At 64.9% G+C, this 57,671-nt stretch carries 51 protein-coding genes (2 of these 51 cut by a window edge); 24 read left to right on the forward strand and 27 right to left on the reverse strand.

What is annotated here, in order from left to right; genetic code table 11:
• The 4 genes from NLM15_RS31365 to NLM15_RS31380 form a co-directional block, all read right to left on the reverse strand.
• A protein-coding gene (locus NLM15_RS31365; protein ID WP_254121632.1) for a methanol/ethanol family PQQ-dependent dehydrogenase crosses the window boundary here: on the reverse strand, positions 1-255 show its start. 1,470 nt of this gene lie to the left of the window's left edge; the window shows 255 of its 1,725 coding nt (coding positions 1-255); it begins with the start codon at positions 253-255; its stop codon lies off the left edge, out of view.
• Positions 256-374: 119 nt separating this feature from the next.
• The gene (locus NLM15_RS31370) at positions 375-1,028 is read right to left on the reverse strand and encodes a ubiquinol-cytochrome c reductase iron-sulfur subunit (protein WP_254121633.1); all 654 of its coding nucleotides are present in this window, start codon (positions 1,026-1,028) and stop codon (positions 375-377) included.
• 262 nt (positions 1,029-1,290) lie between these two features.
• Positions 1,291-1,755, reverse strand: a complete 465-nt coding sequence (locus NLM15_RS31375) for a group III truncated hemoglobin (RefSeq protein WP_254121634.1) — start codon at positions 1,753-1,755, stop codon at positions 1,291-1,293.
• A gap of 138 nt (positions 1,756-1,893) precedes the next feature.
• Complete coding sequence (locus tag NLM15_RS31380; protein ID WP_375166889.1) at positions 1,894-2,805, reverse strand: 3-hydroxybutyryl-CoA dehydrogenase; 912 nt, start codon at positions 2,803-2,805, stop codon at positions 1,894-1,896.
• A 315-nt stretch (positions 2,806-3,120) separates the two neighbouring features.
• On the opposite strand from NLM15_RS31380, the gene pstS reads away from it, so the two are divergent.
• Positions 3,121-4,176: a phosphate ABC transporter substrate-binding protein PstS gene (pstS, locus tag NLM15_RS31385; RefSeq protein WP_254121636.1), complete on the forward strand. Its 1,056-nt coding sequence runs from the start codon at positions 3,121-3,123 to the stop codon at positions 4,174-4,176.
• Positions 4,177-4,415: 239 nt separating this feature from the next.
• The gene (locus tag NLM15_RS31390; protein ID WP_254121637.1) at positions 4,416-5,114 is read left to right on the forward strand and encodes an ABC transporter permease; all 699 of its coding nucleotides are present in this window, start codon (positions 4,416-4,418) and stop codon (positions 5,112-5,114) included.
• Here the strand turns inward: NLM15_RS31390 and NLM15_RS31395 are convergent.
• Positions 5,088-5,897 (reverse strand): substrate-binding domain-containing protein, encoded by an 810-nt coding sequence (locus NLM15_RS31395; RefSeq protein ID WP_254121638.1) that lies wholly within the window; start codon positions 5,895-5,897, stop codon positions 5,088-5,090. The genes NLM15_RS31390 and NLM15_RS31395 overlap by 27 nt on opposite strands.
• A 176-nt stretch (positions 5,898-6,073) precedes the next feature.
• Here NLM15_RS31395 and NLM15_RS31400 point away from each other — a divergent pair, with 176 nt between their 5' ends.
• The 3 genes from NLM15_RS31400 to NLM15_RS31410 all read left to right on the forward strand — a co-directional run bounded on the left by NLM15_RS31400 (position 6,074) and on the right by NLM15_RS31410 (position 8,503).
• Complete coding sequence (locus NLM15_RS31400) at positions 6,074-6,346, forward strand: hypothetical protein (protein WP_254121639.1); 273 nt, start codon at positions 6,074-6,076, stop codon at positions 6,344-6,346.
• A 337-nt stretch (positions 6,347-6,683) separates the two neighbouring features.
• Positions 6,684-8,156, forward strand: a complete 1,473-nt coding sequence (locus NLM15_RS31405; RefSeq protein ID WP_254121640.1) for a hypothetical protein — start codon at positions 6,684-6,686, stop codon at positions 8,154-8,156.
• Positions 8,157-8,218: 62 nt separating this feature from the next.
• Positions 8,219-8,503 (forward strand): TonB-dependent receptor plug domain-containing protein, encoded by a 285-nt coding sequence (locus tag NLM15_RS31410; RefSeq protein ID WP_254121641.1) that lies wholly within the window; start codon positions 8,219-8,221, stop codon positions 8,501-8,503.
• A 12-nt stretch (positions 8,504-8,515) separates the two neighbouring features.
• Here the strand turns inward: NLM15_RS31410 and NLM15_RS31415 are convergent, their stop codons facing one another.
• Positions 8,516-9,832, reverse strand: a complete 1,317-nt coding sequence (locus NLM15_RS31415; RefSeq protein WP_254121642.1) for an esterase family protein — start codon at positions 9,830-9,832, stop codon at positions 8,516-8,518.
• A 281-nt stretch (positions 9,833-10,113) separates the two neighbouring features.
• Here NLM15_RS31415 and blaBJP point away from each other — a divergent pair, with 281 nt between their 5' ends.
• Both blaBJP and NLM15_RS31425 read left to right on the forward strand, forming a co-directional pair.
• Positions 10,114-10,998, forward strand: coding sequence for a BJP family subclass B3 metallo-beta-lactamase (gene blaBJP, locus NLM15_RS31420; protein ID WP_254121643.1), 885 nt, complete (start codon positions 10,114-10,116; stop codon positions 10,996-10,998).
• A 334-nt stretch (positions 10,999-11,332) separates the two neighbouring features.
• Positions 11,333-13,342, forward strand: coding sequence for a bifunctional diguanylate cyclase/phosphodiesterase (locus tag NLM15_RS31425; RefSeq protein ID WP_254121644.1), 2,010 nt, complete (start codon positions 11,333-11,335; stop codon positions 13,340-13,342).
• Between the two features lies 1 nt (position 13,343).
• Here NLM15_RS31425 and NLM15_RS31430 read toward each other — a convergent pair whose 3' ends face one another.
• From NLM15_RS31430 to NLM15_RS31465, 8 genes are read right to left on the reverse strand one after another with little or no spacing between them, the layout of a single operon-like run.
• On the reverse strand, positions 13,344-14,063 hold the full coding sequence (locus NLM15_RS31430) for an ABC transporter ATP-binding protein (RefSeq protein ID WP_254121645.1): 720 nt from the start codon (positions 14,061-14,063) through the stop codon (positions 13,344-13,346).
• The gene (locus tag NLM15_RS31435; RefSeq protein ID WP_254121646.1) at positions 14,056-14,811 is read right to left on the reverse strand and encodes an ABC transporter ATP-binding protein; all 756 of its coding nucleotides are present in this window, start codon (positions 14,809-14,811) and stop codon (positions 14,056-14,058) included. The genes NLM15_RS31430 and NLM15_RS31435 overlap by 8 nt, the downstream gene beginning before the upstream one ends.
• Positions 14,808-15,803, reverse strand: a complete 996-nt coding sequence (locus NLM15_RS31440; RefSeq protein WP_256565876.1) for a branched-chain amino acid ABC transporter permease — start codon at positions 15,801-15,803, stop codon at positions 14,808-14,810. Before NLM15_RS31440 ends, NLM15_RS31435 begins: the two co-directional genes overlap by 4 nt.
• Positions 15,803-16,678 (reverse strand): branched-chain amino acid ABC transporter permease, encoded by an 876-nt coding sequence (locus tag NLM15_RS31445; RefSeq protein WP_254121648.1) that lies wholly within the window; start codon positions 16,676-16,678, stop codon positions 15,803-15,805. The genes NLM15_RS31440 and NLM15_RS31445 overlap by 1 nt, the downstream gene beginning before the upstream one ends.
• Before the next feature lie 10 nt (positions 16,679-16,688).
• The gene (locus NLM15_RS31450; RefSeq protein ID WP_254121649.1) at positions 16,689-17,930 is read right to left on the reverse strand and encodes an ABC transporter substrate-binding protein; all 1,242 of its coding nucleotides are present in this window, start codon (positions 17,928-17,930) and stop codon (positions 16,689-16,691) included.
• Positions 17,931-17,966: 36 nt separating this feature from the next.
• Positions 17,967-20,342, reverse strand: coding sequence for a xanthine dehydrogenase family protein molybdopterin-binding subunit (locus NLM15_RS31455; protein ID WP_254121650.1), 2,376 nt, complete (start codon positions 20,340-20,342; stop codon positions 17,967-17,969).
• Complete coding sequence (locus tag NLM15_RS31460; protein ID WP_254121651.1) at positions 20,339-20,863, reverse strand: (2Fe-2S)-binding protein; 525 nt, start codon at positions 20,861-20,863, stop codon at positions 20,339-20,341. Before NLM15_RS31460 ends, NLM15_RS31455 begins: the two co-directional genes overlap by 4 nt.
• Positions 20,860-21,720 carry a xanthine dehydrogenase family protein subunit M gene (locus tag NLM15_RS31465; RefSeq protein ID WP_254121652.1) on the reverse strand — a complete coding sequence of 287 codons (861 nt, stop codon included), beginning with the start codon at positions 21,718-21,720 and terminating at the stop codon, positions 20,860-20,862. The genes NLM15_RS31460 and NLM15_RS31465 overlap by 4 nt, the downstream gene beginning before the upstream one ends.
• 255 nt (positions 21,721-21,975) lie before the next feature.
• On the opposite strand from NLM15_RS31465, the gene NLM15_RS31470 reads away from it, so the two are divergent.
• Complete coding sequence (locus NLM15_RS31470; protein ID WP_254121653.1) at positions 21,976-22,596, forward strand: TetR/AcrR family transcriptional regulator; 621 nt, start codon at positions 21,976-21,978, stop codon at positions 22,594-22,596.
• Here the strand turns inward: NLM15_RS31470 and hutU are convergent, their stop codons facing one another.
• Genes hutU through hutI form a run of 3 tightly spaced genes read right to left on the reverse strand, consistent with a single transcriptional unit; the run spans position 22,597 to position 27,065 of the window.
• Positions 22,597-24,267 (reverse strand): urocanate hydratase, encoded by a 1,671-nt coding sequence (gene hutU / locus NLM15_RS31475; RefSeq protein WP_254121654.1) that lies wholly within the window; start codon positions 24,265-24,267, stop codon positions 22,597-22,599.
• Between the two features lie 27 nt (positions 24,268-24,294).
• On the reverse strand, positions 24,295-25,851 hold the full coding sequence (hutH, locus tag NLM15_RS31480) for a histidine ammonia-lyase (protein ID WP_254121655.1): 1,557 nt from the start codon (positions 25,849-25,851) through the stop codon (positions 24,295-24,297).
• A complete protein-coding gene (hutI, locus tag NLM15_RS31485; RefSeq protein WP_254121656.1) occupies positions 25,851-27,065 on the reverse strand; it encodes an imidazolonepropionase in 1,215 nt (404 codons plus the stop codon). Before hutI ends, hutH begins: the two co-directional genes overlap by 1 nt.
• Positions 27,066-27,150: 85 nt before the next feature.
• Between hutI and NLM15_RS31490 the strand changes: the two genes are divergently transcribed.
• The 6 genes from NLM15_RS31490 (at position 27,151) to NLM15_RS31515 (ending at position 33,138) form a co-directional block, all read left to right on the forward strand.
• Positions 27,151-28,509 carry a formimidoylglutamate deiminase gene (locus NLM15_RS31490; RefSeq protein WP_254121657.1) on the forward strand — a complete coding sequence of 453 codons (1,359 nt, stop codon included), beginning with the start codon at positions 27,151-27,153 and terminating at the stop codon, positions 28,507-28,509.
• Positions 28,506-29,234, forward strand: coding sequence for a histidine utilization repressor (gene hutC, locus NLM15_RS31495; protein ID WP_254121658.1), 729 nt, complete (start codon positions 28,506-28,508; stop codon positions 29,232-29,234). The genes NLM15_RS31490 and hutC overlap by 4 nt, the downstream gene beginning before the upstream one ends.
• Before the next feature lie 106 nt (positions 29,235-29,340).
• Entirely contained in the window at positions 29,341-30,285 is a 945-nt protein-coding gene (locus NLM15_RS31500) for an ABC transporter substrate-binding protein (protein ID WP_254121659.1), read from the forward strand.
• 72 nt (positions 30,286-30,357) lie between these two features.
• Positions 30,358-31,131, forward strand: a complete 774-nt coding sequence (locus tag NLM15_RS31505; RefSeq protein WP_254124512.1) for an ABC transporter permease — start codon at positions 30,358-30,360, stop codon at positions 31,129-31,131.
• The gene (locus NLM15_RS31510) at positions 31,128-31,913 is read left to right on the forward strand and encodes an ABC transporter ATP-binding protein (protein ID WP_254121660.1); all 786 of its coding nucleotides are present in this window, start codon (positions 31,128-31,130) and stop codon (positions 31,911-31,913) included. Before NLM15_RS31505 ends, NLM15_RS31510 begins: the two co-directional genes overlap by 4 nt.
• Positions 31,906-33,138: a Zn-dependent hydrolase gene (locus NLM15_RS31515; protein ID WP_254121661.1), complete on the forward strand. Its 1,233-nt coding sequence runs from the start codon at positions 31,906-31,908 to the stop codon at positions 33,136-33,138. The genes NLM15_RS31510 and NLM15_RS31515 overlap by 8 nt, the downstream gene beginning before the upstream one ends.
• Here the strand turns inward: NLM15_RS31515 and bamA are convergent.
• Positions 33,135-35,642, reverse strand: coding sequence for an outer membrane protein assembly factor BamA (gene bamA, locus NLM15_RS31520; RefSeq protein WP_254121662.1), 2,508 nt, complete (start codon positions 35,640-35,642; stop codon positions 33,135-33,137). The two genes, NLM15_RS31515 and bamA, sit on opposite strands and share 4 nt — an antisense overlap.
• Positions 35,643-35,935: 293 nt before the next feature.
• Here bamA and NLM15_RS31525 point away from each other — a divergent pair, with 293 nt between their 5' ends.
• The 4 genes from NLM15_RS31525 (at position 35,936) to NLM15_RS31535 (ending at position 38,899) form a co-directional block, all read left to right on the forward strand.
• Positions 35,936-36,301 (forward strand): hypothetical protein, encoded by a 366-nt coding sequence (locus tag NLM15_RS31525; RefSeq protein ID WP_254121663.1) that lies wholly within the window; start codon positions 35,936-35,938, stop codon positions 36,299-36,301.
• A gap of 76 nt (positions 36,302-36,377) precedes the next feature.
• Complete coding sequence (locus NLM15_RS43580) at positions 36,378-36,509, forward strand: hypothetical protein (RefSeq protein ID WP_256565515.1); 132 nt, start codon at positions 36,378-36,380, stop codon at positions 36,507-36,509.
• A 362-nt stretch (positions 36,510-36,871) separates the two neighbouring features.
• Entirely contained in the window at positions 36,872-37,342 is a 471-nt protein-coding gene (locus NLM15_RS31530; protein WP_254121664.1) for a nuclear transport factor 2 family protein, read from the forward strand.
• Positions 37,343-37,738: 396 nt separating this feature from the next.
• Entirely contained in the window at positions 37,739-38,899 is a 1,161-nt protein-coding gene (locus NLM15_RS31535) for an MFS transporter (protein WP_254121665.1), read from the forward strand.
• Positions 38,900-38,905: 6 nt separating this feature from the next.
• On the opposite strand, the gene NLM15_RS31540 is transcribed toward NLM15_RS31535, so the two are convergent.
• The gene (locus NLM15_RS31540) at positions 38,906-39,895 is read right to left on the reverse strand and encodes a tripartite tricarboxylate transporter substrate binding protein (protein WP_254121666.1); all 990 of its coding nucleotides are present in this window, start codon (positions 39,893-39,895) and stop codon (positions 38,906-38,908) included.
• 299 nt (positions 39,896-40,194) lie between these two features.
• On the opposite strand from NLM15_RS31540, the gene NLM15_RS31545 reads away from it, so the two are divergent.
• Entirely contained in the window at positions 40,195-43,035 is a 2,841-nt protein-coding gene (locus NLM15_RS31545) for a winged helix-turn-helix domain-containing protein (RefSeq protein ID WP_254121667.1), read from the forward strand.
• A 17-nt stretch (positions 43,036-43,052) separates the two neighbouring features.
• On the opposite strand, the gene msrA is transcribed toward NLM15_RS31545, so the two are convergent.
• From msrA to NLM15_RS31580, 7 genes are all read right to left on the reverse strand, one after another.
• Positions 43,053-43,568: a peptide-methionine (S)-S-oxide reductase MsrA gene (gene msrA / locus NLM15_RS31550; RefSeq protein WP_254121668.1), complete on the reverse strand. Its 516-nt coding sequence runs from the start codon at positions 43,566-43,568 to the stop codon at positions 43,053-43,055.
• A 30-nt stretch (positions 43,569-43,598) separates the two neighbouring features.
• A complete protein-coding gene (locus NLM15_RS31555) occupies positions 43,599-44,039 on the reverse strand; it encodes a cupin domain-containing protein (protein ID WP_254121669.1) in 441 nt (146 codons plus the stop codon).
• A gap of 21 nt (positions 44,040-44,060) precedes the next feature.
• Positions 44,061-44,483 (reverse strand): OsmC family protein, encoded by a 423-nt coding sequence (locus tag NLM15_RS31560; RefSeq protein ID WP_254121670.1) that lies wholly within the window; start codon positions 44,481-44,483, stop codon positions 44,061-44,063.
• Between the two features lie 110 nt (positions 44,484-44,593).
• A complete protein-coding gene (locus NLM15_RS31565; RefSeq protein WP_254121671.1) occupies positions 44,594-45,442 on the reverse strand; it encodes an enoyl-CoA hydratase/isomerase family protein in 849 nt (282 codons plus the stop codon).
• 26 nt (positions 45,443-45,468) lie between these two features.
• Positions 45,469-46,782 carry an epoxide hydrolase family protein gene (locus tag NLM15_RS31570; RefSeq protein WP_254121672.1) on the reverse strand — a complete coding sequence of 438 codons (1,314 nt, stop codon included), beginning with the start codon at positions 46,780-46,782 and terminating at the stop codon, positions 45,469-45,471.
• Positions 46,783-47,045: 263 nt separating this feature from the next.
• Complete coding sequence (locus NLM15_RS31575; RefSeq protein WP_254121673.1) at positions 47,046-47,735, reverse strand: VOC family protein; 690 nt, start codon at positions 47,733-47,735, stop codon at positions 47,046-47,048.
• 32 nt (positions 47,736-47,767) lie between these two features.
• Positions 47,768-48,436, reverse strand: coding sequence for a sensor histidine kinase (locus NLM15_RS31580; RefSeq protein WP_254121674.1), 669 nt, complete (start codon positions 48,434-48,436; stop codon positions 47,768-47,770).
• Positions 48,437-48,760: 324 nt separating this feature from the next.
• Here NLM15_RS31580 and NLM15_RS31585 point away from each other — a divergent pair, with 324 nt between their 5' ends.
• From NLM15_RS31585 to NLM15_RS31600, 4 genes are all read left to right on the forward strand, one after another.
• Complete coding sequence (locus NLM15_RS31585) at positions 48,761-51,598, forward strand: winged helix-turn-helix domain-containing protein (RefSeq protein WP_254121675.1); 2,838 nt, start codon at positions 48,761-48,763, stop codon at positions 51,596-51,598.
• Between the two features lie 118 nt (positions 51,599-51,716).
• A complete protein-coding gene (locus NLM15_RS31590; protein WP_254121676.1) occupies positions 51,717-52,424 on the forward strand; it encodes a hypothetical protein in 708 nt (235 codons plus the stop codon).
• A 194-nt stretch (positions 52,425-52,618) separates the two neighbouring features.
• The gene (locus NLM15_RS31595; protein WP_254121677.1) at positions 52,619-53,320 is read left to right on the forward strand and encodes a type 1 glutamine amidotransferase domain-containing protein; all 702 of its coding nucleotides are present in this window, start codon (positions 52,619-52,621) and stop codon (positions 53,318-53,320) included.
• A gap of 184 nt (positions 53,321-53,504) precedes the next feature.
• A complete protein-coding gene (locus tag NLM15_RS31600; protein WP_254121678.1) occupies positions 53,505-54,224 on the forward strand; it encodes a hypothetical protein in 720 nt (239 codons plus the stop codon).
• Between the two features lie 6 nt (positions 54,225-54,230).
• Here NLM15_RS31600 and NLM15_RS31605 read toward each other — a convergent pair whose 3' ends face one another.
• Positions 54,231-57,104: a winged helix-turn-helix domain-containing protein gene (locus tag NLM15_RS31605; RefSeq protein ID WP_254121679.1), complete on the reverse strand. Its 2,874-nt coding sequence runs from the start codon at positions 57,102-57,104 to the stop codon at positions 54,231-54,233.
• Positions 57,105-57,452: 348 nt separating this feature from the next.
• On the opposite strand from NLM15_RS31605, the gene NLM15_RS31610 reads away from it, so the two are divergent.
• Positions 57,453-57,671: the 5' end (the start) of a helix-turn-helix domain-containing protein gene (locus NLM15_RS31610; protein WP_254121680.1), read on the forward strand. It continues 765 nt past the right edge of the window; the window shows 219 of its 984 coding nt (coding positions 1-219); the start codon lies at positions 57,453-57,455; its stop codon lies off the right edge, out of view.

The following is a 57,671-nucleotide window of genomic DNA, read 5'->3' on the forward strand; positions in this document are numbered from 1 at the left end:
GCCTTCGACCACGCCGGTGGCAAAGGTCCAGACCGGCGTGAGGTTCTTCACGTTCGAGGTGTTGATCTGGTCGAGCGGGCTATAGCCCTGCCCGTCATAGGTGCGCCGATAGAGCATCCAGTTGCTCGGTTCCGGATTTTCCAACCGTTGCGCGGTGACCGGAGAATAATTCTCGATCGGGCCGGCGCTGGCGGCGGTCGAGGCAAGACACGTAAAGGCGACGAAGCCGGACAGTAACCATTGCTTCCTGGTCATGGACGTATTCCCCTTTTTCATCCGTTTGAATTCTTGATTTGAATTCTTGTCGCTTGTCCCGTCGTCCGCCCCTCGGCGGATGCGGCCTCTCGTGACGCAGGCATAACCCGCACCGTCCATCATCCTGGCTGCACGCCACCTACCTTTCCAATGAAGTTGCCGCCGACGCTGAGCGAACCGTCAGCGAGTGCGAGCGGCAGCGCGGCGAGCCGCCGCGGCGCCGGCCCGAATACGACCTGCGCGCCCGCGCGGGGATCGTATTCGGAATTGTGGCACATGCACTTGAACACGTCCTTCTCGCCGACATCGCTCTTGACCCAGGCGGTGACGGGACAGCCGGCATGCGTGCAGATCGCCGAATAGGCGAGGATGCCGTCGACGGCGCGCTCGCGCGTTTTCTCGTCGAGCTCGGCGGGATCGAGCCGGATGATCAGGATCTCGTTGAGCCGGGAGGCGCTGCGCACCACTGATGTCTTGGGGTCTTTCGGCCAGGCATGAACCGGCGGTCCACCGGCCGCGAGATCCGCCGCGGTGATCAGCTTCCCTTCCTGGTCGCCCTCGGAGAAGACGAGGAGATCACCCTTCTGCGGACGTTCGTCGGAGCCCGGCGGATCCTCACCCGCACGCGCCTGTGCCGAGCAACCAAGGCAAGCCGTAGTGGCGAGCGCACCAAGCAGCAGCGTTCGCCGCGTCTGCTCCATGCCCGCGTCGACTTCTGGTTCCGCAGTGCTCTCGGATGGTGAGGTAGTGCTGTTGAACGATGCGCGCGACATGCACGTTAGCAGGCGCTGGAACTCTGCCGAAAACAAGGCGGAGAATTGGCGCCGCAGTGCATCAATATGTCTTTGCTCGCGTTGATTGAACGCGAATGCGTGTATTCCCGCGCATATTGGAATTGCAACGTCACATCGCGCGATCCGCATGATGATTTTGCAGATCAGACCGATGATGTTGGAATTGGTGCAGCGCGCTATTGGCCCGCAGCGCAACTTGAAAGCGATACAACTGCACGTTTTGCAGGCAGCCCGATCGTCGTCAAGACCGGAGCACGTGACGCGGCGCAGCGATGCGGCCGGCGACGGTCGCCGATGCCATCTCGAAACTGTCGGCGATGCGGCGTGCCTTGTCGATGAAGAGCGCCGCCGCCGGTGGCGGGCAGACCTCGCGCGCGGTCTGTTCGAACAGATCGAGCCAGCGGTCGAAATGATCGCCCACCAGACTGAGTGGCATATGGGCCCGCATCGGCGAACCGTGATAGCGGCCGCTCATCAGCACGACTGACGACCAGAAATCCCTGAGCTTGGCGAGATGCTCGTCCCAATTCTGCACGATCGCAAAGACCGGCCCCAGCAGCGCATCCTCGCGCACGCGTCCGTAGAAGCGGGTGACGAGTTCCCCGATCATCTCCTCTGTGATCCCGGTGCGCTCGATGGCGTCCTGGGTCAGCAGGTTCCGCCGCGCGGCCGCCGCCTCGCGCTCGGCCTTCAGTCGATCCGACATGTCCCTTGTTATCCGTTCCGTTGTTCCCGCGGGCCGCCCGTTCGACATTGTCGGGCCAATTGCGCGCGGCGTCTTTGTCGCAGCGCAAATTGCGGGGATCGGGCGGCGGACGCCAAGCGCCCACCGCCGGCGCCATGATCAGGCGCTATAGGTGTAGAAGCCCTGCCCGGTCTTGCGGCCGAGATGACCGGCATCGACCATCTCTTTGAGCAGCGGCGCTGGCCGATACTTAGGATCGTTGAAGCCTTTGTAGAAGACCTCCATCACGGAAAGCATGGTGTCGAGGCCGACCAGATCGGCCAGCGCCAGCGGCCCGATCGGATGGTTGCAGCCGAGCTTCATGCCGGCATCAATCTCCTCGGCGGTTGCGATGCCTTCCTGGAGCGCGAAGATCGCCTCGTTGATCATCGGGCACAGGATGCGGTTGACGGCAAAGCCCGGGCTGTTCTTGGCGGTGATCGCCACCTTGCCGACGCGCTGGGCGAAATCGAGTGCCTTGGCATGAGTGTCGTCGGAGGTCTGCAGACCGCGGATGAGCTCCAGCAGCGCCATCACCGGCACCGGGTTGAAGAAGTGCATGCCGATGAAGCGATCGGGACGGTCCGTCGCGGCGGCAAGCTTCGTGATCGAGATCGACGACGTGTTGGTCGCGAGCAGCGTGCGCGGCGACAGCGTGGCACAGAGGTCCTTCAGGATCTTGACCTTGAGCTCCTCGTTCTCGGTCGCGGCCTCGATGACGAGGTCGCAATCGGCGAGCTTCGCGCGATCGATCGTGCCGGTGATGCGCTTGAGCGTGGCGTCGCGATCGGCGGCCGACATCTTCTCCTTCTTGACCAGGCGCTCGAGGCTGCCGCCAACGGTCGACAGCCCGCGGTTCACCGCCGCATCGGAAATGTCGACCATCACCACCGAAAGCCCGGCAGCCGCGCAGATCTGCGCGATGCCGTTCCCCATGGTCCCTGCCCCGATGATGCCAACGGTGTTGATCATTGCCTCAAATCCTTCATCCTTGCGGGCGTGCCTGGCGGCCCGGCCCCATTGTTCCTGCATCAGGGTCTAGCACCACCGCCGGGCTGGTGCGACCTGATCCTGCCCCTTCCTTAAAGCATCCGAGGCCGGAATAAAGCCGCCATTCGGGCGCGAAACGGCATGATCTGGCGGCCTGGCAGCCGGTTTTCGCCGAATTTGCGCCTGCCCGGCGCCTCGCCGGCGGAAGAGCGGCGCAACGCATGATCTCCCTCGATCGGACGATGCAGTGCCCGCCAGCGGGGTGTAATCGAGGCGCAATGGCCAGCCGAATGCTACGCGAGGCCATTGTGACATGGACCACATGGGCTTCGTGCCCCAGCCGTTAGCGTCGCACATATGAAAAAATGGATTGCACTACCAATCATTTTCACCGCCCTGCTCGCCGCCACGCAAGGCCTGGCAGCCGAGATCAAGGGAGCCGGCTCAACCTTCGTTTCGCCCGTGATGGCGAAATGGATCGACGCATACAAGGTCAAGACCGGAAACGTTGTCAGCTATCAAGCGGTCGGGTCGAGCATCGGCGTCGGCCTGATCAAGAAGGAGGCCGTCGACTTCGGCGCAAGCGACATGCCGCTTGATCCCAAAGAGCTCGACAGGCTCGGCATGATGCAATTCCCGATCGTGATCGGCGGCGTCGTACCGGTGGTCAACATCGACGGCATCAAGCCCGGCCAGATTCGCTTCACCGGGCCGATGCTCGCCGACATCTATCTCGGCAAGCTGAAATCCTGGAACGATCCGGCCATTCGCGCGGTCAACCCCGACGTGAAATTGCCGAACGCGCCGATCACGGTGGTTCATCGCATCGACGGGTCGGGGACGACGTTCAACTGGTCGAACTACCTCTCGAAGGTCAGCCCGCAGTGGAAGACCAGCGTGGGCGAAGGCACCTCGGTCGAGTGGCCGCTTGGCCTCGGCGGCAAGGGCAATGACGGCGTCGCCTCCCTCGTCAGCCTCGTTCCCGGCTCGATCGGCTATCTCGAATACACTTACGCGCTGCAACGGCTCGACCGGATTTCCTTCGGCATCGTGCAGAACAGCACCGGCAATTTCGTCGTCCCTGACGCCGCATCGTTCCAGGCGGCGGCCTCGAGCGCGGACTGGAAGGCGGAGAAGGACTTCCATTTGGTGCTCACCAATGCACCCGGCGAGGACGCCTACCCGATCACGGCCACGACGTTCGTGCTGATGCCGAAGGCGCCGAAATCCCCGGAACGGTCGGCCGCGGCCATCGACTTCGTCCGCTGGTCGCTGGAAAACGGAAAGCCGCAGGCCGAGACGCTCAACTACGTGCCGTTGCCACCCGCCCTGGTCGACCAGATCGAGGGCTACTGGCAGCAGAGTGTCGGGGCAACCTCCACGGTCTCGGCATCGGCCAACGTCAAGCGCTGAGACCGAAGGCGGACCCGGCTGAATCCGGTTTCCAAACCGCTCCACGTGAGTATTCTGTGACTGGCCTGCCGTCGGAAAGCTCGTCCCAACGGCAGGCATAGCCACACAGTGCCTGCGGAACGCGACCGCGCCGCTGCTTTGCACGACGATACTCGCAAGGAATTTTACGTGAAACGCCTCCGCAGTCCCGAAATCGACGCACCCAAGGCATTCTGGCTGGCGACGCCGTTCAGGCACGGATGAACGAGTTCGCACGGTCCCTCGACGCCGCGTTCACGCTGATCGGCGAGGCCGATGCCGAGCTGCTCGGCATCGTCGCCCTGTCGGTGCGCGTCAGCCTGACCGCCAGCATCGTCGCGCTGCTGATCGGTGCGCCCTTTGGGGCCCTGCTTGCGATCACCCGTTTCCGCGGGCGGCAGGTCGTCATCGTGCTGACCAATGCGCTGCTTGGTCTTCCGCCGGTGGTTGTCGGGTTGGTGCTCTATCTTCTGCTGTCGCGGTCCGGTCCGCTCGGCGCGGCCAGTCTGTTGTTCACGCCGGCGGCGATGGTGATCGCGCAGACGCTGCTCGCGACGCCGATCGTGGTCGCGCTGGTGCACCGGCCGGCGAGCCTGCTGTGGGCGGAGTACGGTGACCTCGCACGCATCGACGGGCTGTCGACGTTGCGCAGCATCGGCTTGCTGTTCGCGCTCGGCCGAACCTCGCTGCTGACGGCGTTTCTCGCGGCGTTCGGGCGCGCGATCGCCGAGGTCGGCGCCATCATCATCGTCGGCGGCAACATCCGCGGCTTCACGCGCACGATGACGACGGCCATCGCACTGGAAACCAGCAAGGGCGACCTGCCGCTGGCGCTCGGACTCGGACTGATCCTGCTCGCACTCAGCGTCGCGGTGTCGACCATTGCCTTCCTGCTAGTGGGACGCGTTGGGGAAAAATAGCTGCTCGCCGCCGACCTTGTAGCCGGCGATCGCATCCTGCCCCTTCGGTGAGACCAGCCAGTCGATGAAGGCCTGTCCGTCCTTCGCCTTCACGTTCGCATGCGTCGCCGGATTCACCAGCATGACGCCGTACTGGTTGAACAGGCGCTTGTCGCCCTCGGTCAGGACGGCAAGCTCGCCCCGATTCTTGAATGACAACCAGGTGCCGCGGTCGGACAGGAGATAGGCGTTCGACGACGAAGCCATGTTCAGCGCCGGACCCATGCCCTGGCCGATCTCGCGATACCAGCTGTCCTTGCCGGCACCGATATCGACGCCCGCATCCTTCCACAATCTCAGCTCCGCCGCATGTGTGCCGGACTTGTCACCGCGCGAGATGAACGGCGCCTTCGCCGCCGCGATCTTGCGCAGCGCGTCCGCGACGTCCTTGCCGCCGGCGATCTTCGCCGGATCGCCTTTGGGACCGACGATGACGAAGTCGTTGTACATCACGTCGAAGCGCTTGACGCCCTGCCCCTCGGACATGAACTTGTCCTCGGCCGGCCGGTCATGAACGAAGACCACATCGGCATCGCCCCGTCGCCCGATGTCGAGGGCCTGGCCGGTGCCGACGGCAACGACCTTCACGTCGATCCCCTCCGCCTTCGAGAATAGCGGCAGCAGGTAACCGAACAGGCCCGACTGTTCCGTCGACGTCGTCGAGGCCACGGTGATGGTGCGATCCTGCGCGTAGGCGCACGTCGACCAGACCAGAATCGCTGCGATGGCGGCAAGCTTCTTCATTGCGTGGCCCTCATTTCAAATGCCGTGTGTTCCAAAATACCTCGGGCGAACGGCGCGGGGAACCCCCACGATCGACGCAGCACACCTTGTTGCGACGCGGTTACGGCCGTGACACCGCATAGGAACGCCGTCTCCGCAGGCAGGTTGTCACGAAGCTGAACTGGAAGGAGAACGTGATGAAGAAGATCATCCTGGCATCCGCCTGCGTCATGGCGCTGGCGACCGGTAGCGCTTTCGCACAGACACAACCCGCCCCGGGCGCTTCCGGCCAGGGCGAGGTCGGTCAATCGTCGCGAGGTCCGGCGACCAAGGGCATGACCACGGGCAAGTCGTCGAACATGCAGAACGAGGCCGGCAGCAGCAAGGGCACGCAGCCTCCGAGCGCAGGCGGCAGCAACAGCAACAACATGGGCAGCCAGGCCGGCGGCGGCGCGGGCTCCGGGAAGTAGGCCGGCATCGTCCGGAAGTTTCGAGAGGGGACGGTCGTCCCCTCTTCAGCAAGGACCCTGCGGTAGCCCCGCGGGTCCGGCTCTTTCATCCACTCGATTTCCGAGGCGATCCAAAGCTTGCGGTCGCCCGTGACGTCCGAACGTTGAGGGTCGAGAAGCCTTTGCCGCAGCTCATGACGATTGCGGCTTCTCGACCACCACCGGCGGGCGGTGGGCGCGCGGATGTTCTGCAATTGGTCCCACCTACATTGACAGCGATGTGACGGACGGGGCAGTTTTTTATATTGCTGGCGAATCAGCGATTGCCTCACGCCGAGGACCTCTTGGACAACTCCCAGTGCTTTCGAGACTGATATCGTTGCTGCGCCGCATTCCTGCGGTGGAATGGGCGTTCACCCGACTTCGGCCCTCGCCGCACAGCGGCAGCATCAACGATGCCCCGCAGGCCGCAGACGACTCATCTGCCATCGTCGCCGACATCACAGAAGCCGCTCCGGCTCTCGACAGCGGCATCAGCGCCGATCTGTCGCACCGCGATGACGGCATCACGACCGTGACGCCTGTCGCCGAGGACGAGACTGCCATCTCCGCCGTCGCGGAGAACCCCGTGGCGACGCCAACTGATGTCAGCGTCAGCGACGATTCATCCCGGGAGAGGCCGACAGAGGTCGAGCCGATCGTCGTGGAAGAAGTTGCAGCCTCGCCGGTCGAGGTCGAGAGCGAGAGCGAGCCGGTCGATGCCGCCGAACTCATCAGCAGCGATCCGCCCGCGGAACTCGCAACGAGCGTTGACCTCGTCATCACGGAGGAGGCACCGGTCTCGTCTGTCGAGGTCGAGAGCGCTGCGATTGATGCCCCTCTTCTCGTCGTCGACGACGATCCCTCCCCTGACGTCGTCGTGGATATCGAACCGGCCGTCGCGGAGGACTCGTGTGTCACGCTTGCCGGCAGCGACGTCTCTACGGTTGAAGCCCATGAGGGCAGCATCGACTGCGTTCCGTCCCCCGACGTCACAATGGAGATCGAGCCAGTCCCGGCCAGCGATCCCGCCCCGGTCGCAGCGATCCCCGCGGAAGCTTCTTCTGCCGACACACCGAGCGTCATCACGGAGGAGGCGCCGGTCTCGTCTGTCGAAGTCGAAAGCGCTGCGATTGATGCCCTTCTCGTCGTCGACGACGATTCCTCCCCTGACGTTGTCGTGGATGTCGAGCCCGCCGTCGCGGAGGACTCGTGCGTCACGCTTGCCGGCAGTGACGTCTCTACGATCGAAGCCCATGAGGGCAGCATCGACTGCGCTCCGTCCCCCGGCGCCGCAATGGAGATCGAGCCAGTCCCGGCCAGCGATCCCGCCCCGGTTGCAGCGATCCCCGCGGAGGATTCTTCCGCCGAGACACCGAGCGCCATCACGAGTGTCGTGTCGGAACCGGTCCTCGAGTCTCCCGCTCCAGTGATCCCCAGCGCGCCGAAGACGCGCGCAAAGGTCGTGGAACCCGTCGATCGTGCCACGCTGATCCGGCAGCGCTGGACGGAGACCGGGATCAGGATGTGGAATCCGCGGCTTCACGGCACCGGCGATGCCACGCTGAACATCCAGGGCCGTGTCGAACTGCTGCCGCCCGCGCCCGGCGAGACCATGCCCCGCTACGACAAGCTCGAATTCAGGATGCTGGGCGGGCAGATCGTCTGCGAGGGCGTCATCGTCGAGGCGCCCGAGTCGGCAGGCCAGCGCAGCTTCACCAGGCTCGCCGAGCCGCGTAGCCCGGATCGGGCCCGCGAGCCGGTGCGGGAACGCCAGGCCGCCCTCGCCTGACCCTTTTCCGCTGCGACCATGCCCGCCATATGCTAGGCTGATGCTTGGATATGGGAGGTCGCATGCGCGCAAAATCATTGCGGCTGATCGTGATCGCTGCCCTCTGCATCTCGCAAGGGGCCTTTGCGGCGTCCGGCAAACGGCCGCGCCAGGTGCCCGCAACTGCGCCCGCCACCGATCCGGCCGCGCCCTACAAGGCCGACCGGCTCTCCTCCTCGCGCGGCGAGACCATCCTCAACACGCCCGGCCAGACCACCGTGCTGACGCGCCAGGTCCTCGACGACATGAAGGCGACGAGCCTCCGGGACGCCATGCGCTCGACCGCCGGCGTGACGATCGGGCGCTAGGTTACTTCGCGCTCAAGGGATCGGATAGCCCTTCCAAACCCACTCCAGCGCCGCCGGCAGCGTTTGTGCGATCGTCGGACGATCGACGTGCTTGGCGTTGCGCACGAACAGGAACTGGTAGTGATAGCCCTTCTCCGCCAGCACCTTCGCCATCAGCGCGTTCGACAGGGTCCAGTCGTGCATGCCGTCGGGAATGGTGGGGTTCGGATAGAACAGGTCCTGGTCGCCGCCGAAGAACCAGAAGCGGATCGGCTTCGCCGGCGCGGCGGTGATCAGCGGCACGCCGGGCGGCTCGGCCGGCGTGAGCACGCCGGCCTTGGAGATGAGGTTGGGACCGGCCGGCCCCGTCCACGCGCTGTGATACTCCCAGGCGCCGCCACGCAGCGACGGATCGTGCGGCCATTGCTGGTTGACCATGGTCGGCGAGAACGCCAGCACGCGGTGATAGAGATCGGGATAGAACCACGCCATGGTGAAGGCCGCAGCCCCGCTCGAGCTCAGCCCCATGGTCGCGCGCCCGTCGGGATTTCTGGTCAGCTTGACATCGGCGTTTGTCTCGACCCGCGGCAGCACCTCGCGCTCGGCGAACTGCGCGTAGACGCCTGACACCGCGTCATATTCGCGGCCGCGCTGGCTGCCCTGCGCGTCCTGTCCGCCATTGCCGATCTGGATCGCGATCATCGGCGGCACGCGGCGCTGCGCGATCAGATTGTCGAGCGTGGTGGCAAGATCCTTGTAGGCGTTGGAGCCGCCGTCGCCGACCACGATGAACGGCGCCTCGCTGCCGCGGACATATTGCGCCGGCACGTAGACGTCGATCGTGCGCGACCAGATTCCGGGATGGCTGGTGCTGACGATCATGTGCGACTTGTCGTCGGCCGCCGTGACGGTCGTCATGATCGAGGAATTGGTGCAGCCGGCAACATCGTCGCGGATCAGCCCGGGATTGTAGATCGTGCTTTCCTTCGACGTCAGCGTGAAGGACTTCATCGTGCCGCGCGGTACGCCTTCCTTCGCAATCGTTTCCGGCGCCGGATTGTGGGTGGGACCGATGATGAAATTGCCCTCGGCACCGGGCGGCGGCAGCGTTCCATCGGGCAGTTCGGTCGCGCGCGGATAGTTGGGGTTCGCGGGATCCCGCGTCGGCGGCGCCGTCTTGAAGTCGAGACCCGTCGTATCGATGAAGAACGGTGCAGCCTTGTCGGTGGTGTTGGCTCCGGGCGGCACAGCCATGTTCTGGGTGACGCAGGCCGGCTGCGAGAAGGCGATCGAGGTAAAGGAGACGACGGAAATCAGGGTCCCCGCGAGGACGGAGATTGAATTGGTCATTTCAGCTCCCGCTGCTGACGAGTCTTCTGGCTCGACTTGAGGCAAAGTATGGCGGGCCGCGTGCACGCGGTCAAATGCAGTGGGCCGCGTTGCAGCAATGGCCGCCATGCTCAAACCGGACGGGCACCGGCACCCCGCGCATGCCACGACATATTTGAGGACATGAGGCGGTTGCTGCCGCCACTTGCGCCACGTAGCTTGCGTGTCGGTCGAGCCGTACGAGAGTCGCGTCCGATCAGAACGACAAGAACAGTTCTCAAGAACAATTCGGGAGGCAGACGATGAGAAAGCTCGCGGCCGCGCTATGTGCCTTGATGCTGTTCGGAACAGCCGCACAGGCGCAGACCATCAAGGATTTCCTGGCAACCGTCATGCAGAAATGGACGGCGCCGTTCGAGCCGTTCCAGCTCATCGGCAACATCTATTATGTCGGGACCGAAGGCATCGCCGTTTATGTCATCAAGACATCGCAGGGCCTGATCCTGATGGACACCGCGATGCCCCAGTCGACCGGCATGATCAAGGACCACATCGCGAAGCTCGGCCTCAAGGTCGCCGACATCAAGATCATCCTCAACTCGCATGCGCATCTCGATCACACCGGCGGCTTCGCCGAGATCAAGAAGGAGACCGGCGCGCAGCTCATCGCCGGCGAGCGCGACAAGCCGCTGCTCGAAGGCGGCTACTATCCGGGCGACGAAAAGAACGAGGACCTCGCCTTCCCCGCGGTGAAGGTCGACCGCACGGTGAAGGAAGGCGACAAGGTCACGCTCGGCGACACCACCCTGACGGCGCACGCAACGCCCGGCCACTCGCCGGGCTGCACGAGCTGGGAGATGACCGTCAGGGACGGTGGTCAGGACCGCGAGGTGCTGTTCTTCTGTAGCGGCACAGTGGCGCTGAACCGGCTGGTGGGCCAGCCAACCTATGCCGGCATCGTGGACGATTACCGCGCGACCTATGCCAAAGTGAAGTCGATGAAGATCGACGTGCTGCTCGGGCCACACCCCGAAGTCTATGGCATGCAGGCCAAGCGTGCCGAGATGAAGGACGGCGCACCGAACCCGTTCGTCAAGCCGGGCGAGCTCGCAATCTACGCAGCCAGCCTGTCGGAGGATTTCGACAAGCAGCTCGTCAAGCAGACGGCAGCGCTGGAGAAGAAATAGCGGCCGCTAGCTCTCCTCACCTCTCCTCCCGCCAGGAGAGGCGAATCGCATGCGGTGGCTGCCCCCGCGGCGATACGCAGCGCCGCTGTCGTGGCCGACGTGCATGGTTAGCAGATCGTAGCTGCGGTCATTCCGGGAGGCGGCTCGAGCCCTCGAGACGCACGCCTCGGCCGTGGAGTATCCTTAACGGGGGTTCAGCAGCGCACGCGATCGGAAATTTCCGCGGCAGCGTGCAACCTGCGCTGGTCTGTCACACACACCCAACCTAACGCGACCTTTACCCCCGCTGTGCAACATCGCCGGCGTTTTGCAGGGATCCGGGGCGCGTATTGCAATGCCTGTCGCTAATTTGAAGTCTCACCTCAACGCCGCGATGCGGCTCTTTCGCGTGCCGGCCGACAACCCGGACCTGACGCGCGCGCAGTTCGGAGCCTTCTCCAAGCAGATCCCGCTGCTCTACTTCATCCTCATGAGCAACACGATCGCGGTCGCCTACACCTATGTGAACGTGGCGCCGGACTGGCTGACGATGATCGTGCCGAGCGTGCTGACCGTGCTCGCCGCACTTCGCACCTTCTGGTGGCTGCGCCAGCGGCATCTCGTGCGCAGCGATGCCGATATCCTGCGCAATCTGCGCGCCACCAACTGGATGACGTTGCCGATCGGCGCCGGCTTCACGGCGTGGTCTTTCGCGCTCTACCCCTACGGCGACCCCTTCGCCAAGAGCCAGGTCGCCTTCTACATGGCCGTGACCGTGATCGGCTGCATCTTCTCACTGATGCATCTGCGCTCGGCGGCACTGATCGTGACGCTGGTCGTCGACGTGCCCTACGTGCTGTTCTTCTTCACCACGGGCGAACCGACGCTGAAGGCGATCGCGGTCAACAACCTTCTCGTCTCCGGCGCGATGGTGACGGTGCTGTTCATCTACTACCGTGACTTTGCCGATCTCGTCTCCAGCCGTAAATCACTGCTGGCGCAGCAGGCGGCGACGCAGGCGCTCTCGGACGAGAACTTCCGCCTCGCCAATCTCGATTCCCTTACCGAGCTGCCGAACCGCCGCCGCTTCTTCGCCGAGCTGTCGAGCGCCTTCACTGACGCCGAACGCAGGAGCGTCCGCGTCGCGGTGGGGATCATCGACCTCGACGGCTTCAAGCCGATCAACGACAATTACGGCCACTCGGTCGGCGATCGCGTCCTGATCGAAGCCGGACGCCGCATCCGCGAAGTCTGCGAGGGCTTTGGCCCGCAGCGAGTGGAATTTGCTCGGCTCGGCGGCGACGAGTTCGGTCTGGTCGTATGCGGCGATCCCGACGACACGGATCTGGCGCGGCTCGGCGAACGCATCGGCGAACAGGTCAAGCTGCCCTACCAGCTCGACACCGCCCATACCGGGCTGTCGTGCTCGATCGGCTTCGCGCTGTTCCCGAACTCCGCGACGACGTCGGAAGTGCTCTATGAATGCGCCGACTATTCGCTCTATCACGCCAAGCGCCATCTGCGCGGCCGCACCGTGATCTTCTCGAGCGAGCTCGAGGCCGAGATCCGCAGCCGCGGCGTCATCGAGAATTTGCTGCGCACCGCCGATTTCGGCACCGAGATGGACCTCGTCTTCCAGCCGATCGTGGATGCGATGAGCGAGCACACTGCCGGCTTCGAGGTCCTGGCGCGCTGGCGCAGCTCCCGCCTCGGCCTGGTCTCACCGGCCGACTTCATTCCGGCTGCAGAGCGCATCGGCCTGATCCGGCCGCTGACGCAGGCGCTGCTGGTCCGCGCGCTCGCGACGGCAAGGACCTGGCCCGACCACATCCGCCTGTCGTTCAACCTCTCCGCGCACGATGTCTGCGCGGCCGAGGGCATTTTGCCGCTGATCTCGATCATCGAGAAGAGCGGATTGCCAACGCACCGGATCGACTTCGAGATCACCGAGACCGCCGTCACTTTCGACTTCGTACGAGCGCAGCAATCGATCGCGACGCTGAAGGCCATGGGCTGCGGCATTTCGCTGGACGATTTCGGCACCGGTTATTCCTCGCTGAGCCATGTGCACCGGTTGCCGCTCGATAAGATCAAGATCGATCGCAGCTTCGTCGCCGACATCAACCAAAATCCGGTGAGCCACAAGATCATCAAGTCTCTCGCCGGCCTGTGCGACGACATGGAGATCGCCTGCGTCGTCGAGGGCGTCGAAACCCGCGCCCAGCTCGACAGCCTGCGCCGCCTGGGATGCGACTTCATCCAGGGCTACTACTTCGCAAAGCCGATGCCGGCCGATGCGATCGGCGACTATCTCGCAATGGAACGCCGGCGCCTCGGCGACGCCGCGGCCAAGGTCGTGGCCTGAGTTACACCGCGCAGTAGCGCTCCTGGATGTCCTTGTCCGCCAGCAATGCCGCAGCGCTGCTTTGATGCACCACCTCGCCCTGGTCGATGATCACGGCGCGATCGGCGAGGCGCAGGGCCCATTCGACGTTCTGCTCGACCAGCAGCAGCGTCTTGCCCTCGTCACGCAGGCGGCGGAACAACACGCCCATCTCCTCGACCAGGACCGGCATGATGCCTTCCGAGGGCTCGTCGAGCAGGACCATCCTGGGCTTTGCGATCAGAGCCCGGGCGATCGCCAGCATCTGCTGCTCGCCGCCGGAGAGCGTCACGCCCTCCTGGTCGAGCCGTTCCTTCAGGCGCGGAAAGGTTTCAGCGATCTCGTCGATCGCAACACGCTCATCGATGTCGCTGCCAGCCGCGACGAGACCGAGCCGCAAATTCTCGCGAACGGAGAGCCCGGGAACGATGCGGCGCTCCTCAGGCACGTAAGCGAGGCCGAGGTGAAAACGCTGATGCGCGCGCAGCGGCAAGAGCTCTTTGCCGGCAAAGCGCACGCGGCCGGTCGCCTTCGGCATCAATCCCATCATCGCCCGCAAGGTCGTGGTCTTGCCGGCGCCGTTGCGGCCGACGAGAGCCACCACCTCGCCGGGATTCACGTGCAGGGAAATGCCGTGGAGGATATGGCTCGCGCCATACCAGGCATTGAGATCCTCAATTTCCAGCAGCGCGGTCTCAGCCATAGCCCTCACTCTGTCCAAGGTAGACCCGGCGGACTTCCGGATTACTCCTGATCTCGTCGGGCGCGCCGTCGGCGAGCAGGCGGCCGTGGTGCAGCACCACGACACGCTTGGACAGGCCCAGCACCATCTTCATCTTGTGCTCGACGAGGAGCACGGTGCGCTTGTCGGAAAGACGTTCGAGCAGCCCGACCATGTCCTTGGTTTCTTCCGGCCCCATGCCGGCGGTCGGCTCGTCGAGCAGCAGCAATTCCGGCTCCGAGACCAGCGCGATCGCGATCTCCAGCGCGCGCTGCTGGCCATGTGACAGGAATTTTGCCAGTTCGTTGCGCTTGGCGAGCAGCCCGACGGCGTCGAGCGCCGCGTCGGCACGCGCGTTCAACTCAGACAGCCGCGCGCGGTTACGCCAGATGTCGTAGCTCACGGTCAGCGCCTGAGCCGCCACGCGGACGTTCTCGTGCACGGACAGGTCCGGAAAGATGTTCGTGATCTGGTACGAGCGCGAGATGCCCTGATGCACGAAGCGGTGCTGCGGCAGGCCGTTGAGCTCGCGTCCCCTGAAGTGAAGCTTGCCCGACGTCGGCGTCAGCGCGCCGGAGAGGATGTTGAAGAAGGTGCTCTTGCCGGCGCCGTTCGGCCCGATGATCGAGGTGAGCTGTCCCGCCGCAAAGGACACGGTGATGCCTTCGAGCGCGACGAAGCCGCCAAAATGCTTGCCGATCCCCTCGGCGCGAAGCAGCTCGCTGTTCATGGCCGCGCCTTTCCGATGCCGAGGGCGTCGAGCAGCGTGCCCCAGATGCCCTTGGGCAGGAACAGCACGAACAGGACGAAGATCGCGCCGACGAAGATCTGCCAATGCGGCGTCCAGAGCGAGATGACATCCTCCAGGATCAGGAAGCTCGCCGCGCCGACGAAGGGCCCGAAGAAGCTACGGGTGCCGCCGAGCAGCACCATCATCACGATCATGCCGGAGGTCTGGTAATGCAGGATGTCCAGCGGCACGATCGACAGGTGCAGCGCCAGCATGCAGCCGCCGAGCGACGAGATCGCACCGGACAGCATGAACACGATCAGCTTGCTGCGCTCGACGTCATAGCCGCAGGCCCGCGCCCGCTGCTCGTTCTCGCGAATGGCCTCGATCACGGCGCCGAACGGCGAGTTCAGGATCCGCGACTGGAACCACATCGCCAGCGCCGCGAAGGCCATCAGCACGTAGTATTTGTTGACGGGGTCGAGGAAATTGACCGGGAAACCGAACAGGCTGATGCGGTCGACGGTGAAGCCGCGCAGGCCGTTCTCACCGCCGGTGAACGAGGAGGCCTGGAGCGCGACGTAATAGACGAGCTGGGCCAGAGCGAGCGTTACCATCGAGAAATAGATGCCGCGGGTGCGCGTCGAGACGATCCCGATCGCGGCGGCAAGGCAGGTGCTGAGGAGGACCGCAACCGGCACCGCCGCGAACCAGGGCACACCGTAGCGGCCGATCGCAATGCCCGTGAAGTAAGCGCCGGCGCCGAAGAACGCCGCCTGGCCGAACGACAGCAGCCCAGTGTAGCCGAACAGCAGATTGTAGCCCATTACCACGACGCCGTAGATCAGGACGTTGACCGCCAGCGCCTGCGACGGCAGCAGCCAGGGCAGCACGGCCAGCACCGCGATCGACAGCGGCACGCGCTGGTCGAGAAGCCAGCCGAGCCCGCTGGACGAGGATTTGGCGACCGCCTCGCCGCTCGATGGTGACATCACGCGGTCCTCCCTCTGACGCCGAACAGTCCCTGCGGGCGGATCAGCAGCACCACCGCCATCAGCGCAAACATGACGATGGTCGCCATCTCGGGCGCGAACAGCGCCACCAGGCTGATGGAGATGCCGACCATGAGCCCGGCGACGACCGCCCCGACGATCGATCCAAGGCCGCCGATCACGGTCACGACGAAGGCTTCGGCCAGCACCAGCGAGCCCATCTCCGGATTGACGCTGCGCATGGGTCCGGCGAGCACGCCGCCGAGCGCGGCGAGCCCGACACCGAGCCCGAAGATCGCAAGCCAGACCCGTGAGATGTCAACGCCAAGCACCTGCATGATGGTGGGATCACGGGCGCCCGCGCGCACGATGAGGCCGATGCGGGTTTTCTCCAGCGTCAGCCAGAGCACCAGCAGCACCACCGCCACCAGCGCGATGACGAACAGGCGGTAGCGCGGGAAGAAGCCGATGCCGAGATCGAGCACGCCGATCAGCTGCGACGGGGTCGGAAACGGAATACCGTCGCTGCCGAACACGATGCGCACACCTTCGACCAGGATGTAGCTGAGACCAAAGGTGAGCAGCAGCGGATCGTCGATCGAACGTCCATAGAGCCTGCGGATCAGGACGAACTCGATCAGCATGCCGAAGGCGCCGATCAGGATGGGAGCGAGCAGCAATCCCCACCAGAAACTTCCGGTGAGCGACGCCAGATACAGCCCCGCATAGGCTCCGATCATGAACAGCGCGCCGTGGGCGAAATTGACCACCCCGAGCATGCCGAACACGATCGTCAGTCCAAGCGCAGTGATCACCAGGACCGCCCCAAGGGCGATCCCGGAGAGAAGCTGCATGATGATCAGCGACAGGTCCATCGTCTATGTCTTAGGTGGCGTGGCCGAGCTCACTGCAACTGCGCAGCATGTCGTCGGAACCCGTGTCATTGGCGAGAATGGCGAACAGATCGTTCTCGCTCGCCATGGCGGACTTCTTCTTGGATTCCAGCACCAGCACCGACTGCACCGACTGGTGATCGCATTTGCGGTAATGCTGCGGACCCTTGGTCAAATCGTACTGCAGCTTCTCCAGGGCATCGACGACCTTGTCGGTGTCGGTGCCTCCGGCGGCCTGCATGGCTGCCAGCAACGATCCGACGCCGGAATAGCCATAGGCGCCGTAATCTGTCGGGATCGCACCGCCATTGGCGGCCTTGAACGCCGCGTTGAAGCTGGCTGCCGACTTGCTCTGCGTCTCCAGGCCCCAATAGTAATTGGCGCCGCCGACCACGCCCTCGAACACATCGGGGCCGACCGCGAGCCGCTGGTTGTGCAGGATCACCGGCACGACGATCTTCATCTGCTGCTTGACGCCGAAATCCACCGCCTGCTTGATCGCGTTGGCCTGGTCGCGGCCGAAATTGGAGATGCAGAGCACGTCCGGCCGCATCGACATCAGGCGCGGCATGAAGGTGGAATAGTCGGCGGCGCCGAACGGATGCAGGATCTCGCCGACATTGTCCGCGCCGATCGCCGCCTGCGCGCGCTTGAAGCCGCGCAGCATCTCATGGCCGTAGGCGTAATCGGCAACGAGATGAGCGACCTTCGTGCCTTTCTTCAGGGTCTGCCGCGCAACGGCAGCGGTGGTCATGTGCGGGTTCAGTGCCTCATGGAAGGTGTATTTGCTGAAGTCCTTGGCCTCGTTGATGGTGTCGGACTGGCTGATCGAGACGTAGATCACGCCGCGGGCGCGGGTGACTTCGTTGACCGCGAGCTGCACTGCGCTGGAGAGCGCGCCCACCACGGCGTGGACCTTGTCCTTCTCGATCAGCTCGAGCGTGCGGGTCGCGGCCTCGCCGGCATTGAGTTTGTCGTCACGCACCAGCAGCTCGACCTTGCGGCCACCGATGCCGCCCTTGTCGTTGACGAGCTTGACGGCGAGTTCCGCGCACTTGACCTGGTCGCGCGCTTCCGCGGCGAACGGGCCGGTGAGCGGGGTCGGAAAGCCGATACGGATCGTCTCGTCTGCGGCGCGGCCGAGCCGGGGCATGGCGAGCAGCGCCGCGCTTGCCGACAGGCCGGCGAGCGCGGTGCGGCGGGATATTTTCGGGATCGAACCGGATTTGCGCATGATTTCCTCCAACTGTCTTTTTCAGGGGTGTTTTTTCTAGAAACGTTTCAGGGCTTTCAGGATTTTTGCGGGCTTGATCGGGATCGAATTGATCGTCACATCGAACGGGGTGAGCGCATCGTTGACGGCGTTGAGGACGCAGGCCGAGGCGGCGGCGGTGCCGGCCTCGCCAACCCCCTTGGCGCCGAGCTCAGTGTCGGCGGTCGGCGTCTCGACATGGCCGATGACGATGTCGGGCATCTCCATCGGCATCGGCACGAGATAGTCGGCGAGCGAGCCGTTCACGAGCTGGCCGGTCTCGCTGTAGCGGCATTCCTCGAACAGCGCCGCGCCGAGCCCCTGCACGATGCCGCCGCGGAGCTGCTCGTCCACCAGCATGGGATTGATGACCCGGCCGCAATCCTCGACGATGAAATGCTTCAACACCTTGATGAAGCCGGTCTCGACGTCGACCTCCAACGAGCAGCCCTGGATGCCGTTGGTGAAGGCGAAGGGGTAACCTTGGGGCGCAAAGTGATGGCTGACGGTGAGTTGCGCCTGCGTGCCCGGCGGCAGCGTATCGGAACGGAAGTAGGCGATCCGCGCGATCTCGGAGATAGGCATGCGCTGGTTCCGCGTGCCTGCGTCGACGACCTCGCCATCGATGATGTCGAGCGCCGACGGCTGCTCCTGGAGGATGAGCGCGGCGATCTGCAGAATGTTGCGCTTGAGCGCGCGGGTTGCCTGGAGCGCGGTCTCGCCGCCGATGCCGGCGCCGCGGCAGGCCCAGGTGGCGCCGCCATGCGGTGTCACCTCGGTATCCCCGGTGATGACCTTGACGTGCTCCTGCGCAAGGCCGAGCTGATCGGCCACGATCTGGCTGATGATCGCCTCGGTGCCCTGCCCCTGCTCGGTCACCGAGATCAGGCAGCGCACCTCGCCCGACGGCGTCAGGCTGAGAATCGCGCCGTCCTGCGAGGAGATGCGCGCACCGCCGACGCCATAGAAGGCGGGGCCGGGATTGGTGATCTCGACAAAGGTCGCGATGCCGATACCACGATACACGCCGCGCTTGCGCAAGTCCGCCTGCTCGGCGCGCAAGCGGTCGTAGTCCATCATCTCGTGCAGGCGCTTCAGGCAGGCCTGATGCGACAGCGCCTCGAAGCGATAGCCGGTCGGCGAGGTCTGCGGATAGGCATCGTCGGCGATCACGTTCTTCGCTCGCATGGCGAAAGGATCGAGCCCGACCTTCGCCGCGGCCATGTCGACCAGCCGCTCCGTCACGGCGCAGGCGATTGGGTGACCGACGGCGCGATACTGGCTGGTCTGCACCTTGTTCTGGAAAATCACCTCCAGCGTGGCGCGGTAATTCTTGAAGCGATAGGGCGCGCCGATCAGGCGGATCACCTGGTTGCCCTCGACCACGCTGGTGCGCGGATAGGTCGAGAAGGCCCCGATCGCGGTCAGGTCCAGCACGTCCATCGCCAGGATTTCGCCCTTGGCGTCCAATGCCATGCGTGCGTGCACCCGATGGTCGCGGGCGTGAATGTCGGAGACGAAGGACTCGATGCGGTCGGCGACGTACTTCACGGGACGGCCGAGCAGGATCGAGAGGCCGACCACCGCCATGTCTTCGTGATAGACATGCAGCTTCATCCCGAAGGAGCCGCCGATGTCGGTCGCTATCACGCGAACGCGGGCCTCGGGGATGCCGTAGTGGCGTGAATAGAGATCCTGGAACTGGTAGGGCGTCTGCGTCGCGTGATGCACGGTAAGCATGCCCGCGGACGGATCGTAGTCGGCAACGACGGCGCGCGGCTCCAGAGTCACCGCGGTGTGGCGGCCGAAGGAGAATTCCTCCTCCACCACGTGGGCGGCCTGCGCAAAGGCGTCGTCAACAGTACCGTTGTCGAGGTGAGCACGGAAGCAGGTGTTATTGGCGCTGCCGGGATTGATCACCGGAGCGCCGGCCTCACGCGCGCCGTCGATATCGACGACGACGGGAAGATCTTCGTAGTCGATCTCGATCAGCTCCAGCGCATCTTCCGCGATGGCCCGGCTTTCGGCGACGACGGCGACCACGGCCTGCCCGGCCCAGACCACGCGGTCGAGCGGCAGCGGCAATTGCGGCGCCGAGGTCATGCCCTTGAAATGGTCGAGCGTGCCCGTCCAGGGCGTGCAGACCTTTGCGAGGTCCGCGCCTGTGGCAACGAGATGCACGCCTTCGAGCGCACAGGCCTGCTCAATATCGATCGAGACAATCTTGGCATGCGCATGCGGACTACGCAGAAACGCGGCATGGAGCATGCGCGGCAGCCTGAGGTCGCTGACATAACGCCCTCGCCCGGCCAGCAGGCGCTTCGCGTTCGGCCGCGGCAGGGAACGGCCGATATAGGAATTCGGGCGATCGAGCGAGGTCAGCGGCGCACTCATATGGCGCCTCCGCTTCCGCTGCGCGCTTTCGCGACCGCGTCGATGGCGTCGACGATCGCCTCATAGCCGGTGCAACGGCAATAATTGCCCGACAGCGCGTCGCGAATCTCCTCGCGGCTCGGCTGCGCCACCAGCGACAACAGTTCGTGCGCATTGACCAGCATGCCGGGCGTGCAGAAGCCGCATTGCAGCGCGTTGCGGCGATGGAATTCGGCCTGGAGATCGGCGATCACTCCGCTCTCGGTGAGCCCTTCGATGGTCTCGATCTTCGCTCCATCGGCCTGCACCGCGAACATCAGGCAGGAATGCACGGCACGGCCGTCGAGTTGCACCAGACAGGCGCCACAGGCCCCCATCTCGCAGCCGGCATGCGTGCCCGTCAGTTCAAGCTCGTTGCGCAGGCAATCGACCAGCGTCTCCCGCGGCGCGACCTCGCAGGCGACCTTGCGGCCGTTGACCACGAAGCGGACCCGCACGGTCTCCTCGGCCTCTTCGAGAAGCGTTTCGTCGAAGCCGCTCATGCGCCCTCCCCCAGACGTCCGAGCAGGCGGCCGAGCAGCACGCGGGCGAGATGCAGCCGCATCGCCGGCGGCACCTCGTCGCTCTCTGGCGGCGCAAGATCGCGTTCGAGCGCGGCCTGCGCAGCGGCGATACGTTCCGCGGCCAAGCCCGAGCCGATCAAGGTTGCTTCGGCGCTCCTCACCCGTGTCGGTATATTGCCGACCGAGAAGAAGGAGATGCGGATGTCGTCGATACGTTCGCCGATGAAAGTCGCGAGCATCCCGCAACCGACCAGCGCGTAATCCCCTCGCCGGCGCGCCAGTTCATCGAACGCAAAGCGTTGATCGGCCTTGAACAGCGGAACGTAGATCGCGGTGATCAACTCGCCGGGCTGCAACGCCGTCTCGAAGAGGTCGATGAAGAAGTCGTCAGCCTTGACACGCCGATGACCTGCGGGACCAGCGATCTCGATCTCGGCATCGAGCGCCAGCGTCATCGCCGGAAATTCGGAAGCGGGATCGGCGAGCGCGACACTGCCGCCGAAGGTACCGCGATTGCGGATCGCGGGATGGGCAACGAACGGCGCCGCCGCGTGCAGCAGCGGCGCGAACTCGGCGATCAGCGGCTCGCTCAACATCTCGCAATGCCGCGTCAGCGCACCGATGCGCAAGCAGCCGCCCTCGCGCCTGACGCCGCGCATCTCGGCAATATGGGTAATGTCGATCAGCAGCCGCGGCGCCTGCAGCCGCAGTGACAACGCCGGCACGAGGCTCTGCCCCCCGGCAATGAAGCGCGCGTCATCGCCAGCGCGCGCGTGAGCATTCAGCGCCTGGTCGATCGTCGCAGCACGAAAATAGCTGAAAGCCCTCGCCTTCACCGCTGTTTCCTCGATATCCGTCGGCTCATCAGCCGGGATGCCAGATTTGTAACCATCTGGTCTCAAAATCCTGACACGACCCAGATAGCCGGTCAACAGGAAATGACCATTTGGTCACAAATGCGCCTTGGGCTATGAAGGCTGTGAGACGTGCGATTCAGCGACGAAATGGCCCGAAAAGCGCAGAAAACGGCGAAGCGACCGGTCCGACGCCGGACCGAGACTGGCGGCAAGTCCGCGCCAAAGCGCCGCAACATGCGTGCGGCCGATCGCGAACGCGCGATTGTGGACGAGGCGATCCGCTTCTTTGCCGAGCGCGGCTTCGAGGGCCAGACCCGCGAGCTAGCGAGGCGGATGGGCATCACGCATTCGGCGATCTATCGCCACTTCCCCAGCAAGGAAGCGCTGATCGAGCGCGTTTACCAGGAGGTCTATCTCAGCCGCTGGTCGCCCGACTGGGGTCCAATGATCCGCGACCGCTCGCTGCCGCTGGAGGCGCGGCTGACGCGCTTCTACCTCGACTATGTCGAGCGCGTGTTCGAGTACAATTGGGTGCGGATCTTCGTCTTCTCCGGCATGAAGTCGTTCGGCATCACCGGCCGCTATCTCGACATCGTCAGGCGCGAGATCATCGAGCCCGCGGCGGCCGAGCTGCGCCACGATCTGGAGCTGCCCGATGCGAAGGCCCATCCGCTCGGCGCGCGCGAGACCGAGCTGTTCTGGGGCCTGCACGGCCGCATCTTCTATCTCGCCATCCGCAAATTCATCTACGAGACGCCGATCCCGCCCGATCTCGACGCGATCGTCCGCGACGCCGTCCAGACTTTCATGGACGGCGCGAAGACGACGATGCCAAAGCTGCTGCTCAGCGGCTAGCTACTTCGCCAGGCTCGGCAGATCGAGTCCCTTCTCACGGGCGCAGTCGATCGCGGTCTCGTAGCCTGCGTCGGCATGGCGCATGACGCCGCTGGCGGGATCGTTCCAGAGCACGCGCTCGATCCGCTTGGCCGCTTCCGGCGTGCCGTCGGCGACGATCACCATGCCAGCATGCTGCGAATAGCCGATGCCGACGCCGCCGCCGTGATGCAGCGAGACCCAGGTCGCGCCGCTGGCGCAATTGAGCAGCGCGTTGAGCAACGGCCAGTCCGACACGGCGTCCGATCCATCCTTCATCGCCTCGGTCTCGCGATTGGGGCTTGCCACCGAGCCGCTGTCGAGATGGTCGCGGCCGATCACGATTGGTGCTTTCAATTCGCCACGCGCCACCATCTCGTTGAAGGCAAGGCCCAGGCGATGGCGGTCGCCGAGGCCGACCCAGCAGATCCGCGCCGGCAGGCCCTGAAACTTGATGCGCTCCTTCGCCATGTCGAGCCAATTGTGCAGATGCTTGTCGTCAGGCATCAGCTCCTTGACCTTGGCATCGGTCCTGAAGATGTCTTCGGGATCGCCCGACAGCGCGGCCCAGCGGAACGGACCGACGCCGCGGCAAAACAACGGACGGATATAGGCCGGCACGAAGCCGGGGAAATCGAACGCGTTCTTCAGGCCCATGTCCTGCGCCATCTGGCGGATATTGTTGCCGTAGTCGAGCGTCGGAATGCCCTGCGCATGGAAATCCAGCATGGCCTGGACGTGCTCGACCATCGAGGTTTTCGAGGCCCGCTCGACCGCCTTCGGATCGGAGGCGCGCTTGGCTTCCCAATCGGCAAGCGTCCAGCCCTTCGGCAAATAGCCGTTGATCGGATCATGCGCGCTGGTCTGGTCGGTGACGATGTCGGGCTTGACGCCGCGGCGCACCAGTTCCGGAAAGATCTCGGCGGCATTGCCGAGCAGGCCGACCGAGACCGCCTTCCTCGTCATCGCGGCCTCTGCCATGATCGCCAGCGCTTCGTCGAGCGTTGCCGCCTGGCGATCGAGATAACCGGTGCGCAGCCGCATCTCGATGCGGCTCGGCTGACATTCGACCGCCAGCATCGAGGCGCCGGCCATGGTCGCGGCCAGTGGCTGCGCGCCGCCCATGCCGCCAAGACCTGCGGTGAGAATCCATTTGCCGGCAAGGCTGCCGCCGTAATGACGCCGGCCGACCTCGACAAAGGTCTCGTAGGTGCCCTGCACGATGCCCTGGCTGCCGATATAGATCCAGGAGCCGGCGGTCATCTGGCCGTACATCATCAGGCCCTGGCGATCGAGCTCGTTGAAATGATCGAGCGTCGCCCAGTGCGGCACGATGTTGGAGTTCGCGATCAGGACACGCGGCGCGTCTGCATGGGTGCGGAAGACGCCGACCGGCTTGCCGGACTGGACCAGCAGCGTCTGGTCGGCCTCGAGCTTGCGCAAGGCCGCCGTGATCCGGTCAAAGCTCTCCCAGTCGCGCGCGGCGCGACCGATGCCGCCATAGACGACGAGCTCACTCGGTCGTTCCGCCACGTCGGGATCGAGATTGTTCATCAGCATGCGCAACGGCGCTTCCGTCAGCCAACTCTTGGCGCTGATGTCGCTGCCGCGGGGGGCGCGGATGGTGCGGTCATTGTCCAGTCGGCGGTTCATGCGAAGACCTCTTTGGTCAAATCTTGTTCAGTCAAGTCTTGGGAACGGATCGGACGGAAGCACGCCAATCGCCGCTACCGGCAACGCATCCGCTTCGATCAGCGCAGCGGCCTTGGCGAGGTCGCGCGCCATGTAGCGGTCGGCGCCGAGCGCGGGTACCTGTTCGCGAAGAGCCGCGATGACGGCAACGAGTGGCGCGCTTGTCGTATGCGGCGCACGCAGGGTGATGCCTTGCGCGGAGACCAGAAGCTCGATGCCGAGGATGGCAGCAAGGTTGTCGGCCATGTCCGACAGACGCCGTGCGGCGTGCGCGGCCATCGAGACATGATCTTCCTGGTTGGCGCTGGTCGGGGTCGAGTCGATCGAGCAGGCGAGCGCGCGCTGCTTGTTCTCTGCGTAAAGCGCAGCGGCCGTGACCTCGGCGATCATGAAGCCGGAATTGATGCCGGGGTCAGGCGTCAGGAACGGCGGCAGGCCGAAATTCAGCGCGGGATCGACCAGCGTCGCGATGCGCCGCTCGCTGATCGCGCCGATCTCCGACAGCGCCAGCGCAATGGCGTCCGCAGCAAAGGCCACCGGCTCGGCGTGGAAATTGCCGCCGGAGACGATCTCGCCGGTCTCGACCAGCACGAGCGGATTGTCGGTGACGGCATTGGCTTCGACAATCAGGGTCCGAGCGGCCTGCGCAATCAGATCGAGCGCCGCGCCCGCGACCTGCGGCTGGCAACGCAGGCAATAGGGATCCTGCACGCGCTCGTCGCCTTCGAGATGCGACAAGCGGATGTCGCTGCCGTCAAGCAGGGCCATGAGCGTCGCGGCCGCAGCGATCTGGCCGGGATGACCGCGCAGCGCCTGGATTTCCGGGCGGAATGGCGCCGTCGACGCCATCGCGGCATCGACCGACAGTGCTCCGGTCACCAGCGCAGCGCGCGCCAGGCCAAAGGCACGCAGCACGCCGGAGATGGCATAGGCCGTCGAGAACTGCGTTCCGTTGATCAGCGCGAGACCTTCCTTTGGGCCGAGCGTCAGCGGCGCAAGGCCGGCCGCGGCCAGCGCCTCGCCGCCGGAGACAGCCTTGCCATCGACGATCGCCTGCCCCTCGCCGATCATCACCGCTGTCATGTGCGCGAGCGGCGCAAGATCGCCAGAGGCGCCGACCGAACCCTGCTGCGGCACCAGCGGTGAGATGCCCCGCGCCAGCATGGCCTGCAGCTGCTCGATGACCGCGCGACGCACGCCGGAGGCGCCACGCCCGAGCGAGATGATCTTCAGCGCCATCATCAGGCGGACGATCGGCTCAGGGGTCGCCGGGCCGACGCCACAGCAATGCGAGACGATGAGATTGCGCTGGAGCAATGCGGTCTGATCAGGCGGAATGCGCTTGGAGGCCAGCTTTCCGAAGCCGGTGTTGATGCCGTAGACAGGGGCGTCGGCCCGGGCGGCCTTCGCAACGATCTCCGCGGCCGCCTCGACGCGCGACCAGAACGATGGATCGAGCACGACGGATCGCCCGGCGAGCACGCGCGCGAGATCGTCGAGCCCGACCGTCCCCGGCTTGACGACGATCGCTGCGCTCTGCGCCATCACTGTCCCCTCCACACCCGGCGGTGCAGCGGATTGAAGCCGATGCGGTAGACGAGCTCTGCGGGACGTTCGATATCCCAGATCGCGAGATCACACCATTTGCCGGCCTCTAGCGTGCCGGTTTCATCCAGCATCCCGAGCGCTCGCGCACCTTCGCGGGTGACACCGGCCAGGCATTCGGCCACATTCATCCGGAACAGCGTCGCGCCCATGTTCATCGTGAGCAGGAGCGACGTCAGCGGCGAGCTACCGGGATTGCAATCGGTCGCAAGCGCCGTGTGGACGCCGTGCTTGCGGAACGCGTCGACCGGTGGCTTCTGCGTCTCGCGGATGAAGTAGAACGCGCCGGGCAACAGCACGGCCACCGTACCCGCCTTCGCCATCGCGGCGGCACCAGCTTCGTCGGTGTGCTCGAGATGATCGGCCGAGAGCGCAGAGAATTTTGCCGCGAGCGCCGCACCACCAAGGTTCGACAACTGGTCGGCGTGGAGCTTGACCGGCAGCCCAAGCCCCCTCGCCGTCTCGAACACGCGCGCGGTCTGCTCAGCTGAGAACGCGATGCCTTCCATGAACGCATCGACGGCATCGGCGAGGCCGGCCTTCGCGACCGCGGGCAGCATCCCCTTGCAGACGAGATCGATGTAGCGATCCTTGTCACCGTCGGCTTCGACCGGCGGCGCGTGCGCGCCGAGAAACGATGTGCGGATCGCAACCGGCCGCTGGCGGCCGAGACTGCGCGCGGCGGAGAGCTGGCGCATCTCGGTCTCGGCGTCGAGGCCATAGCCGGACTTGATCTCGATCGTGGTGGCGCCCTCGCCGATCAGCGCATCGAGCCGCGGCAACGCGCTCGCGACGAGCTCGGCTTCGCTCGCCTTGCGGGTCGCGGCCACCGTCGAGACGATACCGCCGCCGGCGCGTGCGATCTCCTCGTAGCTCGCGCCCTTCAGGCGCAGCTCGAATTCGTGAGCGCGGTTCCCGCCATAGACGAGATGCGTGTGGCAATCGACGAGGCCCGGCGTGATCCAGCGTCCCTCGCAATCGATGCGCTTGATCGCGTCCACATCAGCAGGAAAATCCGCCGCCGCGCCTGCATAGACAATGTGGCCGCCGCGCGCGGCGATCACGCCATGCTCGATCTCGCCGAGATCGGGACGGTCCGCCCGCAACGTGGCGAGCCGGGCATTGTGCCAGATCCGGTCGAAGCGCTCTGCCATGCGGTGGTCCCTTCGCGCTGGGATGCTTGACTTATATGTCTAGACATATAATCGTGGGACGGTTCTGTCCAGCCGGCGTGTCATCATGTCCCGACTGCATTTCGCCTCCGCCCTCCTGCCCTCGGGCTGGGCCAATGACGTGCAGGTGGTGATCACCGCCGGCGCGATCGCGGAGGTGACGCCGAACGTGGCGCCGGCCGCCGGCGACGAACGCCACGGTATCGCGCTTCCGGGATTGGCGAGCCTGCACAGCCACGCCTTTCAGCGCGGCATGGCAGGACTTGCGGAACTGCGCGGTGATAGCACCGACACGTTCTGGACCTGGCGCGAGACGATGTATCGCTTCGCGCTGTCCATGTCGCCGGAAGACGTTACCGCCGTCGCGACACTGCTTTATGTCGAGATGCTGGAGCAGGGTTTTACCCGCGTCGGCGAATTCCATTATCTGCATCACGACCGCGACGGTTCGCACTATGCCGATCTCGGCGAAATGGCCGCGCGCATCGCACAGGCTGCCGAAGCTTCAAGCATTGGCCTGACGCTGCTGCCGAGTTTTTATGCGCATGGCTCCTTCGGCGGCGCGGCGCCGCATGACGGTCAGCGCCGCTTCATCTGCTCGGTCGATCAGTTCGCCGTGCTGATGGCCGCGTCGCGCAAGGTGATCGCGGCATTACCGGGCGCCAATATCGGCATCGCGCCGCACAGCCTGCGTGCAGTGACACCAGGCGAGCTCGCGGCGATCATTCCGCTCGCCGATGGCGGGCCGGTGCACATTCATGCCGCCGAGCAAGTGAAGGAAGTCGAGGATTGCCTCGCATGGTCTGGCCGGCGTCCGGTGCAATGGCTGCTGGAGCACGCGCCGCTCGATCAGCGCTGGTGCCTCATCCACGCGACCCATACGACGGATGAGGAAGTCACGGCATTCGCCAAGACCGGTGCGGCAGCGGGCCTCTGCCCCATCACCGAAGCAAGCCTCGGCGACGGCATCTTTCCGGCGCGCGAGTTCGTCGATGCCGGCGGCGCGTTCGGTGTGGGCACCGATTCCAACGTGCTGGTCGGCGTTGCCGACGAACTGCGCCAGCTCGAATACGGCCAGCGGCTGAAACACCGCCAGCGCAACGTGCTCTCCGGCGGTGCTGGCCGCTCGACCGGACGCACCCTGTTCGATCATGCGCTCACGGGCGGCTCTCGAGCACTGGCCCAGGCGGCGGTTGGCCTCACGCCCAGCGCACGCGCCGACATCGTCACGCTCGACACGGCACATCCGTCGCTGGCTGGACGTCAGGGTGACGCCGCCATCGACGGCTGGATCTTTGCGGCAGGCAGCGGCGCGATCGATTGCGTCTGGGCTGGCGGCCACAAGGTCGTCGAGAGCGGACGACACAGACTGCGACAGACCGCGCGCGAACATTTCAACGCGGCGATCCGGAGGCTCGTTGCATGAGTCTCGCCACTGATACACCTGACCAGCCGACGCTCTACAAGCGCATCCGCGCCGACATCGAGAAGCGCATCCTGACCGGCGAATGGCCGCCCGGGCATCGCATCCCGTTCGAGCACGAGCTGGTCGCGCGTTACGGCTGCTCGCGCATGACCGTGAACAAGGCGCTCTCGGAGCTGGCGCAGGCCGACCTGATCGAGCGGCGGCGGCGCGCCGGCTCCTTCGTACGCCGGCCACAGCATCTGTCGGCCGTGCTGAAGATCGCAGACATTCGCGCCGAGATCACCGCGCTCGGCCGCGGCTATGGCTACGAGCTGATCGGTCGCAAGCTGCGCGCGGCGACCGCGGCCGACCGCGAGCGTCTCGGCGTCAAGAAGGCCGGCAAGGTGGTCGCGATCACCTGCCGCCACAGCGCCGACAAGGTGCCGTTTGCCGTCGAGGACAGGCTGATCGATCTTGCGTCCGTGCCGGATGCGGCGACCGCGGATTTCTCGCGGGAGCCGCCCGGCTCGTGGCTGCTTCATCATGTCCCATGGACAGAGGCCGAGCATACGATCAGCGCCATTGTTGCGGACGATCGCACGGCGGAAGCGCTCGACATCGCCGTCGGCGCGCCCTGCCTCGTGATCGACCGCTATACCTGGCGCAGCGCGCGTACGATCACCGCCGTGCGCCTGCTCTATCCCGGTGACTCTCACCGCCTTGTCGCCCGATTCAAGGGAGGCTGAGAGAACGATGTCGGCACAGATCGTGCAACGCTTCGGGCAACGGTCCATAGGGACCGACAGAGATCAACAGGACGTCAATCCATCGATCGGCAAGAGGACGACAATCATGCGTAGTTCGACAATTTTTGCGACAATCATTGCGCTTACGGCCTCCACTCCGGTGCTCGCCGACGACGTCAAGGTCGGCATCGGCATCTCCGGATGGACCGGCTTCGCGCCGCTGACGCTGGCGAAAGAGGCGGGCATCTTCAAGAAGAACGGCCTCGACGTAACGATCAAGAAGATCCCGCAGAAGGACCGCCACCTCGCGATCGCTTCCGGCGACGTCCAGTGCGCCGCAACGACGGTCGAGACCTGGATCTCCTGGAACGCCAATGGCGTTGCGACCAAGCAGATCTTCCAGCTCGACAAGAGCTTTGGCGCCGACGGCATGGCCGTGCGTAACGATCTCGCCGCGATCAAGGATCTGAAGGGCAAGACCGTCGCGGCTTCCGCGCCCGGCACCTCGCCCTATTTCGCGCTGGCGTGGATGCTCAAGAAGAACGGTCTGTCGGTGAAGGACGTCACCGTCGTCAACCTCGAGCCGGCCGCGGCCGCGCAAGCTTTCGTCTCCGGCCAGAACGATGCCGCGATGACCTATGAGCCGTATCTTTCGACGGTTCGTGCCGCACCCGACAAAGGCAAGATCATCGCGACCACGCTCGACTATCCCATGGTCATGGACACCTTCGGCTGCACGCCGAAGTTCCTCACCGAGAACCCGAAGGCCGCCAAGGCGCTCGCCGACAGCTATTTCGAGGCGCTCGACATGATCGCCAAGGACCAGGCCAAGGCCTACGAGATCATGGGCGCCGACGTGAAGCAGACCAGCGAGCAGTTCGGCAACTCGGCGAAGTATCTGCGCTGGCAGGACAAGGCCGCGAACCAGAAGTTCTTTGCCGGCGATTTCCTGACCTTCAACAAGGAGGCCGCCGAGCTCCTGCTCGAGATCGGCATCATCAAGGCCGCGCCGAAGGTCGAGGACCTCTTCGACGCCAGCTACATCAAGTAAACCTTCTCGGAGCTGCCGGCCCCGTCTCCCGACGGGGCCGGCAAATCTGTTCACCGCCCGGATAGATCGTTGATGCGTCCCCTGGATCCCGTGACATCGAAGCAGCGCGTGGCTTATGGTCTTGCCTTCTTCGTGGTGTTCGTTGCCCTCTGGTCGTGGGCGACGTTTGGCGGCTATGTGTCCAAAACCTTCCTCGCCAACCCGCTGACCATGGTGCACGAAGGCTATGACCTCCTCGTCAAGCAAGGCTTCGTGTTCGATATCGGCATGACGATCTGGCGCGTCGTTGGCGGCTTTGCGCTCGCCGCGATCATCGCGGTCCCGCTCGGCGTTCTCATGGGCGCCTACAAGCCGGTCGAAGCCTTCCTCGAACCATTCGTGTCCTTTGCGCGCTATCTGCCCGCCTCCGCCTTCATTCCGCTGCTGATCCTGTGGGCCGGCATCGGCGAACTGCAGAAGCTGCTCGTCATCTTCATCGGCTCGGTATTCCAGGTCATCCTGATGGTCGCGGTCACCGTCGGCGCCACGCGGCGTGATCTGGTCGAGGCGGCCTATACGCTGGGGGCCAGCGACCGCGGCATCATCCGCCGCGTACTGCTGCCTTCCTCTGCACCCGAGATCGCGGAAATCCTGCGGCTGGTGCTCGGCTGGGCCTGGACCTACGTCATCGTCGCCGAGCTGATCGGCTCGTCCTCGGGCATCGGCCACATGATCACCGACAGCCAGGCGCTGCTCAACACCGGCCAGATCATCTTCGGCATCATCGTGATCGGACTGATCGGCCTGCTCTCGGACTTCATGTTCAAGGCGTTCAACGCCTGGCTGTTTCCGTGGAGGCTCGCATGACCACGCTGAAGATCGAGCAGGTCTCGCGAACCTTCCCCGCGCGCCACGGCAATGCGCCGACCAGGGCGTTGGAGCCGACCGACCTCACTATCGGCAACAACGACTTCGTCACCATCCTCGGCCCCTCCGGCTGCGGCAAGTCCACGCTGCTGCGCATCGTCGCCGGCCTCGACCGTCCGACCAGCGGGCGCGTCACGCTCGACGGCCGCGAGGTGACCGGCCCGGGTGCCGATCGCGGCATGGTGTTCCAGTCCTACACGCTGTTTCCGTGGCTGACCGTGCGCGAGAACATCGCGTTCGGCCTGCGCGAGCGCGGCGTGTCCGAGGCGGAGCGTCACAAGATCGCAGACGCCTTGATCCGGCAGGTCGGACTGTCGGGTTTCGAGAACCACTGGCCGAAGCAACTCTCCGGCGGCATGCAGCAGCGCACGGCGATCGCCCGCGCGCTCGCCAATGATCCAAAAATCCTGCTGCTCGACGAGCCCTTCGGCGCGCTGGACAACCAGACCCGCGCCCTGATGCAGGAGATGCTGCTCGGGATCTGGGAGCGCGACCAGAAGACCGTGCTGTTCGTCACCCACGACATCGAGGAGGCGATTTTCCTCGGCAGCCGCGTCATCGTCATGAGCGCGCGTCCCGGCCGCATCAAGGCCGAGATCAATGTGGACCTGCCCCATCCGCGATCCTACAAGATCAAGACCACGCCCGAATTCGTCCAGTTGAAGGAACGGCTGGTCGAGGAGATTCGCACCGAGGCGTTGAAGGTTGCCGAACATGCCTGACACCAAGCCGCACGCTGACGGGAAACGCGTTCTCGCCGATCTCAACGCGCTCCGCGCCATCGGCGCCTACAAGACCGGCGTACATAAGCCGACCTTCTCCGAGGCGCACAGGCTTTCGCTGGACTGGCTGGTGCAAAAGCTGCCCGAGGCCGGCCTTTCGGCCACGATTGACGGCATCGGCAACGTGTTCGGCACCAGCGCCAAGTCTGGACCGAAGCTCTTGGCGGGCTCGCATCTGGAAAGCCAGAACTACGCCGGCTGGCTCGATGGCCCGCTCGGTGTCGTCTATGCGCTCGAAGCAGCCCGCGTGCTCAATGCCGATCCCGCGCTCAAGGGCGCGGTCGAGGTCGCCGCATGGTGTGATGAGGAAGGTCATTTCGGAAGCTTCCTCGGCTCGCGCTCCTATGTCGGGCAGGTGACCGAGGCAGAAATCGATGCCGCGCGCGACCGCACCAGCGGACGTACGATGCGGGACGCACTCGGCGACATGGGGCTCGCGGGGCGCACGCGCGTCGCCGTCGAGCCGCGACGGCACGTCGGATATCTGGAAGCGCATATCGAGCAGGGCGACACGCTCGAGAGCGGCCGCCTTGCGGTCGGCGTCGTGACCTCCATCGTCGGCATCTGGCAGTACCGCATCAATTTCACCGGCGAGCAGAATCACGCCGGCACCACGCGCATGGCGGTGCGCAAGGATGCAGGGCTCGCGCTGGCCAAATTCTGCGTGGCGATCGACGAGCGCTTTCCGGACGCGTGCGGTCCGCGCACGGTCTGGACCACCGGCCGCATCACCCTCGATCCCGGCGCGCCGAGCATCATTCCCGGCGGCGCCGAAATGCTGTTCCAGATCCGCGACGACAATCCTGCCGTCATCGCGCGGCTGGAGGAACTGCTGCGGACCATGGCGGACGAGGCCAGCGCGAAGGGCCCGTGTACCGTCAACGTGGAGAAGATCCGCACCGGCGCACCCGCCATGATGAACCCGGGCATTCAGGACGCCATCGACGCCGCCAGCAAGGCCCTTGCCGAGGGACGGTCCATCCGCATGCCGAGCGGCGCCGGCCACGATGCGCAGATGCTCGCGACCGTCATGCCCGCGGGCATGCTGTTCGTGCCGTCGATCGGCGGCATCAGCCATCACTGGACCGAGAACACCGCCGATGCCGACATCGTGACGGGCGCGCAGGTGTTCGTCGATGCCTGCCGGCGAATCCTCGGTGGTTAGAACGACGTCCCTCCACCGAACCTGAACTCCTGCACGATGTCGTATTTGCCCTTCGTGATCGGCACGGCATAGTCGAAGCGCAGCGGGCCGAACGGCGATGCCCAGATCAGGCCGACGCCGACCGACGAGCGCACCGTGTTGCCGTCGTCATATTGCAGTCCGCAGGTCGGGCAGGCCTTGGTGTTGACCTCACCGGTGGCCGTCCACGACGTCGGCCCCTGGTACCCCCAGAGCGAGCCGGCATCGGCGTAGACCGCGCCCTTCAGCCCGACCTCCTTGGGCAGGAACCAGAACGGCATCTGCAATTCCATCGACGCGCCCCAATATTTCGTGCCGCCGAGCGCATCGCCGCTCGCGCCAAGGCTCCAATACGTGATGTCGCGCGGACCGATGCCGTTGGAAGCAAAGCCGCGCACAAGGTTCGGGCCCATCTGGAAGTGATCCAGCATGCGCAGATCCTGGTTGCCGAGCTTGCTGAGCAGACCGCCCTGGAGGTGGATCACGCTGACGATCTCGGAGACGAGCGGCGTGTAGTATTTGGTGTCCAGCGCGGTCTTCAGATAGGTGACATCGCCACCGACACCGGCGAAATCCTGGCGGAAGTCGACCAGCAACCCGTCCGTCGGATTCTTGGTGTTGTCGAGCGTGTTGTAGTTCAGCGTGTAGCCGAGCGCCGAGGTCCAGCTCGCGCCGTTCGCCAGTTCCTTGCGAACCGGCAGGCTCGACTCGCCGTCGCCGTAGCAGCCATAGCCATAGACGCCCGAGCTCGTGGAATTAGTCGGGTCCACACCGCCCAGCACGTTCTGGATGTAGGCCGGCGTCGGGTTGAAGGCCAGCGACGTGTTGGATGCGTTGTTGTTGCAATTGTTGTAGGCGCTGGCGAGCGTGATGCTCTGCTGATAGAGCGAATAGCGGAGCTGGAGCGAGAGATCCTCGCGCAATGCGAGCCCGATGCGCGGCGAGAAGCCCAGCGTCGTCACGCCGTAGCTCGTATAGCTGTTCGACAATTGCTGGCGCCAGTAGGTGTCGAATCCGAGCGCCATCCGGTAGTCGAGCAGATAGGGCTCGACGAACGACAGCGAGATGCCGCGCGCATACTGGCCGTAGCTGACCGACGCCTTGGCGAAGAGCCCCTTGCCGAGCAGATTACGCTCCGAGATCGAGACTTCGGCAAGCGCGCCGTCGGTCGTGGAGTAACCGCCCGAGATCGAGAAGTCGCCGGTCGATTTCTCTTCCATGTCGACGATCAGGATCACGCGATCGCTCGACGAGCCGGGCTCGGTGACGATCTTGACGCTCTTGAAATAGTCGAGGTTCTTCAGGCGCCGCTCGGCGCGGTCGACCAGCGCCCGGTTGTACGCATCGCCCTCGGACAGGTCGAATTCGCGCCGGATCACGTAGTCGCGCGTGCGCGTGTTGCCGCGAAGGTTGATGCGCTCGATATAGGTGCGCGGGCCCTCGTCGACGTTGAACACGACGGATACCGTGTGCGCTTCGAAATTGCGGTCGCCGCCCGGCCGGACCACGGCGAAGGCATAGCCGCGACGCGAAGCCTCGACCTGCATCTCCTCGACCGATTTCTCGACCGCTTCGACGTTGTAGAGCGAGCCGGCATTGACGCGCGAGAAGCCGCGCAGCGAGGCCGCGTCGAAATTGGCAATGCTGGAGCGGAAATCGACCGCGCCGACGCGGTATTGCTGCCCCTCCTCGATCTTGAAGGTGACCAGAAAGCCCTTCTTGTCCGGATCGTATTCGGTGAGCGCGGCCACGACCTGGACGTCGGCAAAGCCATTCTTGAGATAGAAGCGGCGGATCAGGTCGCGGTCGGATTCAACGCGATCGGGATCATAGATGTCGTTGTTGCCGAGGAAGCTGAGCAAATTGCTCTCGTGCGTCTTGATCACGTCGCGCAGGCGTGAGGCCGAGAAGGCGCCATTGCCGATGAACTCGACCGACTTGACGCCGGTCTTGGCGCCTTCCTCGACCGTGAAGATGAGATCGACGCGGTTGCTCGGCTGCTCGATGATTTCGGGCGTGACGCGCACGTCGTAGCGGCCGGAGCGGCGATAAATTTCGGCGATGCGCAGCGTGTCCGACTGGACCAGTGCCCGTGAGAAGGTGCCGCGCGGCTTGGACTGGATTTCGGCCGAGAGTTGCTCGTCCTTAATCTTCTTGTTGCCCTCGAAGGCGATGCGCCCGATCACGGCGTTTTCCACCACCGACACCAGGATGCGGCCGCCGTTGTGGCTGATCTTCACGTCCTGAAACAGACCGGTCGCGATCAGGGCCTTGAGCCCCTCGTCGATCGCCGGTTGGTCGAGGCGCCCACCTGAGCCGGGCCGGAAGTAGGAGCGGACCGTCTCGGCCTCGACGCGGCGATTGCCTTCGACGACGATGACCTCTGCCGTTTGCGCGGCCGCCGGTTGCGGCAACAGGGCAAGCGAGCTTGCAATCGATACGCCGCTCATCGCCACGACGATCAGCCAGGTCCGCAAAAACGACATTCCACACCTCAAGAACACCCACCTGCTCTGAAACGAGACGGCTGTGGCCGCGGTGTGGCTTTAAGATTGCTGTACTGTTTCCGGTCGTTGAATTTGATTGACTGATCAGCGATGTGACCATCGCGGCCAGAACGAGCGCGCACCATCGGCCGCGACTGAGGGACATTGCAGCTACCGCATACGCGGCTTTCCACGCAGGCGTTCAGCAACATCGCGCAACGTCGGGCTTCTTTACAGGCCCACGAGCCGGTGCGAGAGGCGACGGCATCAGAAACTCGCATGGGAATTTGCCGATGAACGCGATCGTCATGAGAACGGTGCTGCTTGCCCTCCTTGCCTCACCCCTCTCGGCTCATGCCGCGACGGCAGGCAAGCACGACCGACAACAGACGACAGAGAGCGCGGTGTATGAATACGGCGCGCAGGGCCCCAACCGTTCCTACCAGTCCGGTCCGCGCACCCGTATCTATGTGAGCAAACGGTCCTGGCTGGATGGAGGCACCGAGGTGCTGCCGGGCGAGCGAAAATTCACCGACTACGCCTTGCCGCCCGGCACCTCGTTCGCGCGTTGGAACAACAATGGACCTCTCGATCGCCGGCCGCTGAGCCCCGACTCGGATCTGGGCGGATTTGCGCAGCGAATTCCGATTTCGTGGTAAGCGGACTCTCTCTCGTGTCCCGGTTCTGCAGCGCATAGCGCTGCGTCCGAGACATGCCGTCAGCAAGAGGGGTGACGTGATCGTGCCGACCGTCACCGGCAAGATCTATAATCACTCCAAGCGGAAGAAGGAAAAGCGCGCGGTGTTGGATGGCGTAGGCGCGGAGCTGACGCGGATCATAAAGGAGCCGCAAAGGCGCGTCCGCTAGGAGCTGTCGGAGCCGAACGTGATGACGATTGTGAACCAAGCCGTTGCGAAAGAAGAGAACGCCAGGGATCTAACAAGTGGGCCACCGCGCGCGTCGAGCAAGACACTTTCATCTGCGGCATGCGTCAATGTGCCTGTCTTTCCCGTAACAGTACTCGCATTGCTGCATTCTCGAGGAATGCCCGCCCCCGTCGTCGATGGTCAAGGTTGGCACGCCAAGCCGTGCAAAATGGCGTATACTCGCAAACCGGTAGTATTACAGCCTGACAAAAAAAACGCCCCTCGGAACAAATGCAACGCAGCGTCCTACGCCGGGAGGACGTCGCGATGCAATTGTGCATCACAACCAGAGGGGAAGTTGTTATGAAGCGACGTTCATTGCTCTTGGCATTGTGTTCTTCCGCTTTCATCTCTGCACCGGCACTCGCCGATGAGGTCAAGCAGGAGGCCGAAAAGTTAGCCATCGCCTACACCGACTGCGTCGCCAAGAAAGACGCGCCTTGTGTCGCTGCGCTCTATACAAAGGACGGGGTCCAGATCAACCCGGGCGGTGTGTTTTCCGATCTCAAGACCGTATACGAGAACAACTTCAAGAACGGCACCGATCATATTGAGATCAGAGTCGGCAACATGTCGGTCATCAACAACGATCTGGTCGTATCCAACGGCGAGACCGACATCTTCGGCAAGGATCCTAAGAGCGGCGACGCCACCAAGGTCACGGTGTTCTGGGGCGCCATCAACATACGTGAAGGAGGCGCTTTAAAAATCCGCCAGTTGACCGTCGGCATGAAGCCGCCCCCAGCTAAGGAAGCCAGCGCCGAGAAGAAGTAAGACGTCATAATGTCATAAGTGACCGGGCGCCCATCCTCTTTTGAGGGTGGGCGTTTGATCTTGTTGCACGACTTAGGGTCCGCGGGGTTGTCAGCGGCGACCAACTGCGCCAGTGATCCAACCGCAACAGGATTTGGCCTTCCTTGGATGGTCGGAACATCGGCCGAATTTGTCATGCCACCCCTGCGCAATTGTCACTGTCGTTTTCCATGGCCACCACGCTGATCGCTGGACTATCGATGCGGAGGGGCGTCATCCTCAATGCCCTGCACCTGAGAGGCGGCCCGCGCGTCCGCTTGCATGCCTCTCTGCGACAATTCGAGCGCGCCCGGACATAAAGGCGCGACAATTCTCGGGTCTATCGTCCGCCCCGCACCTGCTTCTTCCGGAGTTCCCATGCATTCTGCCGACCGGCCGGCAACGCGCCTCGCGACGCGGCTCGCCTTCCTCGTCGCGGGCTTCGGCATCGCGTGCTGGGCGCCGCTGGTGCCGTTCGCAAAGACCCGGCTCGGCGTCGATGACGGCGTTCTTGGATTGCTCCTGCTCAGCCTCGGCATCGGCTCGGTCGTCGCGATGCTTCTGACCGGGATCATGAGCGCGCGCTACGGCAGCAAGCCGATCATCATTGCGGGCGGGCTCGGCCTTTCGCTGGTGCTGCCCCTGCTGGCGATCGCGAGCTCGCCTGCAATGCTGGCGCTGGCACTGTTCGCCTTCGGCGCCGCGCTCGGCTCCATCGACGTCGCCATGAACATCCATGCGGTCGAGGTGGAGCGCGATGCGGGACGTCCGCTGATGTCGGGCTTCCACGCGCTGTTCAGTATTGGCGGCTTCGCCGGATCCACGCTTATGACCGCCCTGCTCTCGCTGCAACTCGGCGCACTGCCCTGCACGCTGATCTGCTCGGTGCTGATGCTGGTCGCGATGCTGGCCGCCTGGCCGCGCCTGCTTCGTTCGGTGCAGGTGCAGGACGGACCGCTCTTCGTGCTGCCGCATGGCTCGGTGCTGCTGCTCGCGCTGCTGGGCGCGATCACCTTCCTCGTCGAAGGCGCGATGCTGGATTGGGGCGCATTGCTCGTCATCGGCGCGGGCCTCGTCTCGGAGGCGCAGGGCGGGATCGGCTATATCGTGTTCTCGATCGCGATGACGATGGGGCGGCTCGGCGGCGACGCCATCGTTGCACGCATCGGGGATCGTACGACATTGTTCTGGGGAAGCCTCATCGCCGTCGCGGGCTTCGTGGTTCTGCTCACGGCTCCCGTTGCCGCGGTCGCCATCGCCGGTTTCCTGCTCATCGGCCTCGGCGCCTCGAACCTCGTGCCGGTGCTGTTCCGCCGGGCGGCCAGGCAGACCGTGATGCCCACTGGGCTCGCCGTCGCGGCGATCACGACCGCGGGCTACGCCGGCATCCTCATCGGCCCCGCCGGCGTCGGCTTCGTCGCACGTCTTGGCGGATTGCCGACGGCGTTCTGGCTGCTGGCCGCGCTGATGTGTCTCGTCACGCTGTCGGCGCGCATCGTCACGGCGGAGGGACGCCAGATATTGCGCGTCGAGGCCTGAGCGACCTCACAAATTGCTCAGCCCGATCGACTTGATCACGGGCGCGAGGTTCGCCGTTGTCGCATCGACAATGCGCTGGAATTTGTCCGGGCTCGAATCGCTGTCCGGTTCCATGCCCTGCGCGCGGTAGCTTGCCTGAAGCGCCCGATCGGCCATGGCCAGATGTGTCGCCTGCGCGATCCGGTCGATGACCGCATCGTCCGTGTCCTTGGGTGCGAACAGGCCGAACCATCCCTCATAACGCAGGTCCGGCATGCCGGATTCGACAGCGGTCGGAATCTCCGGCGCCCCGCTCAGCCGCCGTTCGGTGGTGACCGCCAGCAGCCTGATTTTCCCGGCTTGAGCCAGTTGCTGCAATTGAACGGACATGACGGCAATGATCAGCGATATCTGGCCGCTGACGAGGTCGTTGGTCGCTTGCGCAATGCCCCGATACGGAACGTGGACGATGTCCAGCGCGCCGGCCTGCTGCTTGAAGGATTCGCCGACCAGATGGTTTCCGGTGGCGATGCCGGGGGTCCCATAGGACAGCTTTCCCGGATTGGCCTTTGCGTGAGCGACCAGCTCGCGCAGCTCTACGGCCGGCACTGCCGGATGGACGGCGAACACCAGCGCGCTGTTGATCAGGCGGTAGATGGCGCGAAAATCGCCGACGGAATAACCGGGATTTGCCGACGTCAAGGGGATGATGACCTGCGTGCTGCCGTTGCCGAGCAGCAGCGAATAGCCGTCAGGCTCCTCGCGCGCGACCGTCGCGGTCCCGATCGCGCCGCCCGCACCGCCGATATATTCGACGAAAGTCGGTCCGAGCAGCGATGACATCCTGTCGACCCAGGGGCGTCCGATCTGATCGCCCGATCCGCCGGCTCCGTAGGGAATCACGAGTCGAATCGGGCGAGACGGATAATCGGCGGCCTGTCCGCTGCGCGGAACGGCTGTCAGCGCCGCCGCGCCTGACAACGCATGGACGAACTGTCGCCGCGAGAAGAAAGGCATGTTCGGAATCCGGAAGTCGGTAGTCACTGTCGAAGCGGGACCAGCTCCCTAACCGTCCCCATCGCAGCAATTCGCGACCGCCGTCAATGCGCCATCCGGCCTAGAAGCCCGTCGTCATCTTTCTGTCACACAGGCATAACCCATTATTTCTTAAGCCTTATTTCAACGGACCGATCGACCCAAGCCATCCACGCAGGGCTGCCAGCCCTGCCCACTGCTTTCGGCCAGTTTACTGTACGCCTCGTTCTGATAGAGCAGAAACAAATACCTTTTGACTCCCGTTGAGGGGGCAATGGCGCGTGCCAGATCGTAGCGAAGACTCGGCCATTTCATTTGGGCCATTTCGACTGTTTCCAAAGTCCCGGCTCTTGGAGAAGGAGGGCTCGCCGCTTCACGTCGGCGGCCGCGCGCTCGATATCCTGATCTTCCTCGCCGAGCGCCCCGGCGAAGTCGTCGACAAGCGAGAGCTGGTCAAGCGCATCTGGGCCGACGTCAATGTCGACGAGGGCAGCCTGCGCTTCCACGTCGCAGCGCTGCGCAAGGCGCTGGGCGATACCGGCAAGTCGGCCCGTTATGTCGTCAACGTGCCCGGCCGCGGCTACTGCTTTGTCGCCTCGTTCGCGCAAACGGCCCCGCCCGCCGCTCAGCCCGTCGTTGATGTCCTGCCTCCCCGTTCCCTCCCCGCGCAGCTCTCGAAGATGGTCGGACGGGAAGAGATCGTCGAGAAGATATCGAACGGGCTTTCGCTGCATCGCTTCATGACCGTGGTCGGCCCGGGCGGCATCGGCAAGACTGCCGTCGCCGTCACCGTCGGGCATCGCCGCTCCCCGGATTTCGGCGGGCGCGTTTTCTTCGTCGACTTCGGCCCGCTGCGGGATGCGAGCCATATCGCGACCACCGTCGCCTCCGCGCTTGGCCTCACCATCAGCGCGGAGGATCCAACGCCGGCCTTGCTGACATTCCTGAAGAGCGGCCCGGCCTTGCTGATCTTCGACAGTTGCGAGCATGTGCTGGATGCGTTGGCACCGCTTGTCGAGCGCATCGTTCGCGAGGCGCCGCAGCTTCGCGTTCTCGCGACCAGCCGCGAGTCGTTCCGGAGCGAAGGCGAGCGGATTTTCCGCCTGTTCCCGCTGGATTGCCCGCCGGAGCGCGAAGGCCTCGATGTCGCCGAGGTCCTCGCTTACCCCGCGGCCCAGCTCTTCGTCGAGCGCATTGCGCAGAGCTCGGGTCCGTTCCAGCTCAGTGCGGAAGAGGCGCCGCTCGTCGCGAGCATTTGCCGGCGCCTCGACGGCATTGCGCTCGCGATCGAGCTCGCCGCGGGCCGCGTCAACGCCTACGGCATCGCCGGCACCGCATCGCTGCTCGACAGCCGCTTCTCTCTGCAGTGGCGGGGGCGGCGCACCGCCGTGCCGCGACACCAGACGCTCGCCGCGGCGCTCGACTGGAGCTACGATCTGCTACCTCCCGCCGAGAGTGCCACGTTGCGACGCCTGTCGGTCTTTGCCGGGCCGTTCGCGCCGGAGGCGGCTGCCGCGGTGGCGGCCGGCGACGGTCTCAGCGCCTCGGAAACGCTGGAGGCGATCGACAGCCTGGTCACCAAATCGCTGATTTCGCCATCCGGCTCGCGGACGCTGCGCTATCGCCTGCTCGACACCACCCGCACCTATGCGCATGGAAAGCTGAACGAGCTCGGTGAAACCGGTCAGTTCGCGCGGCGTCATGCAGAGCATTTTCGCGACTTCTTCGAGCGCGCGGAGGCCGAGACATCGACGCCGCTGCCGGAATGGCTGAGCATCTATGGCGCTGAGCTGGACAATGTGCGCGCCGCATTGAACTGGGCCTTCGGGCCCGACGGCGACGCGGCACTCGGGATCGCGCTGACGGCGGCTGCCGTCACGCTGTGGGTCCGCCTGTCCCTGTTCGCCGAATGCCGCGAGCGCGCCAAAACGGCGCTCACCGCGCTCGACGATAGCGGCGGCGATGATCGCATTCGCATGCAGCTCCTGGCGGCGCTCGGCTGGTCGCTGATGTATGGCGAGGGCCGCGCCCGCGAGGCGCGTCCGATCCTCGAGACGACCCTGGAGCTCGCAGACAGGCTCGACGACAAGGACTTTCGCCTGCGCGCGCTCTGGGGCTTGTGCATCGACCAGTTCAACAACGGGCAGTTCGGCAAGGCCCGCGCCTTGGCCGACCGCTTTGCGAACGCCGCGGCGAACTCGCCCGACAGGACCGATGTCATGCTCGGCGACCGGCTGACGGCCGTGGCGCTGCACTATCTCGGCGACCAGAACGACGCACGCGTTCGCATCGACCGCGTGAACGCCTCGCTGCATGTGCTGGCGGAAAAGCCAAAAATCTTCCCGCTCGACCTTAGGATATCGACGCAATATTTCCGCGCCCGCATCCTGTGGCTTCAGGGCCTCGCCGATCAGGCCCAGGCGCTCGCCGCCCGAAACATCGAGGAAGGCCGCGCCAACGGCCATGCGCTGACTTTCTGTAGCGTGCTCGGACAGGCCACCTGCCCGATCGCTTTCTGGTCCGGCGATTTCGAGGCCGCCGAGCGCCACGGCACCGAGCTGCTCGAGCACACCGAGCGCCATGCCATCCGGCTGTGGGGCCTGTGGGCGCGGGCCTTCAACGCGGCGGTCATCGTCAAGCGCGGTGACGTCGCCGCCGGCCTGCCGCTGCTGCGCGAAGAGCTCAACCGCGCCGGCGATGCGCGTTTCCTGCCGCGGTTTCTCCCGCTGCTCGGCGAACTCGCGGCGAGCTTTCTGGAGGCCGACCAGATCGAACGCGGCCTCGACGTGATCGAGGACGTGCTGACCCGCTGCAACGACCGGCAGGAGCTCTGGTATTTGCCGGAGCTGATCCGCATCAAGGGCGAGTTGATGCTCAGGAGCGCGCGGCATTCAGGCGATGCCGAGGCGCGCTTTCGTGAAGCCATGGGCATCGCCGTCCAGCAGGGCGCGCGCTTCTGGGAGCTGCGTTGTGCAACCAGCCTCGCGCGGATCATGATCGGAGCCGACCAGACCGCAGAGGCTCTGGCAACTCTCGACAACGTCTGCGGCGCGTTCGCCGAGGGCTCGGATATCGCCGACATGCGCATCGCGCGCGACCTGATCGCACAATTGCGAACCTGAGCGCGCGACGACGCGCGTTAACCTCCGACGGCGGCCGCACGCCGCGGCAGCTTCCAGTCGGGCCGGATGAAGTGGCAGGTGTAGCCGTCGGGATAACGTACGAGATAATCCTGATGCTCCGGCTCGGCTTCCCAGAACTCGCCGACCGGCGCGACCTCGGTCACCACCTTGCCGGGCCAAAGGCCCGATGCCTCGACGTCGGCGATGGTGTCCTCGGCGATCCGCTTCTGCTCGTCGCTCGTGGTGAAGATCGCCGAACGGTAGCTCGTGCCGAGATCATTGCCCTGGCGGTTGAGCGTGGTGGGGTCATGAATCTGGAAGAAGAACTCCAGCATGGTCCGGAAGCTGGTCTTCGCCGGATTGAAGATGATCTCGATCGCCTCGGCGTGGCCTTCGTGGTTGCGGTAGGTCGCGTTCTTCACGCGCCCACCGGTGTAGCCAACGCGGGTGGAAATCACGCCCGGCTGCTTGCGGATGAGATCCTGCATGCCCCAGAAGCAGCCTCCGGCCAATACTGCGCGCTCTGTACTCATCTGATGCTCCATTCGTTTTCGTCGCGATACTCAGCGCTTGTCCGCAGCCGGATGCAAGCGCGGATCGTCGTGGTCATCATGATATTCGAGGCCCAGCGGCCCGATGGCCGAGACCTGCGTGACGTATTCGCCGGACTTCGCCCAGTGAAAATGCCAGGTCTCGCCGGGCAGGATAATGACACTGCCCGGCGGATAGGCTTTCACCAAATCGCCATCAAAGCTCTCCCCGAGCCCGATGTAAAACACACCGAACATAACCGTGTAGATGCGGTCCTCCGGATGCTTGTGCGGCATCAGCCTGGTCCCGCCGGGCACCTTCACCCGGACCACGTAAGGTCCGGGTTCACTGGGGTGGCCGACCATGACGGCCAGCCGCGCTTCCGGCGGAAAGGCGGGAAACGGCTGCCACGCGATGTCCTCCGGCAGGATCGCTCGGAACCTGTCTTCATCCGGCTGATGTTGGCGAGGCATGGTACCGCTCCCTGCGTTTGATCAAGTCAGCTTGGCGTCGAGCGAGATCTCGGCGTTGAGCACCTTTGACACCGGACAGCTCTTCTTGGCCTCGCCCGCGATCTTGGCGAAACCGGCGTCGTCGAGGTTCGGCACCTTGGCGCGCAAGGTGAGCGCGGATTTGCTGATCTTGAAGCCCTTGCCCTCGGGCTCGAGCGTGACGGCCGCTTCCGTCGAGAGTTCGTCCGGCGTGAAACCCGCCATCTGAAGGCCGAAGGCCAGCGCCATCGTAAAGCAGCCCGCATGGGCTGCCGCGATCAACTCCTCGGGATTGGTCCCCTTCTCGTTCTCGAAACGGGTCTTGAACGAATAGGGCGTGTCAGCGAGCACGCCTGACTCACTCGACAGATGCCCGGTGCCGTCGCGGCCGGTGCCCTTCCAGACTGCTTTTGCCTTGCGGATCATCTCGGTTCTCCTTGTTTGCTTTCAAGCACCGGCGCTGGGTACCGGAGGAAGGCGACATTGGCACGACCGCCTGTCGTCCTTCCAACCGGCCGAACGCCGCAGCGGTTCCGTCAGCTTCCGATCTGTCCGACGTGGAAGCCCAGCCGGTTCTCGACGTCGCCGGCACGATGGAAGCCGTGCGCCATCAGCGTCTTGATCCGGGTCTGGCTCGCGGGACGGCCGAGCGCGGCAAGGAACGCGTCCCATTCCGGCTTGATCTCGTCATCCGGCGGCAGGCTTGCGACATCGACGAGACGCTTGGTCTCGGCGATGGCCTCCTTGTCGAACGACGCGATGCGCATCGCCAGCGCCTCGACGAAAGCGTCGAGCTCGGCGTCCGGCAGCGACCGGTTGACATAGCCGTAACGTTCGGCGAGGTCGCCGTGGATATCGTCGGCGCCGAGCAGCACTTCGAGCGCACGGCCGCGGCCCATTAGGCGCGGCAGCCGCGCCATCGGTCCGCCGCCGGGCACGAGGCCCGCGCCGACCTCCCATTGCGACAGGATCGCTTTCTCGCGGCTGGCAAAACGCATGTCGCTGGCGAGCGCGACCTCGCTGCCGACCCCGGTCGCACGGCCTCGGATCGAGGCGATGGACACGACCGGGGCGCGGCTGAGGCGCACCAGCATGTCGGGCAACGCCTGGAGCCCAGTCGGTCCCGGTGGGACTTTCAGCGACTCCTCCAGCGGCGCGAGAAAATCGTAATGCGTGATAAAGAAGCCTTCGACGGCGCTGTCGAACACCACGACCTTCACGTCCGGATCGGCCTCGATCTCTGTGATGATGCTATCGAGCTGCGGCAGATGCTTCGGGCCGAAGATGTTGACCGGCGGCATGTCGAAGGTGACACGCCAATATGATGGCAGGCGGCGCTCCAGGTGGATGTCTTCGGTGGTGAAGGTGCGTTCGGGGCTTTTCATGGTTTCACTCCTGATATGTGCGGAAATCAGATCGACTGGCGTAGCGGGCGGAATGCGGTACGCATTTCCGCAGAGAAAAGCGCGGGCTGCTCCCAGGCCGCGAAGTGACCGCCTTTGTCGAGACGGTTGTAGTGCATCAGCTTCGGATAGGCTTTCTCGGCCCAACTGCGCGGCGCCGCATAGATCTCGTCCGGGAAGACGCTGACGGCGACCGGGATTCCGATGTGCTTGGGCTCGAAGAACACCAGCTTGTTCTCCCAGTAGAGCCGGGCCGACGACACCGCCGTGTTGGTGAGCCAGTAGAGCGTGATGTTGTCGATCACATCGTCCCGCGACAGCCCCTCTGTCTTGCCGTCGAACACGCGCGCGATCATCGCGGCGCTGCGCGCATCATGATCGAGCATCCAGGACGCCAGACCCGCCGGCGAGTCCACGAGGCCATAGAGCGTCTGCGGCCGGTTCGACATCTCGATCGCATAGCCGAGACCGTGCTTGTAGAAGTCGTCGAGCTGGTCGTAGGCAATGCGCTCGTCGGCCGAGAGATTGGACGGCCGCGTTCCGCCGGGCTGCAGCGCCTTGGCGATGTCATCGGGAACGGTGGCAGGCATGTTGGTGTGAATGCCGAGCAGCTCCGGCGGCGCGATCACCGCCATCTGCTCCGTCACGGCGTTGCCCCAATCGCCGCCTTGCGCCACGTAACGGCTGTAGCCGAGCCGCTTCATCAGCACGATCCAGGCCCTCGCGATGCGCTGGGGATCCCAGCCGAGCGCCGTCGGCTTGCCGGAGAAGCCGTGACCGGGCAGCGAGGGGATCACCAGATCGAAGGCGTCCGCGGCCTTCGCGCCGTGCGCGGTCGGATCGGTGAGCGGGCCGACGATCTTCATCTGCTCGATGATCGATCCGGGCCAGCCATGCGTGACGATCATCGGCAGCGCATTGTCGTGGCGGGAGCGGACGTGAATGAAGTGGATGTCGACGCCGTCGATCTCGGTGACGAATTGCGGCAAGGCGTTCAGCCGCGCTTCCATCTTGCGCCAGTCATAATCGTTCTGCCAGTAGCGCACGAGCTGCTGCACCGTCGTCAGTTGCACGCCCTGCGACTGGTCGGCGACGATCTCGCGATCCGGCCAGCGCGTCGCAGCGAGACGGCGGCGGAGGTCAAGGAGGTCCTCCTCGGGCACGTTGACTCGGAAGGGCCGGATCGCGCCGCTTACTGCGGCCTTCGCCGGATGCAGCGGCAGCAGGCTCGATACGCTGGCGGCAACCGCGGTCATCGCAGCCTGGCTCAGCAATTGGCGGCGATCGGGGTTGAGGATGTCGGCACGTGCTGGCGTGGTCATGAAAATCTCCCTTGCTTTGGTCGGTGACGCTGACCGACTTGAACTCGACACGTCGGTTCGTCGTGGAGAGAGATTGACGCGGACATGCGCAATTGGCTCGTTATGCATTGTTAGGCTGCGTTAGCCGTTGCGAGCCGCCCAACACCGATAGAGCGCGGTCAGTGGCCCGCGATGCGCGCGGCGAAAACGACGCGGCGCGCGATGAACTCGGTCATCGCGCGCCGTGCCGGCCTGCATCAGTCGAAGCGTTCGTGCTGTCGAACTCAGGATGGCAGCGGCTGACCCGCCTGCTCACGAACGATGTAATCGGCGTACCAATCGGCCCAGTTCTCGTCGTGCCCGCCGGTGCGCGTCTCGTGCTCGCCATGTGCTGCCGCCGCGCGGCGCATGGCCGCGGCCAGCTCAGCCTGCGAAGCGAATGTCGTGCCGTCGCCCGCGATGCGCCCCGGCAGTCGTGTGGTGACCTCCTGGAACAGCCAGCCGTTGCCGTCGGGATCGCTAAACGAGGCGAACGAGCTGTAGCTGCCGCGCTTCGGGTCAGCACCGCTCACGCGAACGCTGCCGAACAGATACGGCTCGTCGCGCCCGGCGTGAACGTCGCCGGCACCATGGAATGGCTCGCTCACCGCGATGCCGCGGTCGAGCAAATTCCGTCGGGCTGCCTCCAGATCGGAGACGATCAGATAGAGGCCGCGCGCAGAACCGGGCGCTGCCGGCGTGACGTTCCTGCCGAAGATCACCGAACAGGCCGAGCCGGGCGGCGTGAACTGGATCACGCGCCATTCGTCAGCTGCGGCAAAATCCGCGTCCAAGCGCCAGCCGAGCAGCGCATAGAACGCCTTGGCGCGGTCGACATCGGACACGGGGATGACGACGACCTCGAGCTTCAGATCAACACTACGCGATGTCGAAGGCTTAACCGCGGCGTCGCGGTCGATTTCGAGTGTGGCCATGTCGCACTCCCTGAGTTGAAATTGAGAGACCGTCAAGCGGCGGCGGGCATCACGATCGTCACCCGCGTGCCGCCCTGCCCTGCCTCGCCCTGCAACCGTGCGTCGATGCTGCGTGCGAGCCCTTCGAGGATACGGCTGCCTGTCCCCTGAAGCGGAGCGGTCGCCCCGATGCCGTTGTCGGCCACCGTGCAGAGCCAGGCGCCGTCGCGGCTGGCGATTTCGATCCGGATCAGCGCATCGCTTTTGTTCGGGAAGGCATGCTTGGCCGCGTTCGTGACGAGCTCGGTCAGCATCAACGCGAGCCGATGACACTGCGATGCCGGCAGCGTGCCGCTTTCGATCGCAGCCTCGCAGCGGATCCCCGCCGGCTCCAGCACCGCCTCGGAGATCGCTTCGCACAGGTTTTCGAAGAAGGCCTCGACGGAGACGGCGGACAGATTGTCGCTATCAGACAAAAGTTGATAGAGCCTGCCGAACGCGACGATGCGCCGCTCGAACCGATCCACCGCAACCGAGACATCCCTCGGACCTGCCCGCGTAAAATCGCGACGGACTGACGCACCCAGCAGCGTCAGCGTGTTCTTCATCCGGTGGTGGGATTCCCGCAGCACGAGTTCCCAATCACGCGACTGATCATCAAGACTCGCCACATATGGCGATCGAACGACGTTGTCGCTCGTCCCTAAGCCGATAGCGGGCATGATTGCCTCCCCGTTGGACATCGAACCTAACTCGAAGCCTATACTGGATGCACCGCGCGCGTTTGGCTCGTTAGACGTTGCAAGATTCTGTTATGATCGCCGGCGTCGCCATGCGTGGCGGCCGGACTGTCCTCAACGGTCAAGGACGCTGACGAGTCGTCCCGATCGCTTCACAAGCCGCTCGCGTTTGAGCAAAATTTGTGACGGATAGTCCCGGCACAGTCGGCCGATTGCCGCGCGATTTCGCCACTTTCGGTTAGTTTACTCACGACCTCGTTCTGCTAGATCAGAATGCAAACAACAGCCCACTGGAATCATTGGCCCGTGCCGGACACGAACGACCAGGATGCGGCGATTTCCTTCGGGCCATTCCGGTTGTCCCCCAAGTCACGCCTGCTCGAGAAAGACGGGGCTCCGCTTCACCTCGGCGGCCGCGCACTCGACATTCTCATTTTTCTCGCCGAACGCGCGGGTGAGGTCATCGACAAGCGTGAGTTGATCAAGCGCGTGTGGGCCGATGTAACCGTCGACGAGGGCAGCCTGCGCTTTCACATCACGACGCTGCGCAAGGCCCTGGGCGATGCCGGCGAAGGCTCCCGCTATGTCGTCAACGTGCCCGGCCGTGGCTATTGCTTCGCAGCCCCGCTGATCCGGGCCTCGGAGCAGCGGACAGGCCCGGCCGTCCCGTCGCCTCACGCGCTCCCCTCACCGCTTGCCCGGATGATCGGACGAGACGACGCGGTCGAACGCATTTCCACCGAGCTTGCGCAGCATCGTTTCGTGACGATTGTCGGTCCTGGCGGGATCGGCAAGACCTCGGTCGCGCTCGCGGTCGCGCATGGCGAACTCCAGGCCTTCGACGGCCAGGTCAGCTTCGTTGATTTCGGCGCGCTGACGGACGCCAGGCTCGTTCCCGGCACCATCGCCGCCGCGCTCGGGCTGACCGTCAATTCCGAGGACCCGATGCCGGGCCTGCTGACGTTCCTGCGCAGCCGGCGAACGCTGCTGATCTTCGACAGCTGCGAGCACATCATCGACGAGCTCGCGCCTCTGGCCGAGCACATCGTCCAGGAAGCGCCGGAGCTGCACGTTCTCGCCACCAGCCGCGAATCCTTCCGCACCGAAGGCGAACGCGTCCATCGGCTGTTTCCGCTGGATTGCCCGCCGCAGCGCGACGGGCTCGGCATCGCCGACATCCTTGCATATCCTGCAAGCCAGCTCTTCGTCGAACGCATTGCCGAGAGCCTCGGCGACTTCGAACTCAGCGAAGAGGATGCACCGCTTGTTGCCGAGATCTGCCGGCGACTGGATGGCATCGCGCTCGCGATCGAGCTCGCCGCCGGACGCGTCAACGCCTATGGCATTGCCGGCACTGCCTCGCTGCTCGACAGCCGCTTCTCGCTGCTGTGGCGGGGGCGCCGGACCGCAATCCCGCGGCACCAGACCCTGAGCGCGGCGCTCGCCTGGAGCTATGATTTGCTGCCGGCCGCCGAAAGCGCAACGCTGCGTGGATTGTCGGTGTTCGTCGGGCCATTCACGCTGGAAGCCGCGCTCGCCGTTGCATCCAGCCAGGGCATCGGCGAATCCGAGGCGGTCGAGGCGATCTCGAACCTGCTCTCCAAATCGCTGATCGCAACCTCGCCTGCGGAGCGGCGGCTGCGCTATCGTCTGCTCGACACCACCCGCGCCTTCCTCGGCGAGAAGCTCGTCGAGAACGGCGAAGCGACCCGCGTTGCGCGCGCTCACGCCGAATATTTCCGCGACCTCCTGCGCGACATCGCACTCAAATCCACGGGCATGCAGACCGCGGGCGGCTTCCTGCCCTATGCCGACCGTCTGCCCAACGTCAGGGCCGCGCTGACCTGGAGCTTTTCCGACAGTGGCGACCGGGCGATCGGCGTGGACCTGGCGGCCTCTGCTGCGCAGTTCTTCCTCGAGCTGACATTGCTGACGGAGTGTTTTCGCTGGACGCAGCAGGCACTGACCGCATCCGATGCGCCCCCATTGGACAGCCGTCAGGAGATGACGCTTCAGGCCGCGCTCGGCGTCTCCGTGATGTTCACGCAAGGCAATACCGAGGCGGTCCGGTCGGCGTTCACGCGCAGCCTTCAGCTTGCACAGGAGCTCGAGGATTCGCACTGGCAGCTCTGGCTGCTGCGCGGTTTGCACATCTACCTGACCCGGGTCGGGGACTTTCATGGCGCGCTCGGCACCGGCGAGCAGGGCGAGAGCGTTGCGCGCAAGCTGAATGATCCAGCCGCCGCGCTGAACGTGGAATGGATGCTGGGCGTCGCGCACCATCTGATCGGCAATCAGGACAAGGCCGTGCAGTTCTGCGAGAGCGCGATGGTGCACAATCCCGGCTCGCAGCGGCTGAACATCGGGCATCTCGGCTATGACGACCGCATTGTGGCGCTGGTCGCTCTGGCGCGCGGGCTCTGGCTCACCGGCCAGCCCGATCGCGCGATCGAGGCCGCGAGATACACCGTTCGCGAGGCCGAGCTGCTCGAACAGCCGCTCACCCTCGGCATCTCCCTGATCTGGACGATCTACGTGTTCCTCTGGGTCGGCGACTGGGCCAACGCCGAAATCCTGATCGAGCGGTTGATCGACCACTCGGCGCGGCACTTCCTCGGTCCCTATCACGCCGTCGGCATCGGCCAGAAGGGCGAACTCATGCTTCGCCGCGGCGACATCGCCGGCGGGATCGAACATCTTCGCCGCAGCCAGGCCACGCTGTACGCGACGCGGCACCGGATCATGACGACGGTGTTTGCGACGGTGCTGGCGGAGGGCCTCGTGGCGGAGAACCAGCCGGACGAGGCCTTGCGCACGATCAACGAGGCCATTGCGCAGATTCCCGATCATGGCGAATCCTTCGACATGCCGGAGATGCTCCGGGTCAAAGGCGACATCCTCGTCCGCTCGGGCAACGCCGCGGAGGCCATGAGCTGCTTCCGGAAATCGCTCGATCTGTCGCGCCGGCAGAGCGCGCTCGGCTGGGAATTGCGCGGGGCGATCAGCCTCGGCCGGGTCTGGCGCCAGGCCGGACAAGCGGACGAAGCACGCGCCCTGCTCGCCCCGCTCGTCGCGCGCTACCAGGAAGGCCTCCAGAGCCGCGATCTCGTGGCCGCCAGGGAGCTCCTGAGCGCGCTGAATTGACAGTATCTTCAACGAGATACCACCAAAACACCTGCTCGCAATTCCTAACAACTTCTAACATGCCAAGCCGCACCCGCCCCGCCATGGTGGTGACGCTTCACGGTGGACATGGCGGGATATGGCGCTTCTTGACGATGTGATTGATGCCAGCGGCGGTATGGCCCGCTGGAATAGCTTGAACCGGTTCACGCTCCACCTTTCCGTCGGCGGCTCGCTGTTCTCCAGCGCCGGACATGCCAGCGAATTCAAGGACGTGACGGCGGAGGGCTCGACCCGCACCCAGTCGGTCCGCTTCACCGGCATCACCGGGGGCGAACACTCCGGCTGCTTTCAGCCCGACGCGATCACGATTGAGAGTCTCGAGGGCGAGGTCCTGCGCACCTGGAACAACCCGAGCCTTGCGTTTCCCGAGACCGGCTCTCCTACGCTGGCGGACGAACTTCACCTCGTCTTCTTCTGCGGCGTTGCGATCTGGAATTATCTGACCAACCCATTCATGCTCGCCCATCCCGACGTCGTCACGGAGGAGCTCACTCCATGGCGCGAGAACGCCGACACCTGGCGGCGACTGCGGGCGCAGTTCCCGCCACACCTGATCACGCTCGCCCCCGAGCAGATCTTCTACTTCGATGAGAATGCCCAGCAACGGCGGACGGATCACGATCTCTTCGGAACCAAGGTCGCGCATCACTCCTGGGCCCACGACAATTTCGGCGGCATCGTCGTGCCGACCCTGCGGCGCGCACAAACGTTGCGGCCGGACGGAACCGTGATCGCTAAGCCCGTGCTGATGGACGTCGAGATCTTCGACGCCGTGTTCGAGTAGCGGCGACGCGCGAGAGCAGGCAACCGGTCACTGCTCTCAACGCCTAACAATACATAACGAGCCAACAGGCGGCCCTGGGTGCAGATTGGGCTCGCGGGCAACGAACAAGTGTCGTGCTCGAACGAGACCGAGGCCGGCGCATCTCCACCACGGGGGAGTGCGTCATTGCAGTGAACGCACTCAAGGAGACCGTCATGAAGATTCTTATGGTTCTCACCTCCCACGACCAGCTCGGCAACACCGGACGCAAGACGGGCTTCTGGCTCGAAGAGCTTGCCGCCCCCTATTACGTCTTCAAGGATTCCGGCGCGGAGATCACGCTGGCTTCGCCCAACGGTGGCCGTCCGCCGCTCGACCCCAAGAGCAACGAGCCCGATTCTCGCACCGATCTGACGCTTCGCTTCGAAGCGGACGCCGCTGCGGAAGCCCAGCTCGACAAGACCGTTCGCCTCGACAGCGTCAGGCAAGAGGACTTCGACACGCTGTTCTATCCGGGTGGCCACGGCCCGATGTGGGACCTCGCCGAAGACCCGAACTCGGTCAAGCTGATCGAGTCGTTCTTTGCCGCCGGCAAGCATGTCGCGATCGTCTGCCACTCTCCGGCGGCGCTGCGCCACGTCAAGACGCCGGACGGCAAGCCGCTGGTGCAAGGCAGGGAGGTCACCGGCTTCACCAACGGTGAAGAGGAGGCAGTTGGGCTCACCAAGGTGGTTCCGTTCCTGGTCGAGGACGAGATGCTGCGGCTCGGCGCCATCTTCTCGAAGAAGGCCAATTGGGTTCCTCACGTCGTCAGCGACGGCCTCTTGATCACCGGCCAGAACCCGCACTCGTCGGGCCCGGCTGCAGAGGCGCTGCTCGCCGCCCTCAGGGGCAAGCCGCTGGCGAAGGCTTCGTAACTTCCGGATGCGGCCACATCTCGAGAGGCGCCCGCGATGGCGCCTCTCGACGCCGCGGTATCCCTCGGAGAAGACGCGATGATGAATCCCGCCAACGGCACTTAACAACGCTTAACGAGCGGTGGTCTGTACCAGGGAGTATCTCCAGCGGGGCGACTTCACCCCTGCGAGAGGGAATGGCCCGATGATCCCGTTGCTGGCGAGTGCGATCGAGGCCCATGGCGGGCTCGATCGATGGAATGCCCACAGACGCCTCACCGCCACGATCGTGACGGGCGGCGATCTCTGGGTCTTGAAGGGCATCGATCAGGACCAGGCGCCGCGCATGGTGCGGATCGAGCTGCATCGCGAGCGGGCCGCCGTGGAGCCGTTCGGCAAGCCGGGCCAGCGCACCGAGTTCAGCCCGGAGCGGATCGCCATCGTGGCCGCGGACGGTCGCATCGCCGCGGTGCGCAACGATCCGCGCGGCTCGTTCGCGCGGCACGATATGCGGACGCATTGGGATCCGCTGCATCACGCCTATTTCAGCGGCTACGCGCTCTGGACCTACATGACCGCGCCGTTCCTGCTGGCGCTGGACGGGTTCGAGGTCCGGGAGATCGCACCCTGGCGCGAGGGCGCGGAGGTCTGGCGCGGCTTGCGGGCGACGTTCCCCACCGTCATCGCAAGCCACAGCGCCGAGCAGGATTTCTATTTTGGCCCCGACATGCTCATCCGCCGGCACGACTACCGGGTCGAGATCGCCGGCAATTTTCCGGCGGCTCATTATGTATCCGATCCCGTCACCGTTGACGGCTTCACGCTCCCGACCCGCCGGCGAATCTATCTGCGCGGCGACGATCTGATGCCGTTGCGTGAAGAGCTGATGGTGTCGATCGATCTCGCGGACTTCCGGTTTGACTGAGCCTTTTCAGGCGGATGCGTCGTCCAGCATGAGCCGCGCCGCCGTCAGATCCGCGGTCTCGAATCCTTCCGAGAACCGGGCATAGGTTGCGGCGAGATCGTCGTACGGATCTTGTACGCTCTGCTGGCGCCGAAGCGCCGCAAGCGACATCCCGGTCCGCAATCGCCAGGACAGGGCGCCCTGTAGCTCGGCCAGCTTGAGCGATGCGGCAAAGCTCGCCTCGGCGGCATCGAGATCACCGGTGCGCGCCTCGAGGTCGCCGCGCCGGCGGAGCAGCTCGGGCATGTCAAAACCTCCACCGCCCTGCTCGACGCGGGCAATCGTCTCGTGCAGGACCTGCAGCCCTTCCGTCAATCTCCCCAAGGCCGCCAAACCTTGCGACAGGTCCGCGGCGAACGCAGATGCGTAGAGCTCGTAGCGGTCCGCATGAAGGCGCGGCAGCGCGCTGCGCAGCAGATCGATGCCGCCGGCCACCTCGCCGCGGGCAATCATGGTCTGCGCGCGAAAGCCGGTCGCTACGGCCTCATAGGGGCCGAGCCCGTGCACGCTCGCATGCGTTGCCAGGCGTGCGGTCATCGTCTCGACGGCAGCCCAGTCGCCGACCCAGCCAAACACCGAGGATGACCAGCACAGCGCGATGCAATGCATCACCACGTCGCGCGGTGCAGCCGCACCGACGAGCGGGCGGACGCAGTCGAGCGCGCGTTCGGGAAAGCCGCGCAGCCACAACACGCGCGCGAGGGGAATCTGCGGCGTGCGTGAATAGGCGAAATGCCCGGGCTCCGTCCCGCGCAGCGCGGCATCGTCACGCACGCCCTCGTCGAGATGGGCCTGCGCTGCTGCCTGGTCTCCGGCAAGATGATAGGACACGCCGAGAAGCGCCTTGCTGCCTGCGAGTCCCGCGGTATCGCCGATCTGGCGGGCGATGCGCTCGGCCTGGAGTGCGGTCGGCACCAGATGCCTGTAGTCGCCGGTACGGCGATAGAACATGTTCAGCCGCGACAGCAGCCTGAACGCATTGGCGTGATCGCCGAGCGCTTCCGCGATCTCCAGCCCGCGCCGGAGTGCGGCCTCGGCCTGTTCGCTGTTGCGCTCCGTGAACATGAAGGCGTGGCCGAGCGTCGACTGGAGCTCGAGCTCCCATTTTCCGCCCTGGTTGGCATCGTCGAGCGTCACGAGCGCGCGGCCCGACCAGATGCGCGCCTCGTTCAGCAGATTGAGCTCGACGAACAGCCTTGCAGCGCTTCCGGCGAGCGGCACGCGCAAGGCGGCGCCGTCGTCATTGGCAAAACTCCATTCCAGCGCCGCACGGCCATCCGCGAGCAGGCTCGCGCGCTCCTGCAGGCGGGACGCCTGATCGCCGCCCTGTTCCGCCATGCCGGCTTCGAGCGCGCGCTGAACATATGCTGTGTGACGGCGCGCGATCGTGGCCGCTTCACCTGCGTCGACCAGCTTCTGCATGGCATAGGCGCGCGTGGCATCCAGCAGGCGATAGCGCCGCGAGGCGCCGTCGGGCTGCGCCGACACCAACGACTTGGCCACGAGCTGCTCCAGCGCATCGGCGACACGATCGCCTGGTGCTCCCTCCTCCGCCGCGACCGACATTGCGCCCTTGAGCGTGAAAGGGCCCGCGAAGATGGCGAGCCGCTGGAACACGGTTCGCTCGTTGTCGCCGATCAGGCCAAAGCTCCAGTCGAGTGTCGCGCCGAGCGTCTGCTGCCGTGGCGGCGCCGTTCGCCGTCCGCGCCATTCGAGCTTGAGCCTGGAGTCGAGCAGCGCGGCCATCTCCCGCAATCCGTAGACGCCGACGCGCACGGCGGCGAGCTCGATCGCGAGCGCAATGCCGTCAAGCTTGCCGCAGATCTCGGCGAGGACCTCGGCATCCTCATCGGTGATATCGCCCCGATGGCCTGCGGCCGCGGCACGATCGATGAACAGCTGCGCGGCCGGGTAATCCAGCACTTCGCCTGCACTGAGGCGAGCGCCTTGCGGCGGGCCGGCCAGCGGAACGAGCTCGAAGATCTGCTCGCCTTCCACCAGCAGCGACTCGCGGCTGGTGGCGAGAATGGCAATGCCCGGCGCCTCGCGATAGATGTTTTCTGCCAGACGAGCGACCTCGTCGATGACGTGCTCGCAGCTGTCGAGGATGAGAAGCAGCCGCCGTCCGCGCAGAAAATTGACGATGCTGCCGGAGGGATCGTCGTGGTGCACGACGAGGCCCAGAGCGGCGGCAACCGTGCTCGCGACCAGCGTGGCGTCCTTCAGCAGGCCGAATTCGAGGAAATGAACGTGGCCTTCGAATGCCTGCCACATGTCATGCGCGAGCGCGATCGCAACCGTGGTCTTACCGATGCCGCCCGGTCCTCGCAGCGTGACGAAGCGGTCGCTCAGCAGACGCGCCGACAGCTCGGGCAGCACGTCGTGCCGACCGATCATCCGGTCCAGCCGATGCGGCAAGGCCGCCGGCGGTGCCGCGGCTACCCGCGGCGCGGGCACCGGCGCAGCGTTGCGCTCTCCACGTTGCACAGGCGCGACGAAGCAATAGCCCCGGCTCGGAACGTTGGTGATGTAGCGGGCCCCGTCCTTGCCGTCGCCGAGCACCTTGCGCAACTCGGCGACATGGACGCGCAGGCTGATCTCCTCGACCGCGAGGCCGGACCACGCGTAGGCGAGGATCTCGTTCTTCGGCACCACTTCGCCGGCGCGGCTGAGGAGCAGACGGAGAATGTCCATTGCGCGGCTGCCGAGCTTGACCGGCGCGCCGTTTCTCTCGAGCAACCGCGACCGCAGCGAAAACGGTCCGAACGAAACGGCATCGAGATCGAGGCTCGCCCCGGCGCCGCTGCGGGGGGCGCGATGTCCTGCCGGGAGCTCGGTCACTTCTGACTCATCTTGACGGCCACTTCGTTCAAATTCGCGGCGACTATACCCGCCGTCGACGCGCGGTCCAGCAGGGCACCGCGCCGGCCTCACACCCGCACATCGATCGCCGCGCGATGTCCTGCAATGTCCTCACACCGCACCGATTCACGCAAATCGTTGAAAAAATGGACAAAATCAAACGTCCTGCGGCGGGCTGTCACACCTTATGTGCGCGCACAAAATCTAACACCTCCTAATCATCACTAACGGGCTTCTTGCCCGGCTCACGCCTATCCTCGGACCATGGAAAGCATTGAGAGTTGGCCGAGCGTTGCAAGCGGCGGCGAGGCCAGGAGAGGACGCGCGATGTTGACTGACTTGCAGGCGGAGCATGCCTGGACCGAATTTCCCGCCAGCCAGCGTGATCGCGAGGTTTCGCACGAGACGCCCGCCATCGCCCGGGAAAGCGGATGGCGCAAGATCGACCGCGGCCCGGACGCGGCCATCACGGACATCACGATTTCGCGATGGGAGGACCCTCGGGCCATCTCGTCGCACGAAGCGACGACGCCGGAGGATCGATAT

This window comes from Bradyrhizobium sp. CCGB20, from assembly GCF_024199855.1.
Classification (GTDB): Bacteria; Pseudomonadota; Alphaproteobacteria; order Rhizobiales; family Xanthobacteraceae; genus Bradyrhizobium.

Coding starts and splice junctions, on each gene's coding strand:
- NLM15_RS31370 (WP_254121633.1), bottom strand. CDS start 1,028: ATGTCGCGCGCATCGTTCAACAGCACTACCTCACCATCCGAGAGCACT.
- NLM15_RS31375 (WP_254121634.1), bottom strand. CDS start 1,755: ATGTCGGATCGACTGAAGGCCGAGCGCGAGGCGGCGGCCGCGCGGCGG.
- NLM15_RS31380 (WP_375166889.1), bottom strand. CDS start 2,805: ATGCAGGAACAATGGGGCCGGGCCGCCAGGCACGCCCGCAAGGATGAA.
- pstS (WP_254121636.1), top strand. CDS start 3,121: ATGAAAAAATGGATTGCACTACCAATCATTTTCACCGCCCTGCTCGCC.
- NLM15_RS31390 (WP_254121637.1), top strand. CDS start 4,416: ATGAACGAGTTCGCACGGTCCCTCGACGCCGCGTTCACGCTGATCGGC.
- NLM15_RS31395 (WP_254121638.1), bottom strand. CDS start 5,897: ATGAAGAAGCTTGCCGCCATCGCAGCGATTCTGGTCTGGTCGACGTGC.
- NLM15_RS31400 (WP_254121639.1), top strand. CDS start 6,074: ATGAAGAAGATCATCCTGGCATCCGCCTGCGTCATGGCGCTGGCGACC.
- NLM15_RS31410 (WP_254121641.1), top strand. CDS start 8,219: ATGCGCGCAAAATCATTGCGGCTGATCGTGATCGCTGCCCTCTGCATC.
- NLM15_RS31415 (WP_254121642.1), bottom strand. CDS start 9,832: ATGACCAATTCAATCTCCGTCCTCGCGGGGACCCTGATTTCCGTCGTC.
- blaBJP (WP_254121643.1), top strand. CDS start 10,114: ATGAGAAAGCTCGCGGCCGCGCTATGTGCCTTGATGCTGTTCGGAACA.
- NLM15_RS31425 (WP_254121644.1), top strand. CDS start 11,333: ATGCCTGTCGCTAATTTGAAGTCTCACCTCAACGCCGCGATGCGGCTC.
- NLM15_RS31430 (WP_254121645.1), bottom strand. CDS start 14,063: ATGGCTGAGACCGCGCTGCTGGAAATTGAGGATCTCAATGCCTGGTAT.
- NLM15_RS31435 (WP_254121646.1), bottom strand. CDS start 14,811: ATGAACAGCGAGCTGCTTCGCGCCGAGGGGATCGGCAAGCATTTTGGC.
- NLM15_RS31440 (WP_256565876.1), bottom strand. CDS start 15,803: ATGTCACCATCGAGCGGCGAGGCGGTCGCCAAATCCTCGTCCAGCGGG.
- NLM15_RS31445 (WP_254121648.1), bottom strand. CDS start 16,678: ATGGACCTGTCGCTGATCATCATGCAGCTTCTCTCCGGGATCGCCCTT.
- NLM15_RS31450 (WP_254121649.1), bottom strand. CDS start 17,930: ATGCGCAAATCCGGTTCGATCCCGAAAATATCCCGCCGCACCGCGCTC.
- NLM15_RS31455 (WP_254121650.1), bottom strand. CDS start 20,342: ATGAGTGCGCCGCTGACCTCGCTCGATCGCCCGAATTCCTATATCGGC.
- NLM15_RS31460 (WP_254121651.1), bottom strand. CDS start 20,863: ATGAGCGGCTTCGACGAAACGCTTCTCGAAGAGGCCGAGGAGACCGTG.
- NLM15_RS31470 (WP_254121653.1), top strand. CDS start 21,976: ATGCGTGCGGCCGATCGCGAACGCGCGATTGTGGACGAGGCGATCCGC.
- hutU (WP_254121654.1), bottom strand. CDS start 24,267: ATGAACCGCCGACTGGACAATGACCGCACCATCCGCGCCCCCCGCGGC.
- hutH (WP_254121655.1), bottom strand. CDS start 25,851: ATGGCGCAGAGCGCAGCGATCGTCGTCAAGCCGGGGACGGTCGGGCTC.
- hutI (WP_254121656.1), bottom strand. CDS start 27,065: ATGGCAGAGCGCTTCGACCGGATCTGGCACAATGCCCGGCTCGCCACG.
- NLM15_RS31490 (WP_254121657.1), top strand. CDS start 27,151: ATGTCCCGACTGCATTTCGCCTCCGCCCTCCTGCCCTCGGGCTGGGCC.
- hutC (WP_254121658.1), top strand. CDS start 28,506: ATGAGTCTCGCCACTGATACACCTGACCAGCCGACGCTCTACAAGCGC.
- NLM15_RS31500 (WP_254121659.1), top strand. CDS start 29,341: ATGCGTAGTTCGACAATTTTTGCGACAATCATTGCGCTTACGGCCTCC.
- NLM15_RS31505 (WP_254124512.1), top strand. CDS start 30,358: ATGCGTCCCCTGGATCCCGTGACATCGAAGCAGCGCGTGGCTTATGGT.
- NLM15_RS31510 (WP_254121660.1), top strand. CDS start 31,128: ATGACCACGCTGAAGATCGAGCAGGTCTCGCGAACCTTCCCCGCGCGC.
- NLM15_RS31515 (WP_254121661.1), top strand. CDS start 31,906: ATGCCTGACACCAAGCCGCACGCTGACGGGAAACGCGTTCTCGCCGAT.
- bamA (WP_254121662.1), bottom strand. CDS start 35,642: ATGTCGTTTTTGCGGACCTGGCTGATCGTCGTGGCGATGAGCGGCGTA.
- NLM15_RS31525 (WP_254121663.1), top strand. CDS start 35,936: ATGAACGCGATCGTCATGAGAACGGTGCTGCTTGCCCTCCTTGCCTCA.
- NLM15_RS31530 (WP_254121664.1), top strand. CDS start 36,872: ATGAAGCGACGTTCATTGCTCTTGGCATTGTGTTCTTCCGCTTTCATC.
- NLM15_RS31535 (WP_254121665.1), top strand. CDS start 37,739: ATGCATTCTGCCGACCGGCCGGCAACGCGCCTCGCGACGCGGCTCGCC.
- NLM15_RS31540 (WP_254121666.1), bottom strand. CDS start 39,895: ATGCCTTTCTTCTCGCGGCGACAGTTCGTCCATGCGTTGTCAGGCGCG.
- msrA (WP_254121668.1), bottom strand. CDS start 43,568: ATGAGTACAGAGCGCGCAGTATTGGCCGGAGGCTGCTTCTGGGGCATG.
- NLM15_RS31555 (WP_254121669.1), bottom strand. CDS start 44,039: ATGCCTCGCCAACATCAGCCGGATGAAGACAGGTTCCGAGCGATCCTG.
- NLM15_RS31560 (WP_254121670.1), bottom strand. CDS start 44,483: ATGATCCGCAAGGCAAAAGCAGTCTGGAAGGGCACCGGCCGCGACGGC.
- NLM15_RS31565 (WP_254121671.1), bottom strand. CDS start 45,442: ATGAAAAGCCCCGAACGCACCTTCACCACCGAAGACATCCACCTGGAG.
- NLM15_RS31570 (WP_254121672.1), bottom strand. CDS start 46,782: ATGACCACGCCAGCACGTGCCGACATCCTCAACCCCGATCGCCGCCAA.
- NLM15_RS31575 (WP_254121673.1), bottom strand. CDS start 47,735: ATGGCCACACTCGAAATCGACCGCGACGCCGCGGTTAAGCCTTCGACA.
- NLM15_RS31580 (WP_254121674.1), bottom strand. CDS start 48,436: ATGCCCGCTATCGGCTTAGGGACGAGCGACAACGTCGTTCGATCGCCA.
- NLM15_RS31590 (WP_254121676.1), top strand. CDS start 51,717: ATGGCGCTTCTTGACGATGTGATTGATGCCAGCGGCGGTATGGCCCGC.
- NLM15_RS31595 (WP_254121677.1), top strand. CDS start 52,619: ATGAAGATTCTTATGGTTCTCACCTCCCACGACCAGCTCGGCAACACC.
- NLM15_RS31600 (WP_254121678.1), top strand. CDS start 53,505: ATGATCCCGTTGCTGGCGAGTGCGATCGAGGCCCATGGCGGGCTCGAT.